The sequence below is a fragment of the Gardnerella sp. DNF01205 genome (genome assembly GCF_049244135.1).
GTDB lineage: Bacteria > Actinomycetota > Actinomycetes > Actinomycetales > Bifidobacteriaceae > Bifidobacterium > Bifidobacterium leopoldii.
In genome coordinates, this window is record NZ_CP058378.1 from 576,716 (window position 1) to 634,215 (window position 57,500).

Annotated in this window: 59 protein-coding genes (2 of these 59 running past the window's edge); 46 read left to right on the top strand and 13 right to left on the bottom strand. The window is 40.5% G+C overall.

Annotated features, from left to right (window positions below; genetic code table 11):
• Together HXT47_RS02455 and HXT47_RS02460 are read right to left on the bottom strand one after the other, a co-directional pair.
• A protein-coding gene (locus HXT47_RS02455; RefSeq protein WP_421789241.1) for a UDP-N-acetylmuramoyl-L-alanyl-D-glutamate--2,6-diaminopimelate ligase crosses the window boundary here: on the bottom strand, positions 1–696 show its start. Its footprint begins 1,116 nt before the window's first position; the window shows 696 of its 1,812 coding nt (coding positions 1–696); the start codon lies at positions 694–696; its stop codon lies beyond the left edge, outside the window.
• Positions 697–721: 25 nt separating this feature from the next.
• A complete protein-coding gene (locus tag HXT47_RS02460; protein ID WP_004573910.1) occupies positions 722–1,501 on the bottom strand; it encodes an exonuclease domain-containing protein in 780 nt (259 codons plus the stop codon).
• A gap of 149 nt (positions 1,502–1,650) precedes the next feature.
• Between HXT47_RS02460 and HXT47_RS02465 the strand changes: the two genes are divergently transcribed.
• On the top strand, positions 1,651–2,337 hold the full coding sequence (locus HXT47_RS02465) for a sigma-70 family RNA polymerase sigma factor (protein ID WP_415696226.1): 687 nt from the start codon (positions 1,651–1,653) through the stop codon (positions 2,335–2,337).
• 68 nt (positions 2,338–2,405) lie between these two features.
• On the opposite strand, the gene HXT47_RS02470 is transcribed toward HXT47_RS02465, so the two are convergent.
• From HXT47_RS02470 to HXT47_RS02485, 4 genes are all read right to left on the bottom strand, one after another.
• Positions 2,406–2,480: a 50S ribosomal protein bL37 gene (locus HXT47_RS02470; protein ID WP_369803150.1), complete on the bottom strand. Its 75-nt coding sequence runs from the start codon at positions 2,478–2,480 to the stop codon at positions 2,406–2,408.
• 137 nt (positions 2,481–2,617) lie between these two features.
• Positions 2,618–3,118: a Cys-tRNA(Pro) deacylase gene (gene ybaK / locus HXT47_RS02475; protein WP_004105119.1), complete on the bottom strand. Its 501-nt coding sequence runs from the start codon at positions 3,116–3,118 to the stop codon at positions 2,618–2,620.
• 176 nt (positions 3,119–3,294) lie between these two features.
• Positions 3,295–4,350, bottom strand: coding sequence for a type I glyceraldehyde-3-phosphate dehydrogenase (gap, locus tag HXT47_RS02480; protein ID WP_004573912.1), 1,056 nt, complete (start codon positions 4,348–4,350; stop codon positions 3,295–3,297).
• 372 nt (positions 4,351–4,722) lie between these two features.
• A complete protein-coding gene (locus HXT47_RS02485; protein ID WP_032835267.1) occupies positions 4,723–5,520 on the bottom strand; it encodes a thiamine diphosphokinase in 798 nt (265 codons plus the stop codon).
• Between the two features lie 299 nt (positions 5,521–5,819).
• Here HXT47_RS02485 and asnB point away from each other — a divergent pair, with 299 nt between their 5' ends.
• From asnB to HXT47_RS02535, 10 genes are all read left to right on the top strand, one after another.
• The gene (gene asnB / locus HXT47_RS02490) at positions 5,820–7,706 is read left to right on the top strand and encodes an asparagine synthase (glutamine-hydrolyzing) (protein ID WP_004105112.1); all 1,887 of its coding nucleotides are present in this window, start codon (positions 5,820–5,822) and stop codon (positions 7,704–7,706) included.
• 230 nt (positions 7,707–7,936) lie between these two features.
• A complete protein-coding gene (gene infC / locus HXT47_RS02495) occupies positions 7,937–8,698 on the top strand; it encodes a translation initiation factor IF-3 (protein WP_012913964.1) in 762 nt (253 codons plus the stop codon).
• The gene (gene rpmI / locus HXT47_RS02500) at positions 8,679–8,873 is read left to right on the top strand and encodes a 50S ribosomal protein L35 (protein ID WP_004128670.1); all 195 of its coding nucleotides are present in this window, start codon (positions 8,679–8,681) and stop codon (positions 8,871–8,873) included. Before infC ends, rpmI begins: the two co-directional genes overlap by 20 nt.
• Positions 8,874–8,940: 67 nt before the next feature.
• Positions 8,941–9,324 (top strand): 50S ribosomal protein L20, encoded by a 384-nt coding sequence (gene rplT / locus HXT47_RS02505; protein WP_004105106.1) that lies wholly within the window; start codon positions 8,941–8,943, stop codon positions 9,322–9,324.
• Between the two features lie 94 nt (positions 9,325–9,418).
• Positions 9,419–10,378, top strand: a complete 960-nt coding sequence (gene xerD, locus HXT47_RS02510) for a site-specific tyrosine recombinase XerD (protein ID WP_004105098.1) — start codon at positions 9,419–9,421, stop codon at positions 10,376–10,378.
• 48 nt (positions 10,379–10,426) lie between these two features.
• Positions 10,427–11,266: a ParA family protein gene (locus HXT47_RS02515; protein ID WP_004105096.1), complete on the top strand. Its 840-nt coding sequence runs from the start codon at positions 10,427–10,429 to the stop codon at positions 11,264–11,266.
• A 191-nt stretch (positions 11,267–11,457) separates the two neighbouring features.
• Positions 11,458–13,383, top strand: a complete 1,926-nt coding sequence (typA, locus tag HXT47_RS02520; protein WP_004105095.1) for a translational GTPase TypA — start codon at positions 11,458–11,460, stop codon at positions 13,381–13,383.
• Between the two features lie 42 nt (positions 13,384–13,425).
• On the top strand, positions 13,426–13,833 hold the full coding sequence (locus tag HXT47_RS02525; RefSeq protein WP_004573915.1) for a hypothetical protein: 408 nt from the start codon (positions 13,426–13,428) through the stop codon (positions 13,831–13,833).
• A gap of 136 nt (positions 13,834–13,969) precedes the next feature.
• Entirely contained in the window at positions 13,970–14,968 is a 999-nt protein-coding gene (locus HXT47_RS02530; protein WP_174164125.1) for a prephenate dehydratase domain-containing protein, read from the top strand.
• A complete protein-coding gene (locus tag HXT47_RS02535) occupies positions 14,962–16,065 on the top strand; it encodes a prephenate dehydrogenase (protein ID WP_415688661.1) in 1,104 nt (367 codons plus the stop codon). The genes HXT47_RS02530 and HXT47_RS02535 overlap by 7 nt, the downstream gene beginning before the upstream one ends.
• Before the next feature lie 23 nt (positions 16,066–16,088).
• On the opposite strand, the gene HXT47_RS02540 is transcribed toward HXT47_RS02535, so the two are convergent.
• Positions 16,089–16,382, bottom strand: a complete 294-nt coding sequence (locus HXT47_RS02540; RefSeq protein ID WP_415688663.1) for a DUF6725 family protein — start codon at positions 16,380–16,382, stop codon at positions 16,089–16,091.
• A gap of 85 nt (positions 16,383–16,467) precedes the next feature.
• On the opposite strand from HXT47_RS02540, the gene HXT47_RS02545 reads away from it, so the two are divergent.
• The 14 genes from HXT47_RS02545 (at position 16,468) to HXT47_RS02610 (ending at position 33,054) form a co-directional block, all read left to right on the top strand.
• Positions 16,468–17,436 (top strand): tyrosine recombinase XerC, encoded by a 969-nt coding sequence (locus HXT47_RS02545; RefSeq protein ID WP_004573919.1) that lies wholly within the window; start codon positions 16,468–16,470, stop codon positions 17,434–17,436.
• A 387-nt stretch (positions 17,437–17,823) separates the two neighbouring features.
• Positions 17,824–19,452, top strand: a complete 1,629-nt coding sequence (locus HXT47_RS02550; RefSeq protein ID WP_101885958.1) for a peptide ABC transporter substrate-binding protein — start codon at positions 17,824–17,826, stop codon at positions 19,450–19,452.
• A gap of 201 nt (positions 19,453–19,653) precedes the next feature.
• Positions 19,654–20,580 carry an ABC transporter permease gene (locus tag HXT47_RS02555; RefSeq protein WP_004105077.1) on the top strand — a complete coding sequence of 309 codons (927 nt, stop codon included), beginning with the start codon at positions 19,654–19,656 and terminating at the stop codon, positions 20,578–20,580.
• A gap of 12 nt (positions 20,581–20,592) precedes the next feature.
• Positions 20,593–21,585, top strand: coding sequence for an ABC transporter permease (locus tag HXT47_RS02560; protein WP_004105075.1), 993 nt, complete (start codon positions 20,593–20,595; stop codon positions 21,583–21,585).
• A 24-nt stretch (positions 21,586–21,609) separates the two neighbouring features.
• Positions 21,610–23,634, top strand: a complete 2,025-nt coding sequence (locus HXT47_RS02565; protein ID WP_004105069.1) for a dipeptide ABC transporter ATP-binding protein — start codon at positions 21,610–21,612, stop codon at positions 23,632–23,634.
• A 179-nt stretch (positions 23,635–23,813) separates the two neighbouring features.
• Positions 23,814–24,680 carry an exodeoxyribonuclease III gene (locus HXT47_RS02570; RefSeq protein WP_004573925.1) on the top strand — a complete coding sequence of 289 codons (867 nt, stop codon included), beginning with the start codon at positions 23,814–23,816 and terminating at the stop codon, positions 24,678–24,680.
• Between the two features lie 179 nt (positions 24,681–24,859).
• A complete protein-coding gene (locus HXT47_RS02575; RefSeq protein WP_004105066.1) occupies positions 24,860–25,624 on the top strand; it encodes a DUF3710 domain-containing protein in 765 nt (254 codons plus the stop codon).
• 24 nt (positions 25,625–25,648) lie between these two features.
• Positions 25,649–26,470 carry a DUF3159 domain-containing protein gene (locus tag HXT47_RS02580; RefSeq protein ID WP_421789245.1) on the top strand — a complete coding sequence of 274 codons (822 nt, stop codon included), beginning with the start codon at positions 25,649–25,651 and terminating at the stop codon, positions 26,468–26,470.
• 37 nt (positions 26,471–26,507) lie between these two features.
• Positions 26,508–27,926 (top strand): class I SAM-dependent RNA methyltransferase, encoded by a 1,419-nt coding sequence (locus HXT47_RS02585; RefSeq protein ID WP_421789247.1) that lies wholly within the window; start codon positions 26,508–26,510, stop codon positions 27,924–27,926.
• A 679-nt stretch (positions 27,927–28,605) separates the two neighbouring features.
• The gene (locus tag HXT47_RS02590; RefSeq protein WP_421789249.1) at positions 28,606–29,352 is read left to right on the top strand and encodes a hypothetical protein; all 747 of its coding nucleotides are present in this window, start codon (positions 28,606–28,608) and stop codon (positions 29,350–29,352) included.
• A gap of 12 nt (positions 29,353–29,364) precedes the next feature.
• Complete coding sequence (locus HXT47_RS02595) at positions 29,365–31,017, top strand: InlB B-repeat-containing protein (RefSeq protein ID WP_421789251.1); 1,653 nt, start codon at positions 29,365–29,367, stop codon at positions 31,015–31,017.
• A 502-nt stretch (positions 31,018–31,519) separates the two neighbouring features.
• Entirely contained in the window at positions 31,520–31,822 is a 303-nt protein-coding gene (locus HXT47_RS02600) for a hypothetical protein (RefSeq protein ID WP_421789253.1), read from the top strand.
• 15 nt (positions 31,823–31,837) lie between these two features.
• Positions 31,838–32,056: a helix-turn-helix domain-containing protein gene (locus HXT47_RS02605; protein ID WP_421789255.1), complete on the top strand. Its 219-nt coding sequence runs from the start codon at positions 31,838–31,840 to the stop codon at positions 32,054–32,056.
• Entirely contained in the window at positions 32,053–33,054 is a 1,002-nt protein-coding gene (locus HXT47_RS02610) for a DNA cytosine methyltransferase (RefSeq protein ID WP_421789257.1), read from the top strand. Before HXT47_RS02605 ends, HXT47_RS02610 begins: the two co-directional genes overlap by 4 nt.
• 51 nt (positions 33,055–33,105) lie before the next feature.
• Here the strand turns inward: HXT47_RS02610 and HXT47_RS02615 are convergent, their stop codons facing one another.
• From HXT47_RS02615 to HXT47_RS02635, 5 genes are read right to left on the bottom strand one after another with little or no spacing between them, the layout of a single operon-like run.
• Positions 33,106–34,002 (bottom strand): hypothetical protein, encoded by an 897-nt coding sequence (locus tag HXT47_RS02615; protein ID WP_101887651.1) that lies wholly within the window; start codon positions 34,000–34,002, stop codon positions 33,106–33,108.
• Between the two features lie 7 nt (positions 34,003–34,009).
• The gene (locus tag HXT47_RS02620; protein ID WP_101887650.1) at positions 34,010–34,219 is read right to left on the bottom strand and encodes a helix-turn-helix domain-containing protein; all 210 of its coding nucleotides are present in this window, start codon (positions 34,217–34,219) and stop codon (positions 34,010–34,012) included.
• A 12-nt stretch (positions 34,220–34,231) separates the two neighbouring features.
• Positions 34,232–36,070 carry an AAA family ATPase gene (locus HXT47_RS02625; RefSeq protein ID WP_421789260.1) on the bottom strand — a complete coding sequence of 613 codons (1,839 nt, stop codon included), beginning with the start codon at positions 36,068–36,070 and terminating at the stop codon, positions 34,232–34,234.
• On the bottom strand, positions 36,067–36,522 hold the full coding sequence (locus HXT47_RS02630; protein WP_421789262.1) for an ABC-three component system middle component 2: 456 nt from the start codon (positions 36,520–36,522) through the stop codon (positions 36,067–36,069). The genes HXT47_RS02625 and HXT47_RS02630 overlap by 4 nt, the downstream gene beginning before the upstream one ends.
• The gene (locus HXT47_RS02635; RefSeq protein WP_415702203.1) at positions 36,509–37,447 is read right to left on the bottom strand and encodes an ABC-three component system protein; all 939 of its coding nucleotides are present in this window, start codon (positions 37,445–37,447) and stop codon (positions 36,509–36,511) included. The genes HXT47_RS02630 and HXT47_RS02635 overlap by 14 nt, the downstream gene beginning before the upstream one ends.
• Positions 37,448–37,641: 194 nt before the next feature.
• On the opposite strand from HXT47_RS02635, the gene HXT47_RS02640 reads away from it, so the two are divergent.
• From HXT47_RS02640 to HXT47_RS02680, 9 genes are all read left to right on the top strand, one after another.
• On the top strand, positions 37,642–37,779 hold the full coding sequence (locus tag HXT47_RS02640; RefSeq protein WP_180947116.1) for a hypothetical protein: 138 nt from the start codon (positions 37,642–37,644) through the stop codon (positions 37,777–37,779).
• A gap of 281 nt (positions 37,780–38,060) precedes the next feature.
• Complete coding sequence (locus HXT47_RS02645) at positions 38,061–38,678, top strand: hypothetical protein (protein ID WP_421789265.1); 618 nt, start codon at positions 38,061–38,063, stop codon at positions 38,676–38,678.
• A 12-nt stretch (positions 38,679–38,690) separates the two neighbouring features.
• The gene (locus tag HXT47_RS02650) at positions 38,691–39,449 is read left to right on the top strand and encodes a phage antirepressor KilAC domain-containing protein (protein WP_421789267.1); all 759 of its coding nucleotides are present in this window, start codon (positions 38,691–38,693) and stop codon (positions 39,447–39,449) included.
• A complete protein-coding gene (locus HXT47_RS02655) occupies positions 39,442–39,816 on the top strand; it encodes a hypothetical protein (protein ID WP_421789269.1) in 375 nt (124 codons plus the stop codon). The genes HXT47_RS02650 and HXT47_RS02655 overlap by 8 nt, the downstream gene beginning before the upstream one ends.
• Positions 39,809–42,136 (top strand): VapE domain-containing protein, encoded by a 2,328-nt coding sequence (locus tag HXT47_RS02660; protein WP_421789271.1) that lies wholly within the window; start codon positions 39,809–39,811, stop codon positions 42,134–42,136. The genes HXT47_RS02655 and HXT47_RS02660 overlap by 8 nt, the downstream gene beginning before the upstream one ends.
• A gap of 303 nt (positions 42,137–42,439) precedes the next feature.
• A complete protein-coding gene (locus tag HXT47_RS02665; protein ID WP_421789273.1) occupies positions 42,440–42,673 on the top strand; it encodes a VRR-NUC domain-containing protein in 234 nt (77 codons plus the stop codon).
• Positions 42,654–44,093 carry an SNF2-related protein gene (locus tag HXT47_RS02670; protein ID WP_421789275.1) on the top strand — a complete coding sequence of 480 codons (1,440 nt, stop codon included), beginning with the start codon at positions 42,654–42,656 and terminating at the stop codon, positions 44,091–44,093. The genes HXT47_RS02665 and HXT47_RS02670 overlap by 20 nt, the downstream gene beginning before the upstream one ends.
• Positions 44,053–44,481: a sigma factor-like helix-turn-helix DNA-binding protein gene (locus HXT47_RS02675; RefSeq protein WP_065189592.1), complete on the top strand. Its 429-nt coding sequence runs from the start codon at positions 44,053–44,055 to the stop codon at positions 44,479–44,481. The genes HXT47_RS02670 and HXT47_RS02675 overlap by 41 nt, the downstream gene beginning before the upstream one ends.
• A 143-nt stretch (positions 44,482–44,624) precedes the next feature.
• Positions 44,625–46,946 carry a glycoside hydrolase domain-containing protein gene (locus HXT47_RS02680; RefSeq protein WP_421789277.1) on the top strand — a complete coding sequence of 774 codons (2,322 nt, stop codon included), beginning with the start codon at positions 44,625–44,627 and terminating at the stop codon, positions 46,944–46,946.
• 72 nt (positions 46,947–47,018) lie between these two features.
• Here the strand turns inward: HXT47_RS02680 and HXT47_RS02685 are convergent, their stop codons facing one another.
• Positions 47,019–47,417, bottom strand: coding sequence for a hypothetical protein (locus HXT47_RS02685; RefSeq protein ID WP_006303439.1), 399 nt, complete (start codon positions 47,415–47,417; stop codon positions 47,019–47,021).
• A gap of 74 nt (positions 47,418–47,491) precedes the next feature.
• On the opposite strand from HXT47_RS02685, the gene HXT47_RS02690 reads away from it, so the two are divergent.
• The 12 genes from HXT47_RS02690 to HXT47_RS02745 form a co-directional block, all read left to right on the top strand.
• Positions 47,492–47,851 (top strand): HNH endonuclease, encoded by a 360-nt coding sequence (locus tag HXT47_RS02690; protein WP_285085396.1) that lies wholly within the window; start codon positions 47,492–47,494, stop codon positions 47,849–47,851.
• A 160-nt stretch (positions 47,852–48,011) separates the two neighbouring features.
• On the top strand, positions 48,012–48,563 hold the full coding sequence (locus HXT47_RS02695; RefSeq protein ID WP_116712582.1) for a P27 family phage terminase small subunit: 552 nt from the start codon (positions 48,012–48,014) through the stop codon (positions 48,561–48,563).
• 11 nt (positions 48,564–48,574) lie between these two features.
• Positions 48,575–49,360 (top strand): S-adenosylmethionine synthetase N-terminal domain-containing protein, encoded by a 786-nt coding sequence (locus HXT47_RS02700; protein WP_421789280.1) that lies wholly within the window; start codon positions 48,575–48,577, stop codon positions 49,358–49,360.
• Between the two features lie 14 nt (positions 49,361–49,374).
• Positions 49,375–50,643 carry a site-specific DNA-methyltransferase gene (locus HXT47_RS02705; RefSeq protein ID WP_421789282.1) on the top strand — a complete coding sequence of 423 codons (1,269 nt, stop codon included), beginning with the start codon at positions 49,375–49,377 and terminating at the stop codon, positions 50,641–50,643.
• Positions 50,636–52,123 carry a DNA (cytosine-5-)-methyltransferase gene (dcm, locus tag HXT47_RS02710; protein ID WP_421789284.1) on the top strand — a complete coding sequence of 496 codons (1,488 nt, stop codon included), beginning with the start codon at positions 50,636–50,638 and terminating at the stop codon, positions 52,121–52,123. The genes HXT47_RS02705 and dcm overlap by 8 nt, the downstream gene beginning before the upstream one ends.
• Before the next feature lie 65 nt (positions 52,124–52,188).
• The gene (locus HXT47_RS02715; protein ID WP_421789286.1) at positions 52,189–52,824 is read left to right on the top strand and encodes a virulence protein; all 636 of its coding nucleotides are present in this window, start codon (positions 52,189–52,191) and stop codon (positions 52,822–52,824) included.
• Positions 52,821–53,051: a DUF4314 domain-containing protein gene (locus HXT47_RS02720; RefSeq protein WP_421789288.1), complete on the top strand. Its 231-nt coding sequence runs from the start codon at positions 52,821–52,823 to the stop codon at positions 53,049–53,051. Before HXT47_RS02715 ends, HXT47_RS02720 begins: the two co-directional genes overlap by 4 nt.
• Positions 53,052–53,164: 113 nt before the next feature.
• Complete coding sequence (locus HXT47_RS02725) at positions 53,165–53,449, top strand: transcriptional regulator (protein WP_065189401.1); 285 nt, start codon at positions 53,165–53,167, stop codon at positions 53,447–53,449.
• A gap of 148 nt (positions 53,450–53,597) precedes the next feature.
• Positions 53,598–53,822, top strand: coding sequence for a DUF7678 domain-containing protein (locus HXT47_RS02730; RefSeq protein WP_065189402.1), 225 nt, complete (start codon positions 53,598–53,600; stop codon positions 53,820–53,822).
• A 124-nt stretch (positions 53,823–53,946) separates the two neighbouring features.
• Positions 53,947–55,539 carry a terminase large subunit gene (locus HXT47_RS02735; protein ID WP_421789290.1) on the top strand — a complete coding sequence of 531 codons (1,593 nt, stop codon included), beginning with the start codon at positions 53,947–53,949 and terminating at the stop codon, positions 55,537–55,539.
• Positions 55,540–55,549: 10 nt separating this feature from the next.
• On the top strand, positions 55,550–56,797 hold the full coding sequence (locus HXT47_RS02740) for a phage portal protein (protein ID WP_421789292.1): 1,248 nt from the start codon (positions 55,550–55,552) through the stop codon (positions 56,795–56,797).
• A 338-nt stretch (positions 56,798–57,135) separates the two neighbouring features.
• A protein-coding gene (locus tag HXT47_RS02745; RefSeq protein WP_112928567.1) for a DUF7689 domain-containing protein crosses the window boundary here: on the top strand, positions 57,136–57,500 show its 5' portion. Its footprint extends 118 nt past the window's final position; only the first 365 of its 483 coding nucleotides appear in the window; it begins with the start codon at positions 57,136–57,138; the stop codon falls past the right edge of the window.

The window sequence follows — 57,500 nt, forward strand, 5'->3', positions numbered from 1 at the left end:
ATTCACCTTATAAGCTTGCGAAGAAACTTCCATAACAAGATACTTCATGCCGTTATCTACAGCTTCGCGCATCATTTTGAAAGCATCAAAACTTTCAGGAGTAGTTAAATTAGATTCAACGTAATTTTTTCCGTCTACGCAATTATCTACTGAAGAAAACAGTGCTGCTTTACCGTGCGAATGGGAGTTTAGAATAGCGTGAGTAAAGTAGGCTGTAGTTGTTTTGCCTTTAGTTCCAGTAATTCCAACAATAGTGAGTTTTTCTTGTGGATTTCCAAAGAATGCTGCTGCAAGCACGCTCATTGCTTTTTTAGCATCCGTAACAATTAAACCAACAGCTTTTGTGTATTGTGCGTAGCTTTGTTCAGCAACATATGCAGCAAGTCCTTTGTTGTCTGCATTTAAAAGATATTCCGACTGAAAATTGCCTTTAATAAACAGAAGTGTCCCAGGTGTAATATCGCGAGTATCGTAAGTTGCGTTAGTAAAGCACTCATCTGCATCAATATTTGGGAAATAATACGGATTTAAAGACCATATTTCATTGCGAGAATGAGTAGAGTCTACAGTTTTTTCTTTAGTATTAGCACTATTAGTATCTTCTGCTTTACAATATTGAATCATTTCGCGTAACAAACCATAGTGTTGCAAAATTTCACTTGCGTTTGCTAGTGACAACGTGTTATGCATGATCATAATTTACTTCTTTTCGCCAAATGTTTTATAGCCATGTTCCAGTAATAGGCTCACGTCCGTGAGATTGCAGCCATTGATTGAAGCTATCTCGCCAATTAATATAAGCTTCGCGCTGCCAATCCATCATAGTATTCAGCCTCATGCAACTTACTGACTCATATAGTTTGCTCATTGGAGCAATCAAATCAAGAGCTGCAACTGTGTCTGCTGTAGCATCGTGGAAATCTCCGATTGGTTCAACTCCATAAAATTGAGATGTAATAGTGAGAGTACGCTTGCCGGATCTTCTAGAAACAGCTCTATCGATAACAAGAGGATCAACAGTAAGAATGTCATTAGCGTTTAGTGCATGTATTGAACAAGTTGCGCGTTCTTCTAGCGCAGTAAGATGCCAACGCTTCAAGTCGTGACGTAACATTGAAATATCAAATGGAGCGTTATAAGCAAGTAGTGGAATATTCTTAGCTTGAGCCATGCTTACTGCGCGTGCAAGGAATTCAAGTTCTTCTTCAGGCTCTCCGCCGTGTTCTTGAAGGTATTCGTCTGTGAAACCATTTACTTCGCTTGCCTTAGGATTCATAGGCTGATGAGGGTTAATTAACCAAGTTGATACCACATCTCCATCGTGAGCTAGTTCAGGATTGCGTAATACTAGAGTTGCAGAAACAATGGCATCTTTACCAATATTTGCACCTGTAGTTTCAGTGTCGAAACCAAGTAACCATGATTCAGCAAGTAATGTATTCTCAGCTTGCTTAGGTGCTAAATCTAAAGCATTTAACAATTCTTGAATATGAGTTGGCATAGTCACAATACTACCGCAATGTCACGCAATGTCACACTATGCCGCGCTGCATTATTGTGCTGCGATGTGTTATCATCTCGCGCTGCGCTACACTATGCAACACGACAAATTAGTAGCTATATGTGCAAAGTAAAAGTATTATTGACTATATGAGTGAGCAAATCGAGAAGACAAATGTTATGTGCTCTAAAAGCGTAAGAGCTAAAAAACAAAGTGCAAAAAATTGTAATGCTCGCTTATTTAGTGATCGTTTAGTAGATACTAAGCAAAGTTCTGCAATGGAAAGTCGACGCAAAAGATTTGAACAACTTGTATCTACTTGCGTTGATCCTTTGTACACTCAAGCTATGCGTCTTACGCAAAATGCGCAGGATGCGCAAGATTTAGTGCAAGATACTTTTGAGCGTGCTCTTAAATCTTTTGAAACTTTTCAGCCTGGCACAAATTTTGCTGCCTGGATTAACAGGATTGAACGAAATTTGTATTTTAATCAGTACGCGAAAGCAAAACGAAGCCCTAAACGTGCTAACGATGAAACTGGCGACTACAATGATTGGGATATCTATGAGGCTTCTAATCATTGCGCAAAAGGGATGCTTTCTGCTGAACAAGAATATTTAGAAGGGTTTGCTCCACAAGAGATTATTGCTGCGCTTAGTAAGTTGCCGCCTGAGCGTAGAAAAGTTTTTATTGAAGTCGCTATTCGAGGTAAATCTTATAAACAAATTGCCCAAGAAGAAGGCGTAAAAATAGGAACTGTTATGAGCAGACTTAACCGCGCTCGCATGCAACTTAAACGTGAGCTTTCTGATTATTCTGATTATTCTGGTGAATAAAAGTATGCTAAAACGAAAAAGCCCACGATTGACGTGGGCTTTACAGTATGTATAAGCGAATTTATAGCTTAAGCATTTGGTCTTTTGCCATGATTCGCTGCTTTTTTACGACGCGCCTTGCGCTTGCGGCCACGCATACCCATAATGCACTCCTTAACGATTAATGAACAACCTTAGGGATTATCGCACGTTGCCAAGACGTTATATTTGTCAACGTACTAATCTCGTGCGAGTAATCACTTGTTAGTAGCAATATTTGCAGTAATAAAGCTTATGTTGCTTATGCTGCTATATCAGCTACAGTTGCGTTTAATAATGTTACGATATCTTGAGGATTAAGAACTACGTCCAATCCTCGTTTTCCTCCAGAAACAAGAATCTCATCAAATTGCATTACGCTACTATCTAGTACTGTTTCATGGTGCGTTTTTTGTCCGAATGGTGAAATTCCGCCAACTACGTAGCCGCTTTCTCGTTGCGCAACTTCTGGGCTTGTCATACTTGCTTTCTTTGCGTGTACTGCTCCTGCAATTGCTTTCATATTGAGGCGTCCGTTTACTGGAACAATTCCAACCACTCGCTTTTCACCAGTGTCAACCATAAGAGTTTTGCAAACTTGAGCTGCGCTTACGCCTAGCTTCTCAGCAGCCTCAATTCCATAGCCGTCGTCCATGTGATCAGCGTCATGCTCGTATTGCGCTATGCGGAAGGTGATGCCTGCGTTTTCGAGTTGCGCAATAGCTGGAGTTGCTTTTCCGGTTTCTGCATGTTTTTTACTCATTTTGTTACCGTGCCTTATACTCAACTGTCAAATTGTGTTACATGATATGCTATACCGACTGTTGACTTAGTGTATATTAAACATATAAACCCCTTGTGGAGCTTAGAAAGCAGCACAAGGGGTTTATATATTAAATATTCGCACAACCAGCTATTGCTGATTGATGCTTAGCGAAATCACTCGGAGATTTCAGCGAAGTAAAGAAGAGTGCGAATCATGTTGGAAGTGAAGCCGTACTCGTTGTCGTAGAAGGTAACGGTACGAGCCAAAGTTACACCGTCAACAGTGTTCACGTCGGTCTGAGTTGGATCGAAAACGCCACCGTGGGTGTCGCCGATGATGTCAGAAGACACGATGCTGTCTGCATTGTAACCGAAGTACTCGCAGTTTTCGAAAGCCTTCTTGAAAGCGTCGTTAATTTCTTCAGTGGTTGCTGGCTTCTCAAGAACAGTGGTCAACTCGGTAACAGAGCCGTCTGGAACCTGAATGCGCTGTGCGTGACCCTGGAGCTTGCCGTTAACTTCTGGCACAACCTTGCCGATTGCCTTAGCAGCGCCGGTGGAGTGCTCAATGGTGTTGCAAGCTGCGGAACGGTTATTGCGTGGCTTAGAGCCGCGTGGACCGTCGAGAATCATCTGAGTGCCGGTGTAGGCGTGAATTGTGGTCATGAAGCCGGACTTGATTCCCCAGTTGTCTTGAAGCAACTTCACCATTGCAGCCATGGAGTTGGTGGTGCAAGAACCAGCGGAAACAATGTTGTCAGAAGCCTTCAAGATTTCGTGATTAACGCCGAACACAACTGTTGGAGTGGTTTCATCCTTAGCAGGAGCAGAAATAAGAACCTTCTTAGCACCTGCGTTCAAGTGAGCCTGGGACTTTTCTGCAGAAGTGTAGAAACCGGTGCATTCGAGAACGAATTCAACGCCATCGTTCTTAACCCATGGAATGTTATTTGCGTCTTTTTCGGCGTAAACCTTGTAAGTCTTGCCATCTACAACGATTGCGTCTTCGGTGGAGGTTACCTCAACTGGGGTGCCGTCATCGTGGCGGAATGTGCCGTGGGTGCTGTCATACTTGAGCAAGTAGGCGAGCATCGAAGGGGTGGTCAGATCGTTGATGGCTGCGACTTCGATGTCACCTGCTTGACCGCCGCGAGCCTGAAGCTCAAAAATACGACGGAATGCGAGACGACCGATACGACCGAAACCATTAATACCAATCTTGACTGTCATGTGGTTCTCCCTTGAGTGAGACCTCGTGCGCAACGTTTTAAGTCGCGCTATTTTCGCGATGAAAACTCACGCATTTAGGTCATCGTTATTTGAATTAACGGTGTTCATTTTAGTGTGCGGTATGTACGAAGAGTTGTAATATAGCTCACTTTTATTGCAATCATGCACTATGAGAACAGTGAGCGTTAACATGCTGTGTTTTATGAGTGTTTTTGTGAATTTTTTGATAGTTTCCAGTTGCGTTTTTGCATAACATTTTACGAATCAATATTGTTCAATTGAACAACGAGTGTAATTTTAAAAAGAAAAAGGCTGACGAGTTTTTCAAGTAAAAGAACCTCGTCAGCCATTTGCATAAACTAAAGTTTGCGCCTATTCGTTATACGTCATTGCTTCAGCAGCTGCAGTAGTCGAATATGTTGGAGTAGTCTCGCTTTCAAGAGGAACTGCTAATGCCTCAGATATAGAAGTATCGACTTCGCCTAAATCTCCAATTGGTCTTTTAAACCAGCTTACCTGTGGTAATGGAGCATTAATAGGGAAGGTTACAATAAGTGTTCCTTCATGAACGTCAATATGAGCAGGCGTATCATTTAATAATTCGTTACTTAAACCTTGTACTGCATCTCCATGCATGGTTGCGTGTTTAAGCTGATACTTTAATCCAACTTCATTTACATCATTAGAAACTGGAGTATGAGAAAAAACGGAAACTATGCGCAAATCATCTCCAGATGATGCTGGAAAATCAAGAGATCCATCATGTATTGCTGTAACAATTTGACCGTCGCCGTACAAGAATCCAATTCCGCCGCGGCGCGCTAAACGAACCATAAGTTGAATATTAGAAATAGTATGGTCAACTCGACCACCTAATCCTCCAAAAATATGAAATTCTCGAGCGCCTTTAGCCCAACCGACTTTCAACGCAGAAAGTAAGTCAGGATCATCTTTTTCTGCAGGCAATCTAGTAATAACTGCATCAGTAGGAAGTTTTAATCTAACAGAGTCAAAATCGCCGATGAGCGCATCCACATGCAAACCTAATTTACATGCATGATCCCAGCCTCCATCAGCTGCAATTGTTAAAGCGCGATCTGGCACATGTTCACGCGTATGATCGTAATAATCTCCTGCTGCTAATACTACGCAGCGTTGCAAAGGTTCCATAACAACATAATAACGCTGCATTTGTACTGATGACATACATTTATAACAAGAGTTTATAAGCGTAGTGTCAATCAACATTTGACTACGTTTTATGCCATTTTTCGGATTTGATATTAGCGCATTTGATTGTTTTTATTCCGGCAAATACAGGAATTTTTAGACTAATACTCGCTTAACATAAAGTGCTTGGTGTAGTATTGCATGGCAAGTTAGATTTTCCAAGTTATTATGGATTTTCGTTAATTATTTGCTAGTAGACTAACGTAATGCTGTGTTGTATATTCTACGAGGAGAAATAAATGTGCGGAATTGCAGGGTTCATTAATGACACCCCAATTAACGTCAAAAGCCAAATTGTAAAAGATATGACAGATGTGATTGCGCATCGTGGTCCTGACGAATATGGAACTATGATTGACGAACATGCAGCACTCGGTTTTCGTCGACTTAGCATTATAGATCTTCACGGTGGATCCCAACCTATGTACAACGAGGATGGGAATCTTGCAGTTACTTTCAATGGTGAGATTTATAACTACAAGCCACTTCGCGAAGAACTTATTAAAGCTGGTCACACTTTCCACACTGATTGCGACACAGAAGTATTAGTGCACGGCTACGAAGAGTGGGGTAAAGGCTTACTTAATCGTTTACGCGGAATGTTTGCATTCGTTATTTGGAACAAAAGTACTCAAGAATTGTTCGGCGCTCGCGACCATTTCGGTATTAAGCCTTTTTATTATGCGCAAATGAATGGTACTTTTATGTACGGATCCGAAATTAAATCTTTACTGCGCCATCCAGATTTTAAGAAGGAGCTTAACGAAAATGCGCTTAAGCCGTTTATGACATTCCAATATCCTGCAATTAACGAAACTTTCTTCAAGGGCGTTTTTAAGCTGCGTGAAGGTAATTGCTTTACGTATAAGAATGGCGAAATGAAGATTGAGCAATATTACGATCCTAATTTCAAAGAAACAAAGCAACGCTTGAATGAATTAGTTGATTCTATCGATAAAACAGTTTGTGATTCTGTTCAAGCTCACCAAATTGCGGATGTTGAAGTTGGTTCGTTCCTTTCTTCTGGAGTTGATTCAAGTTATGTTGCAGCTGTTGCACGCCCTGAACACACATATTCTATTGGTTTTGCTGGTGGAAGATACAATGAATCCAAACAAGCAAGCGAATTGGCAAAAATTATTGGCTTAAACAATAAATCTGAAATTATTGACGCTGCTGACGCATTCCGTTATTTCCCACAAATTCAGTGGTATTTGGACGAACCTGATTCTAATTTCTCTTGCGTCCCATTATTCTTCCTTGCAAAATTAGCTTCGCAAGATTTACGCGTTGTGCTAAGCGGTGAGGGAGCAGATGAATTATTTGCAGGATACATTGATTATGGTGTTCATACGCGTTCTAAACTTATTAAAGTTGTGACTCGCATGCTTGCAAAGTTGCCAAAAAAGTTGCGTTACGCGATTGGTCGAGCTGCAAAGGGTAAGCATTTCCACGGAGCGTGGCATTTGTACGCTAATTTGGCTCCAGCTGAGGAGCATTTTATCGGTCAGTCAAAGGTTTTCAATGAGGAAGATGCTGTAAAACTTTTGAAACCTGAGTATCGCAAGGGTCCTAGCGTTCGCAGCATTGTCGATGCTATTTACAATAGAATTGCTGGTAAGGGACTTTCTGAAGTGAAGAAAAAGCAATATCTTGATATGCATCAATGGATGCCAGGAGATATTTTGCTTAAGGCAGATAAAATGACTATGGCACATTCTTTGGAGCTTCGCGTGCCTTTGCTTGATCGTGTTCTTATGGATGTTGCAGAAAAAGTTCCTACTAAATATTTAATTACTGATGAAAATACGAAGTTTGCTTTCCGACAAGCTGCGTCCCGTCATTTGCCAAAAGCTTGGTATGACAGAGAAAAGCTTGGTTTCCCTGTGCCAGTTAAGGATTGGTTGCGTGAGGAACGTTTTTATAAGATTGTTCGTAAGACGTTTGAAAGTGACGATGCTGCTAAATTCTTCGATAGAGATGCTTTACTTCGTATGATTGACGATAATTATGCAAAGAAAAATGACGATCGCCGTAAGATTTGGACAGTTTACACATTCCTGACTTGGTATGATGTGTACTTTAATCACGATGGATTGAAGCCTGAGCCAATGCAGTTAGCGTAGAAATCGCATAGTTCTAGCTTTGATTTGTGGCAGTCAAAACACGTTTCGTGTGTTGACTGCCTTTTTGTCAAGGCTTCTAGTAGAATAGATATTCGGCTTGAGTAATCAAGAAAGTGGGATGTCCCCACCTGGAAGCCTACTGTGGTTTCGGGTTCATGACTTCGGTCACGCAAGTTAGCTTCTTGTGCTGCTTGCTGCGCTGTTATATAGCGTTTTATTGATATGAAGTAGTGAATCTTAAGCTCTTGGACTTCTTGGTGTATTACATCTTACAAGTATTTAGAAGGATTGGAGTCATCATTAGCGACGAACCACGCATTAACGAGGAAATTCGAGTCCCTCAGGTGCGCCTTATTGGTCCAAAGGGCGAGCAAGTGGGAGTTATCGCAACCTCTGTCGCGTTAAACCTTGCAAGGGAAGCTAACCTCGATCTTGTCGAAGTTGCGCCTACTGCTAAGCCTCCAGTAGCCAAGCTTATTGACTACGGTAAGTACAAGTACAACGAAAAGATTAAGGCTCGTGAAGCACGTCGTAATCAGACTGTCGCAGAGGTTAAGGAAATTCGTTTCCGCCTCAAGATCGACGATCACGATTTCGATGTGAAGAAAGGTCATGTGCTTCGTTTCTTGAACGGCGGAGACAAGGTAAAAGTAACTATTATGTTGCGTGGCCGTGAGCAATCTCGTCCGGTTGGTGGCGTTGAATTGTTGCGCCGACTTGCAGATGAGGTCTCTGAAAGTGGCACAGTAGAGTTTGCGCCAAAGCAAGAAGGTCGAAATATTATTATGACTCTTGCTCCAAAAGGCAAGAAAATTCATACACAGTCTGAGCAACGTCGTCGTGGCGCTGAATCTCGCGCTGAGCGTCAAGCTCGTCAGGCTGCTCGTCTTGCAGCTAAGCAAGAGGTTCAGTCACAAGCTGCAGCTGCAGTAAATGCTATGCAATCCGATCAACATCACAAGGAGGGCAGCAATGCCGAAGATGAAAACTAATTCCGCAGCGTCCAAGCGCGTTCGTCTTACCGGTACCGGTAAGGTGATGCACGATGGTAGCGCCATGCGCCACAACTTGGAGCACAAGTCGGCTCGTAAGCGTCGTGCTCTTTCTGAAGATAAAGTATTGGCTACTGCGCAGAGCAAGAAGCTTAAGGGCTTGCTCGTTAAGTAAGTAACAAGTAAGAATTGCTTGTAAACGAATACGCAATCGAAAATTTTAAGAAAGCTGAGGAATACTTATGGCACGAGTAAAGCGCGCAGTAAACGCTCACAAGAAGCGTCGCGTTGTTCTTGAGAGGGCTTCTGGCTACCGCGGTCAGCGCTCCCGTCTTTATCGCAAGGCAAAGGAACAGCTGCTCCACTCATTCACTTATAACTTCCGCGACCGCAAGGCTCGCAAGGGTGATTTCCGCAAGTTGTGGATTCAGCGCATTAACGCAGCAGTTCGCGCTGAAGGCATCACCTACAATCGCTTCATTCAGGGCTTGCACTTGGCAGGCATCGAATTGGATCGTCGCGCTCTTGCTGAGCTCGCAGTTTCCGATATTGAAGCTTTCAAGGCTGTTGTTGAAGCTGCTAAGGCTGCATTGCCAGCTGATGTAAACGCTCCAGTTGAAGCCTGATTTTGCTTTAATAGAGTTCTATTTTAAGCCCACCAATTTAGGTGGGCTTTTTCTTTTAAATCAACAAATTTACTTATTAGCTATAATTATTTTTATGCGCTCAAATCTTGATTCTGACAATAGGAAAAATAATATTCCTGAAGAGTTTGCACTTCATATTCAACGCTTTATTGCGCATATTGATATTGAGCGTGGTCTTTCTAAAAAGACAGTATCTGCATACGCTTCAGATTTGCAAGATTACACATGCTGGCTTTACGACGAACGAAAAATAAAAGATATTACTACTATTTCTCAATTAGATATTGAATCATATATTCGAACTTTGAATGAATTAGGGTTGGGGACTAGGACAGTTGCGCGTCGACTTGCAAGTATTCACGAGTGGCATCGCTTTATGCTTGCTCATGGTGACATACAAGCTGACGTTTCAGCGCAAGTAAAAGCTCCAAAACAAGCAGACTACTTACCGGATGTTTTAAGTATTGAAGAAGTAAATAGAGTTATTGAAGCTGCAGGGAATTTTGGAAGTTCCGATGCTATTTCGATTAGAGATACTGCGCTTCTCGAGTTTTTATACGCTACTGGAGCGCGAATTTCGGAAGCAGTTGGCGTAAAATTCGAAGATATTGATTTAAATGAGTCCGTTGTAAAACTTACAGGTAAAGGCTCTAAGCAGCGTTTAGTTCCGATTGGTGGGTGTGCTGTTCGTGCTCTTCGTAACTATATGGAGAAATCTCGCCCAGAATTAGCGTCCAAGGGCAAACGTGAATTGCACACAATTTTCTTAAATAAGAGAGGTAATGCACTTTCTCGCCAATCAGCATGGGCAATAGTAACGCAAGCTGGCGAGCGTGCAAAACTTGACAAACCATTGCATCCGCATACGCTGCGCCATTCTCTTGCCACGCATCTTATTGCAGGTGGTGCTGATGTGCGCACAGTTCAAGAGTTACTTGGACATGCTTCAGTTACAACAACTCAAATTTATACGCATATTAGTCCTGACGCATTAGTTGAAGCTTACGTAATGAGTCATCCTCGAGCTAAATAATTTTATGCTCAGAGTTTCGTGAGTATACCTGTTGATAAAGTGGGGAGCATGCCTACTGATTTACTTGGACGCGAATACGAAACTTTTCATGCACCAGAGCCGTTAACTTCACACGGTCCTGCTCGCATTATTGCAATGTGCAACCAGAAAGGTGGAGTTGGTAAAACTACAAGTTCCATTAATATTGCTGGCGCACTAAGTCAGTATGGTCGTCGCGTTTTGATTGTTGATTTCGATCCGCAAGGTGCGGCAACAGTTGGACTTGGAATTAACGCAAATGCGCTTGATAATACAGTTTATACGGCATTATTTGATTCGTCTGTGGACGTTCACGACGTAATTCGTCATACTGAAACAGAAAATATTGATATTATTCCTGCAAATATTGATTTATCTGCAGCTGAAGTTCAGTTAGTAACCGAAGTAGGACGAGAGCAAATATTAGCAGGTGTATTACGCAAAGTGCGTGACGAATACGACGTTATTATAGTTGATTGCCAGCCTTCTCTCGGCTTGCTTACTGTAAATGCGTTAACAGCAGCTGATGGCGTGATTATTCCACTTGCTGCAGAGTTCTTTGCTCTTCGAGGCGTGGCTCTTCTTATGCAGTCAATTGAGAAGGTACAATCTCGTATTAATCCAAATCTTAAAGTATTTGGAGTTCTTGTCACTATGTATACTCGCACGCTTCATAGTGAGGAAGTGTTGCAGCGCATTTATGAAGCTTTCCAAGATAAAGTTTTGCATTCCGTGATTTCGCGTTCTATTAAGCTGCCAGATTCTACAGTTGCTGCAGTTCCTATCACTATTTTTGCTCCTGAGCACAAGACTGCAAAAGAGTACCGCGAAGTTGCGCGTGAGCTTATTGCTAAAGGTGTTGTTGCTTAAGTTCTTGTGATTCTGCGTTAGTATGTTTTGTAAAGCTGTCTTAGCTCGCTAGTAAAATCGGTGCGGTTTGGCAGCTTACCTATTTGGGCGCTCGTCAATAAGGTATATGGCTACTGTTTTAGCTGATGTTTATAGCTTAAATGGTTGCATGTTAATAATTACTTAAACGCGAAGAATGGAAGAGGTTTGTGATGACTGTTCGCGGTGATATTCGAAATGTGGCAATTGTGGCGCACGTAGACCACGGTAAGACCACTCTGGTAAACGCCATGCTTCAGCAGTCGCACGTATTTTCTGAGCGTGAAGAAGTTCCAGATCGCGTTATGGATTCCAATGATTTGGAACGCGAAAAGGGCATTACTATTCTTGCTAAGAACACTGCTGTTCAGTACACAGGTCCATTAGCTGAAAAGTATGGTCATCCAGAAGGTATCACTATTAACGTTATTGATACTCCAGGTCACGCTGATTTCGGTGGTGAGGTCGAGCGTGGTATCTCTATGGTTGACGGCGTTGTTTTGTTGGTTGACGCTTCTGAAGGTCCTCTTCCACAGACTCGCTTTGTGCTTCGTAAAGCTTTGGAAGCTAAGCTTCCTGTTATTTTGTGCGTAAATAAGGTAGATCGTCCAGATGCTCGTATTGAAGAAGTTGTTGGCGAATCTACAGATTTGCTTCTTGGCTTGGCTCAGGATGTTGTTGAGGAAGGTATTGACCTCGATCTCGACGCTTTGCTTGATTTGCCAGTAATTTATTGCGCTGCTAAAGCTGGTTATGCTTCTGTTAATCAGCCTGCGAATGGTGCTCTTCCGGATAACGATAATTTGGAGCCATTGTTTGATTCTATTATTTCAAACATTCCAGCTCCTGAATACGAAGAAGGCGCTCCTCTTCAAGCTCATGTTGCAAACATTGATTCCTCTGACTTCTTGGGTCGTCTTGGTTTAGTGCGAATTTACAATGGTACTTTGGAAAAGGGCAAGACTTACGGTCTTTCTCGTGTCGATGGTTCCATTGAAAACTTCCGTGTTTCTGAGCTTCTTCGCACTCAAGGTTTGGAGCGCACTCCTGTAGCTTCTGCAGGTCCTGGCGATATTGTGGCTGTTGCTGGCGTAAACGACATTATGATTGGTGAAACTATCGTTGACCAGAATGATCCAAAGCCGCTTCCATTGATTCATGTCGACGATCCTGCAATTTCTATGACTTTCGGCGTGAACGATTCTCCTCTTGCTGGAACTGAAGGCAAAGATCATAAGCTTACTGCTCGTATGATTAAGGATCGTTTGGATCGCGAGCTTATTGGTAACGTTTCTATTAAGGTTATTCCAACTGAGCGCCCAGATGCTTGGGAAGTTCAAGGTCGTGGCGAGCTTGCTTTGGCTGTGTTAGCTGAGCAGATGCGTCGCGAGGGCTACGAGCTTACAGTTGGTCGTCCTCAGGTCGTTACCAAGACTATTGATGGTCAAATTAATGAGCCTATGGAAAGCACTACGATTGATGTCCCAGAAGAATACATGGGTACCGTCACTCAGCTTATGGCTGATCGTAAGGGTCGTATGGATTCTATGAGCAACCACGGTTCTGGTTGGGTTCGTTTGCAATTTACTGTTCCTTCTCGCGGTCTTATCGGTTTCCGCACTGCTTTGCTTTCTGCTACTCGCGGAACTGGTATTGCAAGCTCTATTTCCGCTGGTTATGCTCCATGGGCTGGTCAGATTGTGACTCGTCAGAATGGTTCCATGGTTTGCGATCGCAAGGGTGTTGCAACTCCTTATGCTATGCAGCGTTTGCAAGCTCGTGGTATCTTCTTCGTTGATCCACAAAGCCCAGTTTACGAAGGACAAATCGTTGGTATTAACAATAAGCCAGATGAGCTGGATGTAAATATTACGCTTGCTAAGCACATGACTAACATGCGTTCTTCAACTGCTGACGTGCTTGAAACTTTAACTCCACCAATTAAGATGAGCTTGGAAGAGTCTCTTGACTTCGCTAACGAAGACGAGTGCGTGGAAGTTACGCCTGAAGCAATTCGCGTGCGCAAGATTATTTTGAGCCGCGATGAGTGGTACAAGTGGCGTGCTAAGCAGCGTCGTCAAAACAACAACGCTGCATGATAATCGCAATATACCAATTAGTGATGGAACGTTAGGCTTATTATGTCGTCGAAACCGTGGTCGCATCGCTTGCCTTCGTGGGGCAGGTATGCAACCACGTGTGTTTCTGCGCTAATATGCGCGTTGATTGGTACGTTTGCTCATCGCTGCGGTGCAGTGGATAATATTCCTTACGGATTTGCATTATCTATGCTTTTGCTATTTTTGTCTGCTTGGTGTGCAAGATCTCGTAGTGGTTGGAGTGGATTATTTATTCACGCAATAGTTTTTTCATTTGTAGCTTGGCTTATTGCTTTAGATTTTGTTGGTAGCGCAATTCTTGTACCTGTTGGTTTCACAATACCGTTGCCATGGTGTTCGCAATATGTTGGATATTTTTGGCTTTTCGGCATTCTTGTTGCTCACTTAGTTTTGCTTTGTATGCCTCAGCGTTGGTTTGTTATTGAATAGTAAAATAAGTAAAGAATTTGCAATAATCTAAGTGTGACTTAGAGTTAAGTTTTGCATAAAAGCAGTATTAAGCAGTATTTTTTACAGTAGTCTTGATTACAATATTCTTAACTGCAACAGTTTTTAAGGAATAGTTATGAATGGTAATAAGAACAGTCAGAGTGCTCGTAAATTATGCTATTTAGGGCCGGAAGGTTCTTTTACGTATCAAGCAGCTTTAAAAGTTCAGCAGCAGTTACAATCATTTGATAATTTGCGACTTATTCCAACTGCTTGCGAGAATGTTCTTAGTATTGCTAGTGAAATTGAAGAGCATCACCATTGGGGTGTTATTGCGTGGGAAAACAATATTGAAGGCGTTGTAATACCTAATTTAGATTTACTCATTGATGCAAAAAATATGGTTGGTATTGCTCGCGTAGGTGTTGATATTAGTTTTGATGCTGTTGTTTGCAAATCAGATTCAATCGATAACTGCTCTACTATTGTTGCTCACCCTCACGCGTTGGCGCAATGTCGTAAGTTTTCTCAAGAGCGCGGTTTACAAGAAAAAACTGCGTCTTCAAACGCTGCCGCTTGTAGGGATTTAGTTCCTGGCGAAGTTGCTTTATGTCCTAAAATTTGTGTTGATTTATACAATAGGCAGATTGTGAGCGAAGCAGTTGAAGATTTTTCTGGCGCGCGAACTGAGTTTTTAGTGCTAGCTCCTCGAGATCAGGCTTTAGATTTTGTTAATGTGCAGCGAGAAAACTTTTCATCATTTTCCTCAATTATTGCGTTTATTCCGCGTTGCACAGGTGCTGGAGTGTTAGCAAATTTGCTTGATGTTGTGCGTGATCACGGTCTTAACATGACTTCTTTTATGTCTAGACCGATTAAAGGGCAGGATGGTTTATACAGTTTTATTGCCACTGTTGATGCTGCTCCTTGGGATTCTACGTGTAAAGCTATGATTCAAGAGGTTGTTGAACATGGTGATTGGGTTCGAGTTTTAGCAGTGTATTCTTCTGATAAACGCAAGAATCCGGTGATGAATGATTGGATGCTACCTCATGGTGGAGTGTGCGTTGAACCTTCAGTTGATGCTTTACGTAATTTGAACGTAATGCGTGCAGAAAGAGAATTATTATGGTAGAAGATGCTGAATTTTCGCAAAAATTTTCTGTTGGCATTGTAGGTCTTGGTCTTATTGGTGGATCTCTTGCAAAACGACTTGCTAAACTGGCAAATTGCAACGTATATGCATGGAATCGTCATAATGAGCCTTATGACGAAGCTAAAAGTTTAGGAATTACTTGCGTAGAAAAAGTGCAGGATTTAGCAAAACTTCGTCCAAATGTTTTGATTTTATGCAATGCTTTAGCTGCTATGTCAAGTATTTTGCATGAAATTGCACCTTATATTGACAAATCTTGCACAACTATTAGCGATGTTGGCAGCGTAAAAACTTTAGTTCGAGAGCAAGTAAAAGACGCAGGTTTGCAAGATTGCTACGTTGGTGCGCATCCGATGGCTGGTAGTGAATTTACTGGTTGGAAAGCTTCTAGTGATGAGCTTTTAAATGGTGCTTTGTGGGCTTTAACTGTTGATGATTCTACTGAGTTTTGGCGAGTTTGCAATGTTTTGCAAATGATTGTTTCGCTATGCAAGAATCGCGCAATAGTTTTGGATGATGCAACGCACGATAATTCTGCAGCTCTTATTTCTCACATGCCTCATGTTATTGCAACAGCTCTTGCAAACGTATTATGTGAACAATCTAATCGTGCTATTGCTTTACAACTATCTGCAGGTTCCTGGCGAGATATGACACGAGTTGCTCTTACTGATCCTCAACGCACTCGTGCTATGGTAAGTGAAAATCGGCATAATACTGCGAAATTATTGCGTTCCGTAATTTCTGAGCTAACTTTTGCTGCAAATATGTTAGATAATGATGTTGAAACCGCGGATGCTTTAGAGCAAGAGTTTTTTGCTAAAGCTCAATCTTGGAGAGAATATAAATACCAGCAGCGCAACTCATCTAAAACTAGTACGCAACAAAGCGACGATGCTAAGCAAAATGATGATGCAAATAGCAGATTGTGGAAGTATGATTCTCAAATCAATTGGCAGCAGGAATTACTAGAATCCGCGCGCTCAGGTGAATCCATTATTGAATTTTACGGATTTAATACCAACGAATCTTCGCAACTGCTATTGCGCTCAGATGCTTCCTTGAGAAATGTGTAAAACTTGCTCCTCATCAGACAATTCTACACACTAAGCGGCTTTTGGAATTTGCGTTCTGGGATTGGCTTTAATCGGTAAATAGTTTTGGCATCAATGAACATTTCTTCGGCAGCTCTAGTGCCGTTTGCTGCAGGATCTCGAAGCAAATGAAGCATTACACCGTCCCACTCGAGTACGTGCCCAATCGCATCATGATACTCGGTTTTTTGTGTTCCATTGTTATTGTCTTCTATAATTTTGTAAGTTCTTACTACTATGCGCGAGCCTGCAGGTATTTGCTGTGGTAGTGTAGTTAAATTCCGTGTTTGTGTGTTCATAACATGCTCCTTGTTGTATTATGCATGTGACTGAAGTATATGGCAAACGTTTTGTTTTAAACTTTTATGGAAGGGTGAGTTAAGTATGAGCAACAATAAATTTGTTTCTGAAAATTTCTTAGGCTTACCTTCTAAATATATGAGTTTAATAGATGATTATATTGATTATGTTCGTGCTAATAAAGGATTGGGGGAGCGCACACAGAAAGCTTATGCCAGTGATATTTTGCAATGTTTGGCATGGTGTAATCGGCACGGATTTAATAATATTTCGGAGCTTACTACGGATGATTTGCGTTCGTGGATGGCTGATGAGTCGCGAAGTCATGCGCGTTCAAGTTTGGCTCGCAAAGTAGTCGCGGTGCGTGGTTTTTTTGCGTGGTGTCAGCATGTTGAATACATAAGTAGTAATCCTGCAGAAATTTTAATGACGCCAAAAATTAAAAACATGCTACCATCTGTTTTGGATGAATATCAAGCAGAATCATTAATGAATAATGTTGATTCTAAAGCTAATGTTTCATCTTCGTGTACCAAAAATCAGAAAGCTGTAGGACTTCGCAATGCTGCAATTCTGGAGCTTTTATATGCGACTGGTATTCGTGTTGGTGAGCTTACTAGTTTAAATATTCAGGATATTAATTTTTCCTCGCACACTATAAAAGTTACTGGTAAGGGAAATAAGCAGCGTGTTGTGCCTTTTGGGGTTCCTGCTTATAAAGCTTTATCTGCTTGGATTTCTAAAGATGGACGAGAAATTTTATTGCGGAATTCTGTTGAAGAGGCAGTATTTCTTGGTACTCGCGGAAAGCGTATCGATCAGCGTTTGGTAAGGCGGATTGTGCATGATGAGGCTAAGAGTGCGCATGTTCCGGATATTTCTCCTCATGCTTTGCGGCATAGTGCTGCGACGCATATGTTGAATGGTGGAGCAGATTTACGCGAAGTGCAGGAATTATTGGGTCATTCATCGCTTAATACTACTCAGCGTTACACTCATGTTTCTATTGAATCTTTAAAACGTAAGTATTCTCAAGCTTTTCCGCGTGCATGATATTAAATGCTTTAAGTATTCAATTATTCATATTTAACATGTTTTTTTACATAATAAATATGTTAATTTACATTTTTGTAATATACATATACCTGTAAAAAAACAATAAATTTTACTATATAAATAATAAAATTTTCGGTATTTATAATTAAATCTAGACTTAAATAATTAATTATTACTAATATACAATATTTTTTTCAATTTTCTTTTACTATTGCATTGTTTGTAAAAATACGTATCATTGAATTTTAATCAACGAAGAGGCCTCGTCATTGGCTTGCGAGAATCCATCTGGCAATAAAAACCGGATGGATTTTTATGTTTTAGCTGATGCTTGGCTTTTTTGTGATATGACAATCCTGCCTACCAGACGTTAGGAGAAAATATATGAAGAATAGGGCTTTGGCTTTCGCTGCTGCTGCCTGCTCGCTGGCAATGTTACTTGGTGGCTGTGGCTCTTCCGCTAAGAATGCACAAACAAACGGTGGCAAGGTTATTATTACCGTTTCAAACTCTGAGCCACAAAACGAATTAGTCCCTGGAAACATTAACGAAAATGCTGGCGCTCGTCCTGCCATGTTGGTTAATTCCACGTTGGTAACTTTCGATGAAAAGGGTAATCCTGTAAATGAGGATGCTGAAAGCATCACTCCAAATGCTGATGCTACCCAGTACACCGTGAAGGTTAAGAAAGGAAAGAAGTTCAGCGATGGCACTCCTATTACAGCCGAAAGCTTTGTGAAGGCTTGGAGCTTCGTCGCTAACGCTAAGAATGCTCAGAAGTGTGCTTCCTTCTTCCAAACCATTAAGGGTTATGCTGATTTGCAGAAGGATGGTACTAAGGGTGACGAACAGCTTTCTGGTTTGAAGGTTGTTGATGAAAATACTTTTACCGTTGATCTGGAACAGCCAGATTCTGTATTCCCAATTAAGGTTGGCTACTTGGCATTTGCTCCACTTCCGGAATCCTTCTACAAGGATCCAAAGGCTTATGGCGAAAAGCCTGTTTCTTCTGGTCCATACTTGTTCAAGTCTTGGGATCACAACAAGCAGATCGAAGTTGTAAAGAATCCTGATTACAATGGTCCGCGCAAAGCTCAGAATGATGGCGTAACTTTCAAGGTTTATACAGATGGTAACGCTGCATACCGCGATGTGCAGGCTGGAAACCTCGATATGACTGATAATATTCCAGATACCCAAACTAAGACTTTCCAGAAGGATACAACTGTTAAGGCTTACAACCGTCCAGGTTCTGTAATCCAGCAGTTCACTATTCCTTCAAGCCTCCCACACTTCGATGTAAAGACTGAAGAAGGTAAGCTTCGTCGTCAAGCTATTTCTATGGCTATAGATCGTAAGGTGATTATCGACAAGATTCTCAATGGCACTGCTTCTCCTGCAAACGAATTTACTTCTCCATTGACTCCAGGCTATAAGGCTGATCTTAAGGGTCACGAGAACGTAGAATTTAATGCAAAGAAAGCTAAGGAACTTTGGGCTAAGGCAGATAAGATTTCTAAGTATGATGGATCTCTTACTTTCTCCTACAATGCCGATGGAAATGCAAAGTCTGTGTTCGATGCTGTTGTGAATTCCCTCAAGAATAATCTCGGAATCAAGGCTGAAACCACTCCAATTCCTACATTCCAGGAATTCCGTAATGCTTGCGCTAAGCGTCAGATTAAGGGTGCATGGCGTGCAGGTTGGATGCCAGATTATCCAAGTGCAGAAAATTACTTGACTCAGGAATTTGCTTCCGTTGCAGCTGATGGCAATGGCTCCAACGAAGGTGATTATAAGAATCCAAAGTTCGACGATTTACTTAAGAAAGCTGCATCTTCTAAGCCAGAAGAGGCTATTAAGCTCTATCAGCAAGCAAACGAAATCCTTCTTGAGGATCTTCCATCTGTCCCATTGTTCTACTCGAACGCTAAGGCTGTGATGGTTCCAACTTTGAAGGGCTTCACAATGGATTGGCAGAATATGCCGCTGTACTATCAGCTTCACAAATAAGCTGGTAGCTAATTAAGAAAACAGCATAGTGTTACATACTTTTTAGAAAGTTAGTAAGTAACACTAGTTGGTTCCTCTCAATAATTTGATATCGCTTATTGCGAAATTGCTGCTCCAGCTAAACTAGTTAAATAAAACTATTGAGCTGGAGCGGCACTTTGTTGTTTTTTGAGTAAGTTTTAACAATTCAAGGAGAATTCGATGGGTAAGTACATTCTGCGTCGTATTTTGCAGATGATTCCTGTTGTTCTCGGCACAACATTATTAGTTTATGCTTTAGTATTTGCTTTGCCTGGAGATCCAGTAAAAGCAATGTTTGGAGAAAAACCTGTTAATCCTGCAGTGGCTGCACAAATACGAGCCGAGTATAACTTAGATAAACCATTTATTATTCAATATTTACTATTCTTAAAGAATGCTCTTACCCTCGATTTTGGTCATACTTTTGCAGGTCAACCAGTTATCGATGAAATTGGTCGTGCATTCCCAGTTACTGTTCAACTAGCAATTATGGCATTCGCTTTCGAAGCAATATTTGGTGTCATATTTGGCATAATTTCAGGTTTGAAGAAAGGCAAGTGGTATGACAGTGTGATCCTGGTTGTATCACTTCTTCTTATTTCTGTTCCAACATTTGTGACAGGTTTCGTAGGACAATACTTATTTGGTGTTAAATGGCGTATATTACCAGTTACAGCTAGTAACGATCCTGGATTCTTCGATTTGCTTCTTCCTGCAATGGTTCTTGGTTCTGTGTCTATGGCGTACATCATTCGACTTACAAGATCTGAAATCTCTTCAAATATTTCGCTTGATTATGTGCGTACAGCTCGTGCAAAGGGCTTAAAAGAAGGCTCTGTTATTGTTCGCCACGTTTTGCGCAACTCGCTTATACCTGTCGTCACCTTCTTAGGCCAGGATTTGGGTGCTCTTATGGGCGGTGCAATGATTTCGGAAACAATCTTCAACATTCATGGCGTTGGATTCCTCACATATCAAGGGATTCTAAAAGGAGAAGGAAACCTTGTTGTTTCCATTGTCACGCTTTTGACATTGATATTTGTATTTAGCAATTTTCTTGTTGATATGTTGTACGCGGCTCTTGATCCGCGCATTCGTTACGCGTGAGGGGAGTACACTATGGAAGATAATTTGATGAAAAATGATTTGATTGCAAATAATGCTTCAAATTGCAATATATTACCGGGGCAAGAACGCTACGTTGCACCATTAGACGATACGCCTATTCAAGAAGTGGATTCCGTAGACGAATCCGCTGCTGCAACGAGTATGTGGGCAGATACCTGGAGAACTTTGCGCAGGAATCCATTGTTTATTGTTTCTGCAGTTTTGATTATTGCAATTATTTTTGTTGCATTCTTCCCAAGCATTCTTACAAAGCACAATCCTAATTATTGCGTTTTGGAACACTCTCTTGAGCCAGCTTCAGCCGCGCATCCATTTGGTTTTGATATGCAAGGTTGCGATATTTATGCTCGAGTTGTTTATGGTACTCGTACATCGCTAAGTGTTGGTTTGCTTGCAACTATTTTGGTTGTACTTGTTGGTTCTTTAATTGGTGCGTTAGCAGGATTCTTCGGAGGCTGGGTTGATACTATTCTCAGCCGAATAACTGATATCTTCTTGGCTTTACCAATGCTTCTTGGTGCAATCGTAGTTTTACAAATGTTCCGTACATCTAAATCAATTTGGAAAATTGTGCTTGTTATGGTGCTTTTTGGATGGGTTAGCGTTGCTCGTATTGCACGAAGCGCTGTTATGGAATCAAAAAATCTTGAATTCAATACCGCATCTACTGCTTTAGGATCTACTCCAATACGTAATCTTTTCAAACACATTATCCCGAACTCTTTGGCTCCAATCATTGTTGTTGGAACAACTTCGCTTGGAACTTATATTGTGTTGGAAGCAACATTAAGCTTCCTTGGAATTGGTTTACCAAGTACTACTGTCAGCTGGGGTGGAGATATTTCTACCGCTAGAAATGTTCTTACTACGAACCCAGAAGTCTTGTTCTATCCGTCTATTGCACTCGCAATTACTGTGCTCGCCTTTATTATGATGGGTGATGCTGTAAAGGATGCATTAGATCCGAAGAGCCGTAAGGCGTGAATTTAGCGTGGAGGAATAAAACTTATGAATACAACACGTAAAGATATAGACATTCGCGCCATGCAGCTAGAGCAAGGGCCATTGTTGGAAGTAAAAAATCTCCAGGTTGATTTCACAACAGACTCAAAAAAAGCTGTTCATGCTGTTAGAGATGCTAGCTTCTGTGTTTATCCTGGTCAGTGGGTTGCAATTGTAGGTGAATCTGGTTCAGGAAAGTCCACTTCTGCAATGGCTGTTCTTGGTCTTCTTCCTGGAACCGGTCATGTTACAGGTGGATCTATTAAGCTCAAGGGTAAAGAAATTAGCAGTTTGAAGCCAAAAGAGATTGCTGCTTTGCGTGGTACTGCAATGGGTCTAGTTCCGCAGGATCCTATGAGCAACTTGAACCCCGTGTGGCGTATTGGCGAACAAGTTAAAGAAGCATTAATCGCAAATGGTGTTGACGTTGATCACGAGAAGCGTTCTTCATTAGCTGAGGCTCTTGCAGGCGATTCTGTTCAAGTCAAAAGCAATGAGGATGAAACATTCCTTGGCTCTAAAGAATTACCAGATTTGATTGAAGTCGCTAAGAAAGCTTTGAAAGAAGTTGGGCTTGATGAGCATAATGATGCTGAAAAGTTCAATGAAGCTATTGATTACTACAAGAAAGAGTGGGTTCCAGGCTCTGAAACTCGTTGGCGCGTAGCAGACGATTTAATCAAATATGGTGTGAATGACGACAAAGCTTGGGAAATCGCCAAAAAGTATGTTGTAGGTGCAAGCGTTGAAGATCGTATTGCTGGTTTGCTTGACGAAGCTGGTTTGCCAGATGCTGCAACTCGTGCACGTCAGTTCCCACATGAGTTTTCCGGCGGTATGCGTCAGCGCGCTTTGATTGCTATTGGTTTGGCTTGCCGACCGGACTTGCTTATTGCAGATGAGCCAACTTCCGCTTTGGATGTTACTGTGCAAAAGCGTATTCTTGACCATTTGCATACACTAACTGATTCGCTCGGAACTTCTGTTCTCTTCATTACACACGATTTAGGCTTGGCTGCCTCTCGCGCGCAGCATGTTGTTGTTATGTATAAGGGTCGTGTTGTTGAATCTGGCCCATCGTTGGAAGTTTTGCAGCATCCTCAGCATCCGTATACAAAGAGACTTGTTGCTGCCGCTCCAAGCTTAGCTTCTCAGCGCATTATTTCTGTTAAAGAACACGGTGGTAACGCTGATAACTTGCTTGAGCATCACGTAGTAGGTGAGCAAACTCTTGAAAAAAGTGAGCATATTATTACTGTGGATCACTTAACTCGTGAGTTTAAGCTTCCTCGCAAGAAAGAGCTTTTTAAGGCTGTTGACGACGTTTCATTCTCTATTAAGCGTGGTACAACGTTAGCTATCGTTGGTGAATCTGGTTCAGGTAAATCTACCGTTGCGAATATGGTTTTGCGACTTCTTAAGCCAACAAGTGGAACTGTTACTTACGAAGGTAAGAATATTTCCGATTTAAAGGGTGCGGATTTGCTTGACTTCCGTCGCCATGTGCAGCCAGTTTTCCAGAATCCGTATGGTTCTTTGGATCCTATGTACTCAATTTATCGTTCAATTGAAGAACCTCTGCGTATTCATAAGATTGGTGATAAAAAGAGTCGTAAAAACCGTGTGGTAGAGCTTCTAGACATGGTTCGTATGCCTGCTTCAGTTATGACTCGATTCCCGAACGAACTTTCTGGAGGACAGCGTCAACGAATTGCAATTGCTCGTGCTATGGCTTTGGACCCAGATGTTATAGTTTGCGATGAAGCTGTATCTGCTTTGGATGTGCTTGTGCAAGATCAGGTTTTGCACTTGCTTAACGATTTGCAGGCGGAGCGTGGTTTGAGCTATTTGTTCATCACACACGATTTGGCTGTCGTTCGTCAGATTGCAGACGAAGTTGTTGTTATGCAGCATGGAAAGCTTGTTGAGCATGCAACTACAGATGAGGTATTCGATCATCCACAGATGGAATACACTCGCGATTTGCTCGATGCAATTCCAGGAGGAAATTTGGAGCTTGGTTTAGACTAAATAGTACAAGCTGATAAAAAGGTGCAGGTTTTATAGAATCTGCACCTTTTTATTTTTCTATTAATTCCGTGTTTATTGGTTGAGTAATCCATAACTTGTAATCTGTGTTGGTTGCGTGATTTATGTCCGTTGTTTAGTGATGGAGCTGTTTGTGTTGTGTACATATTAGAGTTGATTACATGATTACAATTACGACTTCGAATTTAAATGGTATTCGTGCAGCTGAGCGCAAAGGTATGCTTAACTGGTCTGACGCGCATACTCCAGACGTGTGGTGTATGCAAGAAGTGCGCGCTCCGCAGGATGCAATCGACCCAATTATGACAAAAATTGAAATGGGATATCGTGCGTCTGAAAATATCGTAAATTCTATAAAAGACGATAATTTTACTTATACAAATGAAGTTTGCCGTGTAAAAGGTCGAGCTGGAGTAGCTCTAGTTACGTCCCTTCCTGTAGTTGAAAAACGCTACGGTTTGCCTGGTTTAAGTGAGGATGTTGATTCTGGGCGATGGGTTGAAACTGACGTGTGTACTCCTGACGGCTATGAAATCACTATTGCTTCTGTGTATGTTCACGCTGGAAACGTGGACGATCCGCAAAAAATGAAACAAAAATTCCGCTTTTTAGACACAATGCTTACTCGTTTAGGGGAGCTTCGAGATGCAGCAGCAAGTGGCGGAAATCAAGCGATTTTGTGCGGTGACTTTAATATTGCGCATACTTCACTTGATATTAAAAACGCTAAGGCTAATGAAAAAAGTGCAGGATTCTTGCCAGAGGAACGTGCGTATATTGATCGCTGGATTAACGAATATGAATTTGTGGACGTTATGCGCATGCTTGCAGGAGATATTCAAGGACCATACACTTGGTGGAGCCAGCGCGGTAAAGCTTTCGACAATAACGTTGGTTGGAGATTAGACTACCAGTTCGCAACTCCTGAAATTGCGGAAAGCGCTCGCGGATTTGTGATCGATCGTGCTGAAAGCTATGATGCGCGATGGTCTGATCATGCGCCGTTAAGTATAAAGTATGACGTGTGATGCGTAAGTATTAATTTGCATAATGTGAAATAACTAAGTAATCGCATGTGTATATGAATGTACTATATACGCAAATTTTTCAGTGCTTTGCTTGTGCTATTCTGGTGAAGTTAGGCAATTTACAATAATAAGTAATAAATATATTTTTGTAGATTTGTTGTTTTAAGAAATGAGGAATAATGGGTTGGTTATTTGGCCGACATGAAGAAGAAAAATCTTCAAAAGTTGAAGACAAAATCGTAGAGGTAAAAACTGGTCCATGGGATTTCAATGATGAAGATGCTCCTGATTTTAGCGATTATCTAGATTTTGGTTCAATCTATATTCCATACTTTCAAGGCATTGAGTTGCGAGTAAAAAAGCAGCATGAAACATCGCAAGTTCTTGGTATGACAGTAACTTATGGTTCTTCAAGCGTAGAAGTTGAAGCTTTTGCTGCGCCTAAAACATCTGGTATCTGGCTAGAAGTGTGCAAAGATTTGCTTGATGGAAATAGTCAAGCGTGTACAGTACAAGGCGAATTTGGTACTGAGCTACTGTTACCTGTAAAAGTTGGAGAAAAAACCATTACAACGCGTATTGTTGGCGTTGATGGTCCTAGGTGGATGCTGCGCGGAGTATTCTCTGGGCCTGCAGCAACAGAGCTTGCAGATAATAATAACGAAACAAAACAATTAGATGAATGGTTTAAGGGGATTGTTGTAAATCGTGGTGAAGAGCCGCTTGCGCCTCGCGATTTTATTCCTATGCATGATCCAATAACTAGAGAAGAAAAAGAAGCTGCTTTAAATGCAGAAAATAGCGGTAAAGATGGGGAAAATAATACGTCTGATGAAGATGCTAATAATGCACTAAAAAAAGACGATAAACCATTAGGTTACGACCAACAAGTAGAAGTAAAAACTACGCTTACACGCGGTCCAATGTTTGCTGAAATTAGATAATGCAAGTAGTAGAAAGTTAATTGAATGGATTCACAAGAATCTTTACAGAAATCCGAAGAAGAGTTTTCTTCGCAAGAGTTTTCAAATGAAGTAAAACTCAACGATTCTGCGCAAACCAACGATTCTGCGCGAACCAAAAAACGCTCAGGACTAGCGACATTGGCTTCAATCGGAGCCGAAGGATCTACATTTTCTGTAATTGATTCAATGGGTGGCGTTCGAGGCGTAATCGAATCCATGCTTCCAGGCTTGCTGTTTGTTATTTGCTTCGTTGTAACACGAAATGTGCAAACAACGGTTATTGTTGCAGCTGTGATTGCTGTTTTGCAAGTTGTGATTCGTCTTATTCAGAGGCAATCGCTTATGGGAGCAATTAGTGGACTTATTTCCATTGGAATCTGCCTTGTTTGGGTGTGGACGAGTCACCAAGCGCGCGACTACTATATGATGGGCTTTATTACGAATGCTGTTTATGGTGCTCTTCTTGCTATTTCGCTGATTGTGCGCGTGCCTGCTTTAGGGATTGTGATTGAGTCAATTCGCAAAATGCCTACAGAAAACTTTGGTGCGTGGCTTCACGAATGGCTCGATTATAAGCCGCTTAAGCGAGCGTATATGTATGTGACAGGATTGTGGATTGCTGTTTTTGTGCTGAGGCTCGTTTTGCAAGTGCCATTATATTTGACGAATCACGTTGTGTGGCTTGGTACCGTTCGCTTGATTATGGGATTGCCGTTCTGGGCGCTCGCAATTTGGGTTTCTTACTTGATTATTGCAACGCCGTTTATGCGACTTCATCATAAAAATCATGAAGAGAAGCAGAGCGAAGAAAATCAGCTTAACTAAAATCAGCCTAACAAAACGCAAAACTAGGGGGTAGCTTATGCAAGTGACGATGCGAATCGAGCGATATGCGGATCAAGGCAGATGTGTAGGTCATCTTGACGGACGCGTTGTATTCGTGCGATTTGCGCTGCCTGGTGAGCTGGTTATTGTGCGTATGGATGAGCCGATGCGTGCAAAAGCGCACTTTTTTACCGGTGAAGTTGTGGAAGTTTTGGAGCCTAGTGCGAATCGTGTGGAGCCGCAATGGAAGCTCGCTGGTCCTTTGGCTCAAGGCGGCGGAGTTGGTGGCGCAGATTTAATTCACGTTTCTTTGCCTGGGCAGATTCGTTGGAAGGCTTCCGTAATTGCCAATCAATTCCAGCGTTTAGCGCATATGGATGTTGCGGATAACGATGTTAGAGTTGAGCGAATGCCAGGTGATGAGGAGCTTAACGGATTTAATTGGCGTACGCGCATGGAGTTGGTTGCTGATGATGAAGGGCGATTGTCTATGCGAAAGCGTGAGTCGCATGATCGCATTGCGATTGATACTATGCCGCTTGCGTCGCGCGCTGTTTTAGCTGTTGCGGATTCTTTGGATTTGTGGAATCGAGAATTTGAGCCAAATTCGCAAATTCGCCTTGCTGTTCCAGAGCCTCGAGTTGAGGGCTTGGACTTTGGTGTTTCTGGTGATAAGTCTGCGCTCCTTAGTGCGATTGGCGAAAATTATGCGCTTATAGTAAATGATGAGTTGGTTGCAGGATCTGCTTTGTTGCGAGAGCGCGTGCGCGTTGCGGTTGATGATGATTCATCGCGTGCGCGTACTTTTGATTACGATGTTGATGCGCGTGGTTTTTGGCAGATTCATCGCGCAGCTCCAGAACATTTGGTGAACTACGTTTTGGGATTAGTCCGTTCTGCGCTTGGTGGGCGCACTAAGAATACGGTTTTGTGGGATTTGTATTCTGGATCTGGTTTGTTTACGATTCCGCTTGCGACTTTGGCTAATATTGGCGGAGATTCTTCTTGCGCTGCTGGCGCTCTTGGTTCTGCAGAGCCAGCGCGCGTTCTTAGTATTGAGGGTGCGCCGATTGCTGTGAAGAATGCAAGGCGAAACATTGGGCGCGCAGGTCTTAGCAGGGATGTTGTTGAAGCGCTTGAAGGCGATGTTGCGCAAACGCTTGAATCGCAGGTGTTTAAGGCGAGTAAGTCATCTAAGATTGTGCGCCGATTTGCGCATCCGGATGTTGTTGTGTTGGATCCTCCTCGCGCTGGTGCTAAAGCTCAAGTTTGTAAGCAGATTGCGAAGTCTGGAGCAAGAAGCGTTGTGTATGTTGCTTGCGATCCGACCAGTCTTGCTCGCGATGTTGGCACGTTTAAGGAGCTTGGTTACAGCGTTCAGTCTTTGCGCGCGTTCGACATATATCCCAACACTCACCACGTCGAGACTGTCGTATTGATGTCTAGGGCTGATTAGGTGGGTGCAAATTTGCCCTTGTGTAGCAGTGTTTAGCGAGGGTTATCGTTAAAAGGTTTAATGCGAAGCAGCTTTAAGCTGCGTTCTCGTGGTTTTTGAGTGCGATTTTGCTGTATGAGGGAACATGTCGACGCTCTGGGGTCGAGTGCACAAGATGGATAACGTTAAAAAGTGCACCCACTTTGCACCCACCTTGTGGAGTGGGGATATACAGTATTACAAGCATAATATAGTAAGAAATAATATGATGCTCTAAATCAAAGTTTCAGAGTACAGAGCAATAGTTTCAGAGTTCAAAAGCAAAGCTTCATTGTATACAACACGTAATGAAGCTAGATGGGAGCGTAATGAAAATAGACGAGTAAAAATAACAAATATACAATATATAAAGGCTAGTCAATATAGATTTTTTCTTGTATAATTAGCACAAGAAAAATTAGCATAAAAGGTTGACAAGCCATGAAAAAACTGACAAAATCCTTGACAGACAGACAGACAGACAGACAGACAGACAGACAGACAGACAGACAGACAGACAGCGTAGTTCTGTCTTTTTTCACATAGACTTTTTTAATTGGCAGAAATATATACCTGATGGATAGGTATGTGTTTCTGCCTATTTTTATGCAATTTTTCAAAACAATAAAAAGAACATTATTAGATTGATAAGGAGAAAAATATGAAAACATTAGTAAAAAAGACAATGGGTCTATTGATGGCAACATTAGTAGCATTTGGTGTAATGGCCGGAACTACGCAAGCGTTTGCGGCTGGAAGTAATGTAACAAGTGAATATGATCAACAATCTGAAAACATGATCAAGGGAACGATTACCTTAACTGACGTAGTAAAAAATGCTGGTAAGGATGTAAACAAAGATGGCAAGGTTTACTATGAGGGCGTTGTTTCAGGAACTGTTGAGACGAGTGATCTGTTGGAAGGTGCATATCAAAAATATATTAAAGACTTTAAGGGCAAAAAAATTGGGGGTAAGCAGATTGATCATTTGGTGATGTTCGATAAAGGACAAAATTTCCCAACAGCTAAATATACTGTTACTTTTCCTAAAAACTTTAAGTTTAACTTAGATGAAATTACCTGTTCAGCAAATACAACCATGATTAGTGGAATAGAAAAATCATACGATAAGGATACCAATTCAGTAACTTTTACTTTTAGTCTTGGAAACTGGAACGATTACGAGGGCTTCTTCAAAATGTATGAAGAAGAAAAGAAAGCTGGAATGACAGGTCATCCTATTTCCATTAATATCCCATACTCGGTAGAAGTCCAGGATAATTCTGTTAAGAATTTAGGAGAAATAACAGCCGAAGGTAAATGCGAATTATATAAAAAGGCTTTGTTCTGGGAATTTAGCATCGTTGATATTAAAACAAACAAAGTAGTTATAAATGTTGAGCGTTAATAGGATAATTATATGAAGAAGATTTTAAGTGCAATATTAGCTGTTTTGCTTCTTTCAACATTCTCATCAGGTGTAGCATTTGCTGAGAGTAATTTTGACGGTATGCCTGATAATATGAAAAAAGTTGTGAAAGATAACTACTGGGCGGAACTTGAGTATAAGAGCAATAATCCAATACCTAAGTATCTAATGACACCTGAAGAAAGCTCGCTTAAAGGAATAGATTTTTCAAGCAATGATGGTTCATTTTTCTCTAACACTGGTATTAGAGCAGATAGAGCAGGCGTTATGGATGTGTTAGGCATGGATTATATGGGAGGTTTAATCCCTGCTTATAAGATGCTTGCTGATGATCCAACACTTTTTAATACTGAAGATGTGAAGCAACAGTTTAATATGGAACTGTACAAGGCGTTCAACATGGACGTTAAGACAAATTTTCCTTTGGACAAGGATAAAGACCAGTTTGTTTATGGCGATATAGCTGTAAATGATGATACGCAGCATGATAAAGTTGCTTCTCTTACAAAAGGTAGTGATGTAAAGCTTAAGTTCAGTCTTGATACTACTAATGTAAAAAAGATACTCAATGCAGTCTTACTTTGGAATCATAGTGCCAATACGGGCTTTAATGATGATTGGAAGAATGCGGTATACGACTCAGACATTGACTTCGTGTTTGTACTTGATCTGCCGAAAGGCGTGACTGTAGATGATAACACTACATACGCTTTCTCAGGGCTTAATGGATTTACTGTAACTCATAAACTCGATAAACAGCGTTTAATTGTTCATGCTCGTAAAAACCGTAGCACAGATCTTCAGACATTAAAAAAGGCTTTTGAAACTATCAACAAATTAAATGAAGTTGCTTTAACAATTTCAAAAGTCAAAATTGAAGATTCGGTAGAAACGGAAAAGAACTTAACTATCACTGGTTATGCGTATGGTGCTTATGACAGTGTATACGGGAATAATAAAGATGTAATCACCAAAAGAGATATGAGTAAAAAGAAGGATAATGATTACATCAACCGAACTTATCATATGATGGCAGCTATGCAAAATGATGCTGGACGTGATAGCATGGCAGATGCGAAAAAACCAAAATTGATAACTTACACGTTCCAAGTGAAGCAACCTGCTCAAAGCACGGTTACTTTCAAGGATGGCGATAAGACGCATGCAACAGTAAAGGTAGAAACTGGTAAGTCTATTGATACTGATGCGTTGACTAATGAGTCTATGCCTGCTGATCCAATGAAGGCTGGTTATACCTTCAAGGAATGGAATACAAAGGAAGACGGTAAAGGTACTGCGTTTACGGGAGCAAGCGTAGTAAATGGTGATATGACTGTATATGCCATTTATACAAAAGATTCTGTGCCGACACCGGATCCGGCTCCGAATCCTCCGGCACCAAATCCGGATCCAACTCCAAACCCACCTACACCTACACCGGATCCAGTGCCTAATCCACCGACTCCGGAACTTAAGCCAAATCCTCAGACACCAGTTCCTCAGCCGCAGCCTGAAAAGCATATTGGCATGATTCCTAAGACGGGTGAATCAGCATCATTTGCAGGATTGCTCGCAGCTATAGGGTTCTCGATTGCAGGACTTGCAATTCTTCGTAAGAAGAAAATGATGGAAGAAAACAAGTAAGTAGGCACTGCTTGTTTTAAGTAACGAGCATTGGTTATTAGAAGATGGCTCTAGCGATATGTTAGAGCCATCTTTTTGTATATTATCTTTTGATTGTTATTTGAGATATAAGCTTTCTTATTTTCAATAAGAAATAATATGATGCTCCAAGTCAAAGTTTCAGGATTCCTATAAATAGTTTCAGAGTTCAAGGGCAAGGTTTCATTGTATCCAACACGTAATGAAACTAGAGATATTACAGGAAATGATACAAAGTTTGGTGGATGCTGCTTAGAAGAACACTGTAAATAAGGACTTATTGTAGGTTGATGAAACAGAAGAACGTGAATGAAAGTCTAGCGTGAATTGATGCTGGATTTTTTCTTTTTAGGGGTGTCTTTTTTGCTTTATGGGGTGTGTGCGATTTATACAAAGGGGTGTTCTTTTACTTCTTAGGGGGTCTATAAGTGCTTGACTTATTCCGGAGGCTGAGTGATGTATAGACTACAGGGAGGATAAGTCAATGCGAGAATTAAAGAAAATACTGCAAGACGAGATGGTTCATTTAGTAGGGCTAGCTCGCAACGAACTCAAAAGATCAATAAGCAAGGCATTTGATAGTGAGTTCGTTGGCGATTACAAACTATTGGAAACTATCGTCAAACGAATTACTGTCAGGGAAAATCATGAAGCGAGGTTTACTTTCATTGATGGAAGTAAGGCTAAGGAGCATATTGCAGGTACCGGGAAAATCCTAGTTAAAACCTCGGATATGATTAATACAAACTTGACTAAAAGCTATATTAACGCTATAATAAGTATATAAATTAAGGAGGTTTGCATGGATGTGAGAAATAAAATAAAACAAATTAGATTACAAAGTCTTCTAAGTCAACAAGACTTTGCTAAGCAGATAAATGTTTCCTTTTGTACAGTTAATAGATGGGAAAATGGCAAAGCTATACCAAACTATAAAGCACTATCTGACATAAAAGATTTTTGCAAGAAAAAGGGAATCGCTTTCGATATAGATATCATTCATGCAGGGGAAAATAAATGAAAGTATTAAGCTTATTTAGTGGGTGTGGTGGATTAGATTTAGGGTTTGAAAAAGCTGGTTTTGAAATACCAGTGGCTAATGAGTTTGACAAGACTATATGGGATACTTTCAAGATTAATCATCCGAAAACACATTTAATCGAGGGTGATGTTAGAAAAGTATCAAAAAATGACATCTCTGAATATCTGTCTGGGGACTTGGACGGAATTATTGGTGGACCGCCATGCCAATCTTGGTCAGAAGCCGGTTCTTTGAGAGGCATAGATGATGACAGAGGGAAACTTTTCTTTGACTATATTCGTATATTAAAAGATTTTAAACCTAAATTCTTTTTGGCAGAAAATGTGAGCGGCATGTTAGCCAATAGGCATTCCAGCGCGGTTCAAAATATTCTGCATCTTTTTAATGACGCTGGCTATGATGTGAATCTTACACTCGTAAATGCTAAAGACTATGGAGTTGCACAAGATAGAAAACGTGTGTTCTATATAGGCTTTAGAAAAGATTTAAATATAAAATTTTCTTTTCCAAAAGGATCTACAGAGGACGATGAGAAGAAACTTACCTTAAAAGATGTCATTTGGGATTTGCAAGATACGGCCATTCCTGCGAGAGAGCGAAATCATCATAATCCAGTTGCTATAAATAACAATGAGTATTTTATCGGAGCGTTTTCCTCTATATTTATGAGTAGGAATAGAGTTCGTTCTTGGAATGAACAAGGATTTACAGTGCAAGCTTCTGGAAGACAATGCCAGCTTCATCCTCAGGCTCCCAAGATGATTAAATTTGGGATGAATGATTGCAGGTTTGTAAAAGGAAAAGAATCTCTATACCGTCGAATGACTATAAGAGAAATAGCCAGAATACAAGGATTTCCAGATAATTTTAAGTTCATATACGATAGCTTAGATACAGGCTATAAGATGATTGGAAATGCAGTACCAGTAAATTTAGCGTTTGAAATAGCTATTGCAATTAAAAAAGTTCTATCATAATTTAAATAAGTGGTGGAAACTTTAAACTAAGTTTCCACCACTTATCTGTGTTTATATGTTTACAGATTCAGTATGCTGTATCAACTCAAGACCTAAATTATTAGTATTAGAAACGCCTAATAGATCTAAAGCTGATTTTAATCGTTCATATACAGCATCTCCCTTTTCTAAAAGAGGTCTATTAAATACTAATTCATAATCCAATTTTCCATTAGTTACGAACCAATTTACATAAACTGCCAAAGGTCTGTTACCATCATATTTATTTTTAAGTGAACGATAATTTAATGCTTTACAAGCGAAATACACCTTTGGATTCTGATCAACGTAATCATCAATGGCAATCAACGAATTAGCAGCGTCTTGAGTTGTGTCTATATTATCTCTTTTAACTAGTATAAAGTTTGCAACTCCACTGTCTTTTATAATAACGTCATTAACATATGCATTTCGTTTATCCTCAGATAGGTTTGTACCCGCATAGACATCAATGACTTGCTGCCTAGTAAGATCTATTTTTTCACTTAACTGACCGCTTTTAACATTTAATAATTCAAATTTCCAACCAAGTGTGATAGCACCTTTATCTGTGCGACCTAATTTACTCTTGTATATTAGTGGTCTTTTTTGAAAATCGTTCTGTAGTTTAGTCACAGCGCTGATAATAATCTCTTGCCACTTAGATCCGAATAACTGTTCTGCACGATCAGCATTGGTTTTATTTTCAAGAAATTCAGCATTTTCTTGCTTAAAAGAGATTTTAAACTCTTTAACACAGTTGTTACTATTAACAGCTTCTACATATATATCGGTTTTAGGTTCACCTTTTTTGCAGGTTGGCTTTCCAGAATTATTTACTTTAAAGAATTCTCCTTCATAACAAAATGTTGAGTCAACACTAAACAGTGATAATATTTTATGTTCTTCGGGACCAAATGTTTTTGCCATAATTTTTTTACCTCATTTCTTTTTGTATTTCCATAATGTCACTAATATCGCAGCTTAAAGCGATACAGATTTTCAGTAATATGTCCGTGGTTACGTTCTTATTCTTTCCGAGTTTTGCTATTGTGTTAGAACTTATTCCACATTGTTTTCTGAGATCTTCTTTTGTCATCTTTTTATCCAATAAAAGATGCCACAGCTTTTCGTAAGTAAAATACATATAATTCTCCTATTATTTGTGCTCTGAATTAACTACATCATTAAGGAAACCATATCTACCTGAATTTGGATTTCTGGTGAACTCAATTAAATTAACATTGTTGTAAGAATGATTTTCAGGTAAAAATGGTAATTCATCTTTTTGTTCAATCATAATAATCTGTCTATCAGATTCATTAGAAAGCATATAGTGCATGAAGTTGGATTTTACTGATTCGGATTCTTTAATATACTCTGCTTCTGACAATTGAGTTAAGGCGGAGTCCATAGCAAAAAATCCAGGCGCAAAACCACTCTTCTTGTAAATATATGATTGCATTGAATAAGCTACTAGCGTGTTTAATACTGCAGAATATCCTCCGCCCATGCAGGTTGATTTACTAGTGTTATCAATTTCAACATCGAAGGAACTCGCATTGATTCTTGCGGTAGAAGCGCCACCTATATGAGCTCCGCTCAATGCTGAGATAAGCTCAGTTTCATATTCATGAATCAACTCGTAATCAAAAAACGAGAATATGTTAAATTGTGTTTGAATTGGATCTTTTTCGTTTTCCTTTTCAAATAAATCATCATTGTAGATGGTTTCATTTTCTTTGATAAAATCTAATTCGTCTTTCCATCTTATAATTTTTAGGTTTTTGTCAAGCGTTTCTTTAAAAGAGAACAGCCTAGGCTTTAACTCGTTATTAATGTAGTTATCAATATAAGCTTTTTTGCTTTCTAATTGAGCTATTCTTTTTTCTAGTTCAGCTTTCTTTATAGCTGTTGTACTTTTAGCATATTCTAAATCAGAAATATGCCTTTTTAATTTTTCTAATTCTGCAACAGCTGCTGCAACATAGTCTTCTCTTGGCTCAGATTTTAATGCTGAGTTGCAAAATGGACAATTTTTTTGAATATGAATATCAGAAGATGCTATATGACCATCTACTATAAATCCTAAGCGTTGAATATCTGATTGGTATTGTTTGTTGAGAGCATCAAAATTATATAGAACGGTATTGCATTCAGATAGTTTGCTATTAAATTCATATAAATCAGCCATTAATTTTTTGCTGGATTCTTTTGCAGAGTCTAGTTGCTTTTGAATTGTGCTAATTTCTTTTGTAGTAGAATCAATAACCATTTGAATATTTTCTACATCAGATTTTGAAATAGATTCTTCTAACTCTTGACGCCTTTGTGATAAACCATCTTTTTTCGTGCGTATGTACATAATAAGAGCTTCACGTTTAGCTTTGTTGATGTTTGGATCTTCTACTTTTATTAAGTCATTGGCATCTTTTCCTGTTAATAAAAATAGTAGAGCAGAGCCAGATGCTGTTTTCCAAGAGCCAGGCATTAAAAGTGCAGAGGTTTCTCTCGCAATGTCTTTTTGCTTCATGAAAAAAAGATGCAAGATAGAACGCCATGTAAGAGTTTGTGTTTTTCCTTTTTTAGAAGAACGTATCTTATGCTCACCATTGATTCCAATTAACTTTAAAAGAGCATCATTAATACTTTTTTTAGTATTAGAACCGGCACCGTAAATTCCAGAATCTATATTATGATCTGAACTGGTAACACAAATCGTATTTGTGCCTATCTCCCTTTTTAGTGTTACGAGTCCGAAATTTGTTTGAACACTAAGGGTTACATGCGTATAACCATTGTTATTGTCTACAATTTTAGATGGTCTATCCGATTTTGGAGTAAATCCAAATGCGTAGTCTATGCAATCCATAATCAAGCTTTTGCCTGTGTTAGAAGGACCAACTATCAAATTGAATCCGTTTTTAAACTCGATCACTGAATCTTCATGACCTCCACCAGAAATAACTAATTGTTTTAATATAAATCTATTCATCATTTTTTCTCCAATGAAGCTGTAGCTAATTTAAAGATTTGTTTTTCCATTTGATTTTCATCTAGTGAGGGGAATGCACATACCACTTCTTGTATTGCAATCCGGTATTGGTTAGAGTATGCGTTGTTAATCTGTTGTACAACTTCTTTTCCAGTATGACTTATTGAGTAGAGATAGCCTTTAGTATCTGGGTAGAAGTTTACCAGTGATTTAAGTACCAATGATTTCAGAGATAATGATGCAAGCTTTAATTTGGATGAAAATTCGCTATGCCTAAAAAGACCATAACCATGTAAATTTTCATCAAGCAAATTAAAATCAGCTGCATAAATTGAAATAAAGTCTATACCAGCGATTTGCAGTTCATCTAATTTATAATCTTGTAATTCATCTAAGAGTATCAAAATTCTTAATGATGATTCAAAAGTTGAGCCAATTAATTCACTGCTGACCATTCTTTTTCACCCATTTTAGTTTGCCGTCATTTACTAAGTGATGACAAACTCCCTTTTTAATTTTCCCACTAATCCAATATGGAGATCTACTCAATAAGTAGTTGTTTAATGGAAGGGATACAACCTGTTCCATAACAGAAAGCATTTTTTCATACCCATTCGCATGAGTCCTTTTGGCTGTATCTTTGATACCGTCAAAAGTTTCGTCTTTCAAAACATCAAATTGATTGTTCAAGTTATCCGCATCAAGTTCCATAACTCCTCGCTCAATGGAAACTGCTGCATAATAGTCTGTGCGTCTATCGTTAAAATCTTCTTTGTAATCTGGAAGTGCCTGTAAATTAGATTCAGAAAAGTTATTAATATGTTCTGCATCGCCATAAGCAGCAAATAATTCATTAACGTAGGTTACTTCATTGTCAGAAACATACGAAGGGACGGGTACCTGTGGTGGACGCGGCAGGCTTTCAATTTTAGAACTTATATCTTGTATTAATTTTTGACTCTCTTCAAATGCTGAAGGGGGTCTTTTTTTATACTCTGATTTATTACAAAGTGATAAGAGGATTGCTTCTAATACTTCTTGGCATTCATTTTCAGGATATTCACCTGGTTGATTATTATCTTTTAACCAGTCACATACAGCTTGTCGAGAATCAGAATCATACATGCGGTCAAGTATCCATTGGGTGTATTTGTTTGGATCTCTATGGTCATACACATACTGCGCATCTACCATTTTTATAGACCGACTAGTCATATAACGATATTGGGTATCGGGTTTGTAATTGAGTAGTTTGCAACTGTCCATTGCGGCATCTTCAATAAAGTTGCCTATTATTGCAACAAAAAAATCTGCCTCATTTTTCCCATAAGAGATATAAGGTTTTAACCCTTTGGCATATTCAATAAAGTTCAAAATCATTTCCCTCCCTTCAAGCTTAAAAAACTCATCCGAATCCGTCCGAATCCGTCCGAGAAATCCGAATTTCACAATAAGCAAATTGTTATTCTCTAAGTGTAAGTGAGATTCAAATGTATTGAGATTTTCTCGCACAAATTATATCAGAAAATCTTGGCGAAAAACAAGATTTTCTGCATGTTTAGGAGGTGATGAAAATGCAAAAGAATACTAAGCAAACCTCGAAGCGAGTAGCTTCCAAGGCTAGCAAAGTGATGCGTGATGGACGCTATAGCAAGACAGCCAAGTCTGTAGCTGGCAGTGCTCTCGCACAAACAAAGAAAAGTGGAAAGTAACCACTCTAAAAAATCTAAATAATCGCAGGTCTGATTATTCAATCGGACCTGCATCACTCGAGGCATTAGCCTCAATTCATCTACACAAGTATGCCTACTTGATCAACAGGCTGATTCAGAGCTTGTGTAGAACAACTTAATAATGTCAGCAGTCTTACTGAATGAGGCAGCTGCAAGTCAAGATGAAGGAATTATTCGTTCTAGCTTGTGGTGTTTTGTCATGCCTTATTTGAGCTGAATTCAAGAAATTCCTTCATCGGAAATCAGATGGAGGATTTTTTATGAGAATTCAATTACGTTGTGACAATCATTTTACAACATTCGACCTCAAGCTTGATGAGGTTAAAGGCTGGCTTAATATCGACCTTCTTCCCGATGAAAGCGAAGAAGAGTTTGAGAAAAGAGCACAAGAAAAGGTAGATGCTGAGTTTAACCGTCCCGAGTATAACTCTCTGCATAAATATGAGAGGCATAAAGGTTTTACTAAGCCTTACAGCGGTGACGATGGTGAGGAAACCGATGATTATGAGTCTTGCATGAGTGATGTTAGAGACTCTGGCATCTTTTTCAAAACAGTAAATCAGATTAAAGCTTCAGAAGAATATAGGGCAGTTGAATCGTTTGTTTACTCGATTTTAAAGCCGGATGTGGCGGATCTTTTTATGGCTGTTCGTATTAGGAAGGTGGCGATTAACGAAAAGGCTGCATCCATGCTTAGCCATGATGCTTTTGAAACGGAGGCTGATTATAAAAAAGCCGTGGATCGCTTGGCTAACAACATTACTCAGAAGCTGAAGCGGGCTGAGAAAAAGTTAGTAAAGAATTTCAAAAAAGCGTCAGATTTTGGCATCCGCCGTGGCTACTTCATAGGAGGAACCAACTCCTCCAATAAAAATTAGGAGGTAGCTACTATGAAAGAGCTAATCAAAATCAGTTATAACAATGAACGTCCGACTGTAGATGGCCGTGTTTTGCATCAAGCACTTAATATCGGAACACCTTATGATAAGTGGTTTCCAAGAATGTGTGATTACGGTTTTGTTGAGGGTAAGGACTTTTCGACATTTTTGTCGGAAAGTACTGGTGGAAGACCAGCAACCAATCATCAGCTTACTATTGATATGGCAAAACAGCTATGTATGATTCAGCGTACAGAACTTGGCAGAAAATTCCGAGAATACTTTATTTCTGTTGAAGAGAAGTGGAACTCGCCTGATGCGGTAATGGCACGTGCGTTGCAAATAGCCAATAGGAAATTGAGTCTGCTTGAAGCACAAAATCTGAAACTTACCAATACTGTAGCCTTGCAAACACAGCAGATAGCAGAGCTTAAACCGAAAGCCAGCTATTACGATGTTGTGCTTAAATGCAAAGACATAATCTCCATGCGTGTGATTGCAAAAGATTATGGTAAATCGGCACAGTGGATGAACAACTATTTACATGACCTTGGTGTCCAATTTAAGCAATCTGATACTTGGCTTTTATATCAAAAATATGCTGAGAAAGGCTATACCAGCACAAAAACGCATACTTATGAAGACGCTAAGGGTATTACTCATTCAAAGGTTCACACCTATTGGACGCAGAAAGGCAGGCTTTTCATCTATCACCTCATGACACAACACGGGATCTACCCGTTGATTGAACAGGAGGCTAAAGATGAGTAAGTCTTATAAAAAACATTTAGAAACAACACCAAACTTCAAGCCTATCGTCTACATTTGTGCTCCCTACCGTGGAGATAAGGAGAAAAATGTGCAACACGCTATTCAGTGTGCGGCTTACGCGTATTCACGCGGAGCAATCCCAATCACTCCACACCTGCTTTTCCCGTTCATGGATGATGAGAATCAAAAGCATAGAGGGGATGCGATGTTTATGGACATTATCCTCTTAGGCAAATGCAACGAACTATGGGTGTTCGGAGAAAAAATCACAGGCGGCATGCAAGTAGAAATCAATTTGGCAGAAAAACGAAACCAGCCGATTAAGTATTTTACGGATAAGGATTTGGAGGTGAATATTGATGCGTAGTTTAGCTATCGCTTACGGTAACAACAGGCAGGCAAAGACGTGGGTTAATAAGACCATCACTTATGATGAGCTGAAAGATCGTCTTAAAGTGACGATTCGTACCTCAGAGTCAGCGGAAGAGTATGCGAAAATGAAGAAAACGGATCGTGATCTTGCAAAAGACCACGGTGGTTTCGTTGCAGGAGCGTTGGCTTATGGTAGGCGAAAAGTCGACAGTGTTGAGTTTCGCTCCATGCTCGCCTTAGATGGAGATCATGTTGCTAAAGATTTTATTGCACTCTATGAGAGTGTTGCTCCATACACGTCTTTTCTGTACACGACACACAGCCACACGCCTGATAATCCGAGGGTGAGAATTGTTTTTCCTTTAACAAGGAATGTAACACCTGACGAGTTTGTAGCAGTATCAAGGTATTTAGCTGACATGCTGGGTATTGACCAGTTTGATGAATGCTCTTACTTGCCTAACCAGCTCATGTACTGGCCGTCCACGCCACAAAACGGCGTGTACGAGTATAAAGAGGTTGAAAAAGACTGGCTTAATCCAGATGATATTTTATCCGCTCACCCTGAGTGGACAGATCCAACCAGGCTTCCGACCTCATCTCGTGAGAGTAAAGCGAATCAGGTGCAAAAGCAGAAAGTGCAAGATCCACTCGCAAAAAATGGTGTGGTTGGATTGTTTAACCGAGTATTCTATCCGATAACTCTTGCTTTGGAAAAGTTTTTAAGCGACATATATGAGCCGACAGATAATGAAAACCGCTGGCATCTTATAGCCTCACACAGTATGGCAGGAGTTGAGATTATCGAAGACAAGTTCGTTTACTCTCATCACGCTAAAGACCCGGCGTATTTAAAACTGTGTAACGCTTTTGATATCGTTCGCACGCACAAATTCGCTAGCTTAGACGAGAAAGAGTCGTTTAAGAAAATGAGCGAGTTTGCGATGAGTCTTGATGAAGTAAAACTTCAAGCGGCAAACGAGAGACTCTCGGAAGCAAAAGATGATTTTGTTGACAGTGAGGATTGGAAGAAAAAACTACGCTACACGTCTAAAGGCGCGGTTTTAGAAAACTCGCTCTATAATGCGAAACTCATTATTAAACACGATCCTTTGCTTAAAGGAATCGTTTTTAACCAGCTGGCTGATGGTCTTGAAATTAAAGGCGATGTGCCTTGGCAGCATCCTGCGAAGTTTTGGAGGGACGCGGACGACGCGCAGCTTATCTGCTACGTTGACGACCATTATGGTTCGTTTTCACAGAGAAACTATGATATTGCCGTAACGAAAGTATCAGATGATAGAAGTTATCATCCGATAAGACGCTATTTTGAGAGTCTTCCTCAATGGGATGGTGTGAAACGTGTAGACACGCTTTTTATCGACTATCTTGGTGCTGAAAACAACGCGTATATTCGTGCAGTGTGTAGAAAAACACTGTGTGCAGCATACATGCGTATCTACCATCCCGGTATTAAATTTGACTACCTTCCTGTTTTTAACGGTGCACAAGGTATCGGCAAGTCAACGTTTATAGCAAACCTTGGCATGGAATGGTTTTCAGACAGTCTCACACTTTCAGACATGAATGATAAGACGGCGGCTGAAAAACTCCAAGGATATTGGATTCATGAAATCAGCGAGCTTGCGGGCATGAAAAAAGCTGACCTTGATAAGGTAAAAGCTTTTGTTTCAAGACGTGACGATAAGTATCGTGCTTCTTTTGGGAAACGTGTAGCGCCACACCCGAGGCAGTGCGTGTTCTTCGGTACAACGAATAGTGAAAACGGTTATTTAAGGGATGTTACGGGTAACCGGCGTTTTTGGAATGTGAAAGTGTCGGGAAACGGTAAGTATAAGCCTTGGGAAATGACGCGAGAACTGGTTGACCAAATATGGGCGGAAACCATGGTTATTTCCAAGGCGGGTGAAGAACTGTTCCTTGACAAGAGCTTGGAGGCTTTCGCTAAAGAAGAACAGCGTGAAGCCATGCAACAAGACGACCGTGAAGGCATTGTCAGAGAGTATCTTAACATGCTTCTACCCGATACTTGGAATGAAATGGATATTTACAGGCGGCGAGATTACTTCCGTGACATGGAGGATCCGACACGGCCTAAAGGTGCGATTAAACGCATGGAAGTATCCAACATTGAAATATGGTGCGAATGCTTCGGGAAAGCCAAAGAAGATATTAAGCCTATCGACAGTTACACAATATCGGCGATTATGAAACGTTTGAAAGACTGGCAAAGATCTGACAATCGTAGAACCATACCAATCTATGGAAGGCAAAGAATTTATACCAGAATTTGAGTGGACAAGCGGATAAAAACAGGACAACTGAATGTAGCTTGTCCTGACTTTGTCACTTGTCCCACTAATAACAACAGGCTTTGGACGAACAGGGACGGACAACACATGAAAATCTATATTAAATAAAATCTTTATTTATTACTTATAGCGTACACGTAACACGTGTATTCGCGCGTAAAGGGATTTTTAGTCACTTGTCCGTCCTTGTCCCGATAGAAAGGATAAGAAGCAGTGATAAGAAAACAAAAAATAATAGTAAGAGAACGGGAGGTTGAGCGAAAACTCGTTTGTGAAGTTAAAGCTATGGGAGGACTTTGTTTAAAGCTTACGAGTCCTTCTGTTGACGGGCTTCCTGACAGGCTGGTTTTACTTAATGGTGGCAAGATTGGTTTTGTGGAGCTTAAAGCACCAGGTAAAAAGCCTAGAGTTTTACAGGTGAAACGGATGAAGGATTTACAGGCTTTAGGTTTTAAGGTTTTCGTGGTTGATGAGAAGAGTCAGATTGGAGGTGTGATTGATGCGATACGAGCCACATGAGTATCAAAAGTATGCGACTGATTTTATTATCACACACCCGGTTTCAGCGGTCTTGCTTGAAATGGGACTTGGTAAGAGTGTGATAAGTCTTACAGCGATTAACGACCTGATGCTTGACTCGTTTGATGTTTCCAGGACTCTTGTTATCGCTCCTCTTAGGGTTGCGAACACTACGTGGCCTTTAGAGTTAGAAAAGTGGGAGCATTTAAAACACTTGACTTATTCTGTGGTAACAGGCAGTGAGAAGGAGCGGATTCAAGCACTAAAAACGCCTGCTCACGTTTATATTATTAACCGTGAAAACGTGGAGTGGCTGATAATGAAAAGCGGCCTGCCGTTTAATTTTGACATGGTTGTGATAGATGAGCTTTCAAGTTTTAAATCGTATCAGGCGAAACGTTTTAAAGCATTACTGAAGGCTAGGCCGAAAGTTAAAAGGATTGTAGGTCTTACAGGAACGCCTTCTTCTAACGGGCTTATGGATTTGTGGGCTGAGTTTAGGCTGCTTGATATGGGTGAAAGGCTAGGCCGTTATATTACGTATTATCGGCAGAACTTTTTTGATCCTGATAAGCGTAACCAGCACATGATTTTTTCTTATAAGCCTAAAGATGGTGCTGAGAGTTTAATCTATAAGCAGATAGCTGATATTACGATTTCGATGAAGTCGAAAGACTATTTGAACATGCCGGCGTGTGTGATAAACGAGGTGAAAGTAGAGTTATCCGGTAAGGAGCGAAAACTCTATGATGAGCTGAAACAGGATATGGTGGTGTCGTTGGAGGGTAAAGAGATTGATGCGATTAACGCAGCGTCTCTTTCAAATAAGCTTCTTCAAATGGCAGGCGGCGCGGTTTATAACGAGAAAAAAGAAAGCGTTCATATTCATGATCGTAAGCTGGACGCGTTAGAGGATTTAATCGAGGCTGCTAACGGTAAACCGGTGCTTGTAGCTTACTGGTTTAGGCATGATCTTGAGCGGATTAAGAAACGTTTTAACGTGCGTGAGATTAAAACGAGTGCTGATATTGCTGACTGGAATGCCGGCATGATTCCTGTAGCATTGATTCACCCGGCTTCTGCAGGTCATGGTCTTAACCTACAGGCTGGCGGCTCTACACTTATCTGGTTTTCCCTGACTTGGAGTTTGGAACTTTACCAGCAGACGAACGCCAGGCTTAACCGTCAGGGTCAAACCGGCACGGTTGTAATCCATCACATCATCACTAAGAACACGATTGATGAAGACGTGATGAGGGCTTTAAGCATGAAGGCTAAAGTGCAGGATGCTTTAATCGAGTCGGTTAAAGCAAGACTATCAATTAACGAAGTGAGGGAAAGGGGTTCTAGAGAGAACTTACCTCAAAATGGAGGTAAGAATGAACAAAAAAGAATACTTACGGCAAGCCTATCTTCTTGATAAGCGGATTAAGGCTGACATGGACGAGGTAGTAAGACTGCGTGAGCTTGCTACAAGTGTTTCTTCATTAAGATACGACAGAGAGTATGTGCAGACGACTCGAAGCGTGGAAGCTCCGTTTGTGAAAGCTCTTATAAGGGTTATGGATTTAGAAGCCAAGATTAACATGGAGATTACGATGCTTATCAGTTTGAAAGAGCAGATTTTAGAAGTGATTTCTAAGCTTGAAAGCGTGGATGAGCAGATGATTTTACGCTACCGTTACATGAGTAACATGACGTGGGAGGATATTGGTAACGAACTCCATGCTAGCAGAATGACGATTATAAGATGGCATGGTAAAGCGTTAGAGCACATGGTTTTACCAGATAATCTAATCCAAATCTGAAAAAATGGTACGGTTTGGTACGCTCTGATACGAGATGTTACAGCCTTCTATATGGTATTATAAACTTAGCAAAAATTATAAATACTAAGCCTTGAAAGAGTAATCTTTCAGGGCTTTTTTCATGCCCAAAAGGAGGACATAACATGGATCAGATGGTATTGCAAACACAGCAATGGTTAAACAAAACCTATGGTGATGATACTCGTTATACGAAAGTAAAAGAGAGTGGTCATACTGGCTGGGACACTATCAATGGTTTGATTGTTGCATTGCAAATTGAATTAGGAATTCAGCATACAGCTGCTAATTTTGGTGCGGGTACAACACGAAAATTTAATCAACGTTATCCACACGGTGTTAAACAACAAGATGATAGTGATGAGTCGAAAAGTAATGTTTACTCGATTATTCAAGGTGCTTTATGGTGCAAGGGCTATTCGACAAGTAATAATATTACGCAACACTTTTATAGTGGAACAGGGCGTGCTGTTAAAGAGTTGAAGAATGATATGGGTATTGGTGGTGATTCTACTGTAACAATTGATGTAATGAAAGCACTTCTTTCCATGCAACAGTTTGTTTTACTAAATCGTTACGGTGGTACTGGCGTTGTTAGGATTATTCAACAAACTATTAACCGAACCTATAAGAACTATACGGGTATTATTCCTTGTGATGGTTTGTATGGTCGAGAAATGAATACCGCACTTATCCAAATTTTACAGTCGTTAGAAGGTTATTCGCCTGATGATGCCACGGGTAATTTTGGACATGGTACACGACGTAATTTGAAAACTATTAGCAGACAAAACGCTTCTTCCTATGGTAAGTGGGTATGGTTAGCAAAAGCTGTACTTAATTGCATTAGATATGATTGTCTTCAAAATGAGAATTGGGATGATGATTTTGCTGAGCAACTCACCAAATTCCAGAAAGACTACAAGCTTCCAGTCACCGGAGCACTTGATGTTAACACGTGGATGTCGTTGTTAACTAGTAAAGGTAATCCAGACAGAAAAGCAAAAGCATGCGACACACGTTTTGAAATTACTTCGGAATTACTCAATACTCTTAAACGCGACGGATATGAAATTGTTGGACGTTATTTAACAGGTGGCTCGTTTAAAGAAATCCGTGAAGGCGAGCTGAAACGTATTGTTGATGGAGGCTTGAAATATTTCCCTATTTTCCAAGAAAATGGTCGTAATCTTAGTGACTTTACGTATCAAAAAGGTCTTGAACACGGTAAGAAAGCTAGTGAAGCAGCATTATCTAAAGGTGTACCAGCAACAGCAATCTATTTTGCGGTAGACATGGATATTTATGATTATCAGATTGATAGTAACATTATTCCTTATTTTAAAGGTATTAATGAAACTATTGATTCTCGTTACTCAGTGGGTATCTATGCGTCACGTAACGTGTGTACAAGGATATCGAATGTAGGGTTGTCTGCTTCTAGTTTCGTATCAGATATGTCTACTGGTTTTAGTGGCAATCTGGGATTCCCAATTCCTAAGAACTGGAACTATGATCAATTCCATGAAATCTCAGGATATGGTGGTAAATGGGACTTAGACAAGGTTGCTTACAATGGGAAAATACCAGCCTGTAATAGTGTGATATCATCTCAGAAATATCAGCAAGACGAAACTCAATTTATTAAATGGGTGACTACAACAGAAAAAGAATGTTTGAAAGGGTTTGAAGGTATTTCCAACCCATTAACTGGATATCGGTTTGCAGTTGGCCAATATATTTTCGAGTACTTACGGAAACCAAAATATTGGGGCGACAAATACTTTGCTTTGTGGAGATTTTATACTCCAGAATTTAGTGTTGATAAACATGATATTAAAGCACGTTCTTTATGTCATGCTGTATGTTCGCAACAGCCATCTATTAAAGATAAGGTGACAGATATAGATATTGCTCATATGTCTGCTACTGCCTTAGGCTATATTCACTGGGGAATTCCAAAAAATAAAGGTTATTATAGCTTAGGTGATTTAGGTGGATGGTTGTTAGATTTACTACAAATGTTTGGAAATTATAGGAGGGTTGCCAAAGATCAAGATTTATCGAAATGGTTAAAGGAGCATTTGGGTAGTAAAACTGATGGACAAGGATTTGGTTATGACGATGTACTCGCAGACGCAGATGCTTATCTCATTGTTTCTTCCATGAAGAAAGATAATAGTGATACAAGGTTTTCAAAATCTATATCACAACTATATCAGCTTAGTAAGCGTGAACGAATTAAGATGTTTTATCAAGAACGATTTAATTCGTCTAAAGATAATGTCATTAGTGCCTTCACAAAATTAGCTGATCGTATAGATTTTGCCCCGTTAGAAAATGTAAAGGAAGGCCTTTTGAAACAAGCTGCTAAAACTGATGTTTTGCCTACGAGGGCGGAAGCCAAGATATTAGGTCAAATGTATGCGGAGTTTATGGCAAGCTAATTATCATATTTCTATAGTCAGAAGGAGTTCATAGCATTTTAATGCTATGAACTCCTTCTTATTTCGAGTTACTTATTGCGGAGTATTAAAATCAACAACTAAAATTAGGAAGGAAAAGAAAGCAAATAATAAGGAGAAGGCAATTATTAGCAGTGTGAAAATGACTGCTACTACTTTTAATGAGATAAGTATGACCTTTATATATATTGGCTTGTTAGTTTGAGGCAGTTTCTTTGTTGATGTAGCGGTAACGATTTTAAGAACTAGTGATATGCCTAAAAGAAGATAGCCTATACAGCAAATGGATAACGTTAGCGTATTGGATAGGTTAATTTGCTCTGTAGTTGTAGGCTTATGGACTAAGTATATGGGAAGAAAATGCGTAATGTTACTTTCTTCTAAAATCACTAAAAGTAATGAGAAAACACCTAATGCCCAAAGGATATTTGCTACGGTTTTACATTTTTTCATTACATCTACTCCATGAACTGTTTTGTCCTACTAATTATATAATACGCGCAAGCTTGCTGAAAGGAGGATGAGTCTTGCCAAGAAAACCTAAAAGACCGTGTTCTTATCAAGGCTGTCCGAACCTAACTGACGGCAGGTTTTGTGAGGAACACTTAAAACAAGAGAACCGGCGCTACGAAAAATACGAGCGACCTTATGATGCTCACAAACGTTACGGCAGAGCATGGCAGAAAGTAAGGGACTCTTATGTGAGAGAGCATCCTTTCTGTGAGCTTTGCTTTAAGAACCATATGCTTGTGCCTGTTGAGCAGGTTCATCATATTAAACCGATTGCTGAAGGCGGAACGCATGAGAGGAATAATCTTATTTCTCTATGCAAATCCTGTCACTCTAAAATTCACGCTAAGCGTGGAGATCGCTGGCATAACAAATAAAAACCACCCCAGGGGCGGTCAAAATCTCTAAAAACCTATTCCCCGGGGAACGGGCGCAGGGTCTCGCGTGCAAAAACAGCATATTCAAAAGGGTAATAGGCAAAATCAGACACAAAAATTTTTTAATAGTTAAAACTCATGCGGAAAGGAGGCGGAAAGTTTGCCTACAAAATCAAATAATATCGGCGGTCGTGGCGGCAGACGCGTAGGTGCCGGGCGAAAGAAGAAAGCGGTTGTTGAAAAAGCTAGTGAAGGAAACCCCGGTGGCAGGCCTTTAAGCGTTCTTGATATTCCGGAGCTTGAAGGTGCTGAAATGCCTCAGCCTCACGAGTTTTTATCCGCCACGCAAAAAGACGGTACACAGCTTCAGGCTAAAGAAATTTTTGAAGAAACATGGAAGTGGCTAAAAGACATTGGTGTTAGCAGTAAAGTGCCATCTCCTCTTATTGAACGGTATGCAATGAGTTGTGCTCGTTGGATTCAATGCGAGGAAGTAACCAGTAAACTCGGGTTTCTTTCCAAGCATCCTACCACGGGTAAACCGATACCATCGCCTTTTATCAACATTGGTATTAACTACATGAATCAGGCGGTCAGGCTTTGGAATGAGATTTTCCAAATTGTGAAAGAAAACTGTTCGACTGAGTTTGATGGTGTTTCACCTCAAAACGATTTAATGGAACGCCTGCTTATTACACGTAAAAACATATAAGGAGAAAAATTATGATAGAAAAAGTAAATCCAAGTCACCCGGACAAGATTGCGGATCGTATTGCTGGAGCAATTGTTGATCTGGCTTACAAGCTGGATGAGAATCCGAAGATTGCTGTTGAAGTGATGCTCGGGCATGGTAAGTGTGCCGTGTGTATTGAAAGCACGGTGATGTTTAAGTTTAAGGATATTAAAAATATTATCCACCGTTTAAGCCCTGGGAAAGTAAAGATTGATATTACGGTCGTGCCACAGGATAAGCATTTAAGCCGAAACCAGGATGGTATGGTTCGCTCGGGTGATAACGGGATTTTTAAAGGTGTACCACTAACAGGCGAGCAGAAGAAACTTTCTACTATTGCTCGAAAGGTTTATGAAAAGTATCCGTATGACGGCAAGTATGTTCTTGATGGTGAAAAGCTTATCATCTGCCAGTCTCACGCTAAACGAGAAGACGTATTGAAAGACTATCCGAATGCGTTTGTTAATCCTTTAGGCGACTGGACGGGCGGTATCAACGTGGATACGGGAGCGGTTAACCGAAAACTCGGGTCAGACATGGCTGATGCTGTTACAGGCGGCGGCTTGCATGGTAAGGATCTTACGAAAGCTGACGTGTCGGTTAACATTTACTCGTTTTTGAAAGCACAAAAAACTGGACGGGTGGTTGAATTTTCTTGTGCTATCGGAGATGAAATGGTTGATGGTAAACCGTATTCGCAGATTGTGAAAATTGCGAAAGATTATATTGACTCGGTGGGTGGTTTTGAAAAGCTGGCTTGCTGGGGTCTTTTCTAACGGGAGGAAAGCTTATGGAAAAAGAAATGCAGTATTATCTGGCTGACGTAAGTGAGCTTATCCCGTATGTGAGAAACGCTCGCACACACTCTGAGGCACAAGTATCTCAGATAGCGGCAAGTATTCGTGAGTTTGGTTTTCTATCCCCAATTCTAGTGGCTGATGATAATACGATTCTTGCAGGGCATGGCAGGCTTGCCGCGGCATTAAAACTGGGTCTTAAAAAAGTTCCGTGCGTGAAAGAAAACCATTTAACTGAAACACAAAAGCGTGCTTATATTATTGCAGATAATAAGCTTTCACTTAACGCAGGCTGGGACAACGAGCTATTAGCAGTCGAGTTATCGGAGCTTGAAGGAGCTGATTTTAACCTTGATCTTCTCGGATTTGACGAGGCAGAGCTTTCCAGTATTTTTGATGCCGATAAAGACGTAAGCGATGATGATTTTGATGTTGAAAAAGAGCTGGAAGAACCGTGTTTTTCTAAAACAGGTGACATATGGACGCTTGGTAAGCATCGTATTATTTGCGGTGATTCAACCGATTCTTCCACGTTTGAAAAACTGCTGGGTGAAACGAAAGTAAATCTTGTTTGCACGGACGCACCTTATTTCGTGAACCTTGAAAACGCGTCAGGGAAAATTAAAAATGATGATTTAAGCGATAAAGAAGGCTACGAGTTTTTAATGAAAGTTTTTACCAACTTTAAAAACTCTATGGCCGCTGACGCGTCTATTTACGAGTTTTACGCGACCATGAAAGCACGTGTTTTCTACGATGCTTTTGAGGACGCGGGGTTTAAGGTTGCAGCCGGTTTAATTTGGAAAAAGCCGAGAGCTCCACTTATGCGAACGGACTGGAAGTTTAACATGGAGCCGATTATTTACGGTTGGCGTAAAGACGGTAAACATAAGTGGTATGGCGATCAGAAACAGACAGCCGTGTTTGAATTCGACGGGATTAAAAACTCGAAGGAAGAAGGCTGTGGGCATCCTTCCAGTAAGCCTGTGCCGCTGATTGCTTATCTTATTAAACAAAGCACGCAAACAAACAGTGTTGTGTTAGACGGGTTTTTAGGTTCAGCGTCCACGCTTATAGCCTGTGAGCAGATTGGAAGAGTGTGTTTTGGAGTGGAGCTTGAACCTAAATTCATTGATGTTGCAGTTAAACGCTACATGAAGTTTCATGATGATAAAACAGAAGATGTGGTTCTTATACGAGATGGGAAACAGTATAGCTACGAGCAGGCAATTGAAATGATGAAAGAGGCTGGCGATGAGTAAAACACTTACACTCGCCAGCCTTTTTGATGGCTCGGGCGGTTTTCCTTTAGCAGCTACGCTTACAGGGATTAAACCTTTATGGGCAAGTGAAATTGAGCCGTTTCCTATAAGGGTTACCACTAAAAGATTACCTTATGTTAAGCACTTAGGTGATGTGTCAAAGATTAAAGGCGATACTGTGGAAGCGGTTGATATTATCACGTTTGGAAGCCCATGTCAGGACATGTCGATTGCAGGTAAACGGGCAGGCCTTAGCGGTTCTCGCTCGAACCTGTTTTTTGAAGCGGTTCGGATTATTAAAGAGATGAGGAGGAAAACAGGTGGACAAAAACCAAGATATATCGTTTGGGAGAACGTTCCGGGAGCGTTTTCCTCAAATAAAGGAAAAGACTTCGAGAAAGTTATCAAAGAAATCTGTGCTGTCAAAGGACATACGTTTAATGCTCCTAGACCTGAAAAATGGAGCAGTGCAGGACTTGTCATGGCAGAAGATTTCTCACTCGCATGGCGGGTACTTGATGCTTCATACTTCGGAGTACCCCAGAGAAGAAAACGTATCTTTCTTGTCGCAGATTTTGATGGACAAAGTGCCGGAAAAATATTATTTGAGCAAGAAAGCATGCCTGGGGATTTTACGGCGAGCGGAAAGCCGTGGCAAGAAACTGCCGGACATTTTGAAACAGGCACTGGTGATGCAATCGAAAGATACTGTTTAAACGATCAGGGCGGAAGCAGAATGGACGTGTTTGAAAACAAAAGCGGCACGCTTACAGCAAGTGTGGGAAACCATCCACCGCTCGTGTTTGAAAATCACGGACAGGACTCTAGATTTAAAGGACCGATAGATATTAGTAATACCATAGGAGCAAGTCTTGGAACTGGTGGGAATAATCAGCCTTTTGTGGTTTGTGATAAAACCTGTTTTGACGTTCGTTTAACATCGCTCAACACGAAAAATAAGCGTGCTAACGTGTATGAAACGAAACTGGCAAGAACAATTAACACAGGGCTAAACTCGCCTGAAGCTAATCAAGGCGGTCTTGCAATAGTGTACTCTACGAGTAAAAACTCGCATCACACGAATGCTCGGGCTGAAATGACAGACACGCTTGTGGCTAGTGACTATAAAGATCCTCCTGTCGTAAATGATATGAATGAGGATAAACACTATGTGGTTAGACGTTTAACACCGAAAGAATGTGCAAGACTGCAGGGCTTTCCTGACTGTTGGTGTGATAATCTTCAAACAGAAAATCCGAGCGATGAAGAGCTTATCTTTTGGCAGGACGTGTTTGAAACACATCGAAAACTAGTCACGAACGCCTGTAAGCCGAAAAGTAAAAATCAGATAATCAAATGGCTTAAAAATCCTCACACTGATTCGGCAGAATACAAGATGTGGGGCAACGGCGTGGCACTTCCCTGCGTGTATTTCGTTCTCAAAAATATCGCTTATTTTCAGGGAAAAGAAAGCACATAAGACTTGCTAAAAACCTTCTTTAGAGTGATGTATATACACAAGGAAAAACCTAAAGGAGGTATAAAATGAACTTAGAATATGGTTTAAAAGGTTCTAAAAGAAAACCGCTCATACAAGCAATAGAAGATTTAACAGGTCTTAAAGCCACGTATCTTAAAACTCCCAGCATGGCTTACAAGATAGGCTCTTTCACAGTTGGTAAAACAGGGACAGTAACATCTACGGATGTTGAAAGCTTAAAGAATCTCAAACAACTACTTGATGGTGATTATGGTATAAGCCTTCCGGAAAAGAAAAGTGAAAGTGCGCGCATGCTTACAGTCGAGTTTCCTAAGGATAAGACGGACGTGGTTAAGCTAAAGAAAATCATCAAAAACAAGAGTGATTTATTCAAAAAAGCACTCGATGTAACAAGCCTTGAAATAGAAGAAAACGGTGAAACGGTTAGTTTTCCCTGGTTTAAAAACGTAAGCCAAGACCATATGGATACTTACATAAAGCTTATTTCTGCTCTTTGCAAAATGAGTTTGGAAGTAAAACGTGTGAATGAAACTAAACATAAGGCGGTTAACGATAAGTATGCCTTCAGATGTTTTCTTCTTAGGCTTGGGTTTATCGGAGATGAGTTTAAAAAGGATAGAAAGATTCTTCTTTCCAATTTAGAAGGATCATGCGCTTTTAGAATCGAAAGGGCTAAATGATGAGAACGTTAAGCAGAGAACAAATTGAAAAGCTTAGAAAAACTTATCCTAAAGGTTGTTTGGTAGAGCTTATCTTAATGGATGATGTTCAAGCACCTCCTTCTGGCACTAAAGGCAGAGTGCTTGGTGTTGATGATATGGGTTCAATCATGGTTTCTTGGGAAACAGGAAGCAGGCTAAGTGTTGTTTATGGCGTGGATAAATGCAGAAAAATCGGTGGCTTATAAGAAGAATAATTAGTGAAATACCAGCGGTTTTATCCCGTTTATTGCTTGATATTGTGCGCTTTTAGAGTGATATATAGTATCAGCAAAAAGCACAGAAACAAAGGAGAAACCTTATGAAAAAAGAAATCTTACAAAACCTTACAAACGAAGTTAAAACATGCAGACGCTACGCGCTAAACGCAATCAAAAAAGCTGAAGAAGGGAAAATTAGTTCGGCTATCAGCATGCTCGACATTGCACAAACAGCAAAAACCTGCGCCAGTAAAGCTCACGAGGAGCTTTGGAAGGTAAGCGGAGGAAAACTCAACGATACGGAGTTTGAACTGTTTGCGGATGCTGAAACCTTGGACAAGGATATTCAAAAAGCTTATCAAGCGATTCAACAAGCAAGAAGCTAAAAGAAAGGGGGATAGTCAGCCATAGGGTTGGAAGGCTGGAGAAAAATCGTGGAATTATCCGCGATTTTTTCTCGTTTACGGCTTGCTATTATGTGCTTTTAGAGTGATATATAGTACTAACAAAAAACACAGAAAAAGGAGAAAAATCATGTGGGAACAAGATACGCTTAGGGTTGAAGATCAGGTTGTAAGCTACAGTATGAAGGTTTTTGAAGAGCCAAGCGAATATGGGATTAACCAGGGGCGAATTTCCAAGCTTACTTTGAAAAACAATAACAAGGTTATCGCAAACTATGATAGAGGCTGGGATATTATGCCAACAGGCAAGCTTGCAAACGAGGCTTTAGAAATGATCCTTGACGCAAGAAACTAAAAACTTTAAGTCTAGTTAAAAGCAGCAGGGCTTTTTAAGGCCCTGTTTCTCGTAGGAAAGATAAGAAATGATGTGGACGCAAGTAAGCGTCTTTTTTTATGCCTAAAGAAAGGAGGAGCTTAAGTTGGAAAAATACGAGGTTACTAAGTTAAAAAAAGAAGATTCAACGTATAGTAAGGATTTAGCGGATTATGCTGTAAGTTTTATTGAATGTTTAACGCATACGAAGGGAACGTGGGCTGGTAAGCCTTTTAAGCTCCTTGACTGGCAGGAGCAGATTATCAGGGACTTGTTTGGCGTGGTTAAACCGAACGGTTACCGCCAGTTTAATACTGCTTATATTGAAATACCTAAGAAAATGGGTAAAAGTGAGCTTGCCGCGGCAGTGGCACTGCTTTTATGCTGTGGGGATAATGAGGAGCGAGCCGAGGTTTATGGTTGTGCGGCTGACCGTCAGCAGGCAACCATCGTGTTTGATGTGGCGGCTGACATGGTTAGAATGTGTCCGGCTCTTAATCGTAGGGTTAAAATTTTAGCTTCGCAAAAACGTATTATTTTCCTACCAACTAACAGCTTCTACCAAGTATTGTCGGCTGAAGCGTACTCTAAACACGGTTTTAACATTCACGGTGTCGTGTTTGATGAGCTTCACACGCAGCCAAACCGTAAACTGTTTGACGTGATGACTAAAGGCTCCGGGGATGCTCGCATGCAGCCACTGTATTTTCTGATTACCACAGCCGGTACGGATACGCATTCTATCTGCTATGAGACGCATCAGAAAGCAGTGGATATTATCGAGGGTAGGAAAATTGATCCAACTTTTTACCCCGTGATTTATGGTGCAAAAGATTCGGATGATTGGACGGATCCTAAGGTGTGGAAGAAAGCTAATCCTTCTCTTGGAGTGACGGTTCAAATGGAGAAAGTTAAGGCTGCTTTCGAGTCAGCTCGGCAAAATCCTGGTGAAGAGAATGCTTTCCGTCAGCTTCGTCTTAACCAGTGGGTGAAACAGTCTATTCGTTGGATGCCGATGGAAAAGTGGGATGCTTGCGGTTTTCAGGTGAACGAGGAAGAACTCGAGGGCAGGGTCTGCTACGGGGGTCTTGACCTTTCAAGCACCACCGACCTTACGGCTTTTTCGCTTGTGTTTCCGCCTTTAGATGAGTCGGATAAGTTTCGTATCCTACCCTATTTTTGGGTGCCTGAAGAAACCTTGGATATGCGCGTGAAACGGGACCATGTGCCGTATGACGTGTGGGAAAAACAAGGTTTTATTAAAACTACGGAAGGAAACGTTGTTCACTACGGGTTTATTGAAAAATTCATCGAAACTTTAGGTGAACGTTTCAATATTCGTGAGATTGCTTTCGACCGTTGGGGCGCGGTGCAAATGGTGCAAAACCTTGAAAACATGGGGTTTACCGTGGTTCCGTTCGGACAGGGATTCAAGGATATGAGTCCGCCTACCAAGGAGCTCATGAAGCTTGTGCTCGAGCAGAAAATCGCACACTCTGGGCATCCGGTGCTTCGCTGGAATATGGATAACATTTTCATCCGCACCGATCCTGCAGGAAACATTAAGGCAGATAAGGAAAAATCAACCGAGAAAATCGACGGTGCTATCGCAACCATTATGGCACTTGACCGTGCCATCAGATGCGGTAACGCAAATACGGAAAGTGTGTATGACAGTCGAGGAATCCTATTCATGTAAGGAGGTGCGTATGAACATTTTCAGTAAAATTTTTAAGAGCAGAGATAAGCCTGAGAATCGTTTTAACTTGAATGCTCAAAGGTTTATTAGTGGCATGTCTTCTTCGGGTAAGAGGGTGAATGAGCGTTCAGCGATGCAGATGACAGCTGTCTACTCGTGTGTGCGTATCCTGTCTGAGGCGGTGGCGAGTCTGCCGCTTCACGTGTATGAGCGGACGAGTACGGGTACGGCTAAAGCTGTTAAACATCCTTTGTATAAGGTGCTTCATGATGAGCCGAATCTTGAGATGACAAGCTTCGTATTTAGAGAAACCTTGATGACGCATCTACTGTTATGGGGTAATGCTTACGCGCAGATTATTCGAAACGGTAAAGGCGAAGTTTTAGGCTTATACCCTTTAATGCCTGATCGTATGAGAGTTGACCGGGATGAGAGTGGCCAAATTTTTTACGAGTATACGTTAAATGATAGTGATGTTTTAGCGGGTAAAGAAACGAGTGTGAAACTTAAACCTTTTGACGTGCTTCATATTCCCGGTCTTGGTTTTGACGGTCTTGTTGGCTATTCGCCTATTGCGATGGCAAAAAACGCTATCGGTATGGCGATAGCTACGGAAGAGTATGGTGCATCGTTTTTCGCTAACGGTGCTACACCAAGCGGGATCTTGGAATACCCCGGTACAGTAAAAGATCCTCAAAGTATGAGGGATAGTTGGAATAAGGGGTTCTCGGGTTCTAACTCGCATAAGATAGCGATTTTAGAGGAAGGCATGAAGTATACGCCTATTTCTATTTCGCCTAACGAAGCACAGTTTCTTGAAACTCGTAAGTTTCAGATTAACGAGATCGCTCGTATTTTTAGAGTCCCACCACACATGGTTGGTGATTTAGAAAAATCAAGTTTTTCTAATATTGAGCAGCAGTCGCTGGAGTTTGTGAAATACACGCTGGATCCTTGGGTGGCGCGTTTTGAACAGTCTATTACGAGGCGGCTTTTTACTGATAAGGAGAAAGAAACCTATTATGTGAAGTTTAACGTGGATGGTCTTCTTCGAGGAGACTATCAGAGTCGTATGAATGGTTATGCTACCGCTCGTCAAAACGGTTGGATGAGCGCGAACGATATTAGACAGTTAGAAAACTTGGATAAGATTCCAGCCTGTGAGGGTGGTGACTTGTATTTGATTAACGGTAACATGCTCCCACTTAACCGTGCTGGAGCGTTCACTGTAATTGGTAGAAATAAGTTAGGTGATTAAGATGAATTTGTGTCTTGATAATATTAATATAACATGTTATATTAATATTATTATAGTATAACTGTTTATACAGTGGATGAATCATTTAGGCAACGAAGACATAACGAATTATCTTAACGTTAAGCGAAAAATAGAATTTAATCTCTATGGATACTTAACTAAGATAATATCCTACACTATGAGAGTATACAACAAATTAATAATAGCAGAAAGGATGGAATAATTTATGTGACATTATAAAAAAATCATAAAATGTACAAGAATAGTGATCATTCGAGATAAAAGCTGATTAATCTCAATCTTAGTTAAAGATGTTGTTTTTAAGGAGGTGCTTACAAATGATTAGAAAAAGAAAGATGTTATCAGCAATAACCACTTATGTAATGGTTGTTGGAATGTTGTTTTTCACATCCAATTCTGTTGCTTATGCGTATACTTTATCTCAACCAAAATCGTTTTATGATAGTATTTCATGGACATGGTTTTATAGCGATAAGGCTACGCCAGCATATAATTGTCTAGGATTTGCAACTGGTAGTATGACGTACGAATGGCCTAGTGACTTTGGTGATGATGCTGCTACTAAAGCGCAATTGGATAATTATCTGGCAAAGAAAGGTTATAGACCTTATAAATATGATCCATTTATTCTAGCGTATGGTCATTCTCCTGATAAAATTGTTCATTTTGCAAAAGTTACTGG

Excerpts from the sequence above, each read along its gene's own strand:
- HXT47_RS02460 (WP_004573910.1), bottom strand. The coding sequence starts at position 1,501 with ATGCCAACTCATATTCAAGAATTGTTAAATGCTTTAGATTTAGCACCT.
- HXT47_RS02465 (WP_415696226.1), top strand. The coding sequence starts at position 1,651 with ATGAGTGAGCAAATCGAGAAGACAAATGTTATGTGCTCTAAAAGCGTA.
- ybaK (WP_004105119.1), bottom strand. The coding sequence starts at position 3,118 with ATGAGTAAAAAACATGCAGAAACCGGAAAAGCAACTCCAGCTATTGCG.
- gap (WP_004573912.1), bottom strand. The coding sequence starts at position 4,350 with ATGACAGTCAAGATTGGTATTAATGGTTTCGGTCGTATCGGTCGTCTC.
- HXT47_RS02485 (WP_032835267.1), bottom strand. The coding sequence starts at position 5,520 with ATGGAACCTTTGCAACGCTGCGTAGTATTAGCAGCAGGAGATTATTAC.
- asnB (WP_004105112.1), top strand. The coding sequence starts at position 5,820 with ATGTGCGGAATTGCAGGGTTCATTAATGACACCCCAATTAACGTCAAA.
- rpmI (WP_004128670.1), top strand. The coding sequence starts at position 8,679 with ATGCCGAAGATGAAAACTAATTCCGCAGCGTCCAAGCGCGTTCGTCTT.
- rplT (WP_004105106.1), top strand. The coding sequence starts at position 8,941 with ATGGCACGAGTAAAGCGCGCAGTAAACGCTCACAAGAAGCGTCGCGTT.
- xerD (WP_004105098.1), top strand. The coding sequence starts at position 9,419 with ATGCGCTCAAATCTTGATTCTGACAATAGGAAAAATAATATTCCTGAA.
- HXT47_RS02515 (WP_004105096.1), top strand. The coding sequence starts at position 10,427 with ATGCCTACTGATTTACTTGGACGCGAATACGAAACTTTTCATGCACCA.
- typA (WP_004105095.1), top strand. The coding sequence starts at position 11,458 with ATGACTGTTCGCGGTGATATTCGAAATGTGGCAATTGTGGCGCACGTA.
- HXT47_RS02525 (WP_004573915.1), top strand. The coding sequence starts at position 13,426 with ATGTCGTCGAAACCGTGGTCGCATCGCTTGCCTTCGTGGGGCAGGTAT.
- HXT47_RS02530 (WP_174164125.1), top strand. The coding sequence starts at position 13,970 with ATGAATGGTAATAAGAACAGTCAGAGTGCTCGTAAATTATGCTATTTA.
- HXT47_RS02535 (WP_415688661.1), top strand. The coding sequence starts at position 14,962 with ATGGTAGAAGATGCTGAATTTTCGCAAAAATTTTCTGTTGGCATTGTA.
- HXT47_RS02540 (WP_415688663.1), bottom strand. The coding sequence starts at position 16,382 with ATGAACACACAAACACGGAATTTAACTACACTACCACAGCAAATACCT.
- HXT47_RS02545 (WP_004573919.1), top strand. The coding sequence starts at position 16,468 with ATGAGCAACAATAAATTTGTTTCTGAAAATTTCTTAGGCTTACCTTCT.
- HXT47_RS02550 (WP_101885958.1), top strand. The coding sequence starts at position 17,824 with ATGAAGAATAGGGCTTTGGCTTTCGCTGCTGCTGCCTGCTCGCTGGCA.
- HXT47_RS02555 (WP_004105077.1), top strand. The coding sequence starts at position 19,654 with ATGGGTAAGTACATTCTGCGTCGTATTTTGCAGATGATTCCTGTTGTT.
- HXT47_RS02560 (WP_004105075.1), top strand. The coding sequence starts at position 20,593 with ATGGAAGATAATTTGATGAAAAATGATTTGATTGCAAATAATGCTTCA.
- HXT47_RS02565 (WP_004105069.1), top strand. The coding sequence starts at position 21,610 with ATGAATACAACACGTAAAGATATAGACATTCGCGCCATGCAGCTAGAG.
- HXT47_RS02570 (WP_004573925.1), top strand. The coding sequence starts at position 23,814 with ATGATTACAATTACGACTTCGAATTTAAATGGTATTCGTGCAGCTGAG.
- HXT47_RS02575 (WP_004105066.1), top strand. The coding sequence starts at position 24,860 with ATGGGTTGGTTATTTGGCCGACATGAAGAAGAAAAATCTTCAAAAGTT.
- HXT47_RS02580 (WP_421789245.1), top strand. The coding sequence starts at position 25,649 with ATGGATTCACAAGAATCTTTACAGAAATCCGAAGAAGAGTTTTCTTCG.
- HXT47_RS02585 (WP_421789247.1), top strand. The coding sequence starts at position 26,508 with ATGCAAGTGACGATGCGAATCGAGCGATATGCGGATCAAGGCAGATGT.
- HXT47_RS02590 (WP_421789249.1), top strand. The coding sequence starts at position 28,606 with ATGAAAACATTAGTAAAAAAGACAATGGGTCTATTGATGGCAACATTA.
- HXT47_RS02595 (WP_421789251.1), top strand. The coding sequence starts at position 29,365 with ATGAAGAAGATTTTAAGTGCAATATTAGCTGTTTTGCTTCTTTCAACA.
- HXT47_RS02600 (WP_421789253.1), top strand. The coding sequence starts at position 31,520 with ATGCGAGAATTAAAGAAAATACTGCAAGACGAGATGGTTCATTTAGTA.
- HXT47_RS02605 (WP_421789255.1), top strand. The coding sequence starts at position 31,838 with ATGGATGTGAGAAATAAAATAAAACAAATTAGATTACAAAGTCTTCTA.
- HXT47_RS02610 (WP_421789257.1), top strand. The coding sequence starts at position 32,053 with ATGAAAGTATTAAGCTTATTTAGTGGGTGTGGTGGATTAGATTTAGGG.
- HXT47_RS02615 (WP_101887651.1), bottom strand. The coding sequence starts at position 34,002 with ATGGCAAAAACATTTGGTCCCGAAGAACATAAAATATTATCACTGTTT.
- HXT47_RS02620 (WP_101887650.1), bottom strand. The coding sequence starts at position 34,219 with ATGTATTTTACTTACGAAAAGCTGTGGCATCTTTTATTGGATAAAAAG.
- HXT47_RS02625 (WP_421789260.1), bottom strand. The coding sequence starts at position 36,070 with ATGATGAATAGATTTATATTAAAACAATTAGTTATTTCTGGTGGAGGT.
- HXT47_RS02630 (WP_421789262.1), bottom strand. The coding sequence starts at position 36,522 with ATGGTCAGCAGTGAATTAATTGGCTCAACTTTTGAATCATCATTAAGA.
- HXT47_RS02635 (WP_415702203.1), bottom strand. The coding sequence starts at position 37,447 with ATGATTTTGAACTTTATTGAATATGCCAAAGGGTTAAAACCTTATATC.
- HXT47_RS02640 (WP_180947116.1), top strand. The coding sequence starts at position 37,642 with ATGCAAAAGAATACTAAGCAAACCTCGAAGCGAGTAGCTTCCAAGGCT.
- HXT47_RS02645 (WP_421789265.1), top strand. The coding sequence starts at position 38,061 with ATGAGAATTCAATTACGTTGTGACAATCATTTTACAACATTCGACCTC.
- HXT47_RS02650 (WP_421789267.1), top strand. The coding sequence starts at position 38,691 with ATGAAAGAGCTAATCAAAATCAGTTATAACAATGAACGTCCGACTGTA.
- HXT47_RS02655 (WP_421789269.1), top strand. The coding sequence starts at position 39,442 with ATGAGTAAGTCTTATAAAAAACATTTAGAAACAACACCAAACTTCAAG.
- HXT47_RS02660 (WP_421789271.1), top strand. The coding sequence starts at position 39,809 with ATGCGTAGTTTAGCTATCGCTTACGGTAACAACAGGCAGGCAAAGACG.
- HXT47_RS02665 (WP_421789273.1), top strand. The coding sequence starts at position 42,440 with ATGGGAGGACTTTGTTTAAAGCTTACGAGTCCTTCTGTTGACGGGCTT.
- HXT47_RS02670 (WP_421789275.1), top strand. The coding sequence starts at position 42,654 with ATGCGATACGAGCCACATGAGTATCAAAAGTATGCGACTGATTTTATT.
- HXT47_RS02675 (WP_065189592.1), top strand. The coding sequence starts at position 44,053 with ATGAACAAAAAAGAATACTTACGGCAAGCCTATCTTCTTGATAAGCGG.
- HXT47_RS02680 (WP_421789277.1), top strand. The coding sequence starts at position 44,625 with ATGGATCAGATGGTATTGCAAACACAGCAATGGTTAAACAAAACCTAT.
- HXT47_RS02685 (WP_006303439.1), bottom strand. The coding sequence starts at position 47,417 with ATGAAAAAATGTAAAACCGTAGCAAATATCCTTTGGGCATTAGGTGTT.
- HXT47_RS02700 (WP_421789280.1), top strand. The coding sequence starts at position 48,575 with ATGATAGAAAAAGTAAATCCAAGTCACCCGGACAAGATTGCGGATCGT.
- HXT47_RS02705 (WP_421789282.1), top strand. The coding sequence starts at position 49,375 with ATGGAAAAAGAAATGCAGTATTATCTGGCTGACGTAAGTGAGCTTATC.
- dcm (WP_421789284.1), top strand. The coding sequence starts at position 50,636 with ATGAGTAAAACACTTACACTCGCCAGCCTTTTTGATGGCTCGGGCGGT.
- HXT47_RS02715 (WP_421789286.1), top strand. The coding sequence starts at position 52,189 with ATGAACTTAGAATATGGTTTAAAAGGTTCTAAAAGAAAACCGCTCATA.
- HXT47_RS02720 (WP_421789288.1), top strand. The coding sequence starts at position 52,821 with ATGATGAGAACGTTAAGCAGAGAACAAATTGAAAAGCTTAGAAAAACT.
- HXT47_RS02725 (WP_065189401.1), top strand. The coding sequence starts at position 53,165 with ATGAAAAAAGAAATCTTACAAAACCTTACAAACGAAGTTAAAACATGC.
- HXT47_RS02730 (WP_065189402.1), top strand. The coding sequence starts at position 53,598 with ATGTGGGAACAAGATACGCTTAGGGTTGAAGATCAGGTTGTAAGCTAC.
- HXT47_RS02740 (WP_421789292.1), top strand. The coding sequence starts at position 55,550 with ATGAACATTTTCAGTAAAATTTTTAAGAGCAGAGATAAGCCTGAGAAT.